Raw genomic sequence first — 56613 nt, 5'->3', positions numbered from 1 at the left:
GGCCCGAGGAGTTCGAGCAGCTGCTGCGGGTCAACCTGCTCGGGCCGTTCCTGGGCATCCAGGCGGTGGCCCCGCTGCTGCGGGCGGCCGGGGGCGGCTCGATCGTGAACATCTCCTCCACGGCCGGCCTGGTCGGGATCCCGGGCCATGCGGCCTACGGCTCCACCAAGTTCGGCCTGCGCGGGCTGACCCGCTCGGCGGCGCTGGACCTGGCCGGGGACGGGATCCGGGTCAACTCGGTGCATCCGGGGGCCATCGACACCCCGATGATCTCCGCGGTGTCGGGCCAGGACTGGTCGCACGTCCCGCTGGGGCGGATGGGCCGCCCGCGGGAGGTGGCCGAGCTGGTGCTGTTCCTCTGCTCGGACGCGTCCTCGTACGTGACGGGCACGGAGTTCACGGTGGACGGCGGCATGACGGCCCGCTGAGCCGGGCCGAAAGGGGGCGGGGCGGCCGGATTCGAACCGGCGTCCTCCTCCATGCCGTGTAGGCGCACTACCTCTGTGCTACGACCCCGGATCGGGCGTCCTGCACGGCACCGAGGCCGAGTTCGTGCCCCGCTTCCTGATCGCGCTGTGCGCGGTGGGCGTCGCCGCACTGGGCAGCCGCGCCTGGGACGCCGAGCACCCCCTCTCGCCCTCGGGCGTGGCGGCGGCCCTGCTGCTGGTTCTTCAGACGGTGACGCTCACACGCCACGCCCGCCACGCCGCCTGAGCCGGAAACCCGCTGGCCGGACGGGGTGCACCGGGCCTAGGGTCGGCCTCCATGTTCCCCACGACGACGTCCTCCACGACCACGCTCTGGCGCCCGACGGGCCCGGTCGAGCTCGACCTCGTCCGCGCGCTCGACTGCCGCGCGTGGCCGCCGCGCCTGCCCGAGCAGCCGATCTTCTACCCCGTCCTGAACGAGGACTACGCGGTCCGCATCGCCCGCGACTGGAACGTCAAGCACGACGGCGCGGGCTTCGTGACGCGCTTCGAGGTCGACTCGGCGTTCCTGGCCCGCTACCCGGTCCGGCAGGCGGGCGGCGAGACGATCCTGGAGCTGTGGGTTCCGGCCGAGGAGTTGGAGGAGTTCAACGCGCACATCGTGGGACGCATCCAGGTGGTGCGGGAGTTCCGGTGAGAATGGCACCGTGACCGCCACGCCCCGCCCACCCGACCCCGCGCCCGCGTCCGACCCCGCTCCGGGGCGCGCCCCGGCCCGCTCCCGGGCCCGGTCCTTCGATGCGGCCGCCGCGCTCTACGCCGCCCACCGGCCCGGGTATCCCGACGCGCTGTTCGACGCCGTCGAGGTGCTCTCCGGGCGGCCGCTGCGCGGGGCGAGGGTGGCCGACGCGGGGGCCGGGACCGGGATCGCCACCGGCCTGCTGCGTGCCCGCGGCGCCGAGGTCCTCGCCGTCGAGCCCGGCGCCGGGATGGCCGCCGAATTCCGCCGGGCACACCCCGGGATCCCCCTCGTACGCGGGGACGGGGACCGGCTGCCGCTCGCGGGCGCGAGCTTCGACCTCCTCACCTACGCCCAGGCCTGGCACTGGACCGACCCCGCCCGCTCCGTCCCGGAGGCCCGCCGGGTGCTGCGCCCGGGCGGCGCGCTCGCGCTGTGGTGGAACGACCCGGACACCACCGTCCCCTGGATCGCCGAGCAGGACGCACGCATCCGCCTCCTCTTCGGCGCCGACGGCTCCGTCTTCCGCGGGCTGCCGTCCGAACTGGCCTTCGCCACCCGCAAAGTGCGCTGGTCGCGCCGCATCCCGCTCGACGCGCACCTGGCCAACCACGCCACCCACTCCGCCTTCCTCATGCTCGGCGAGCCCGCCGCGGCCGAGTTCCTGACCGCCGAACGGGCCCGCCTCGGCCCCCTCTTCCCCGACGGCCTCGTCGAGGAGCAGTACGTCGTCACCCTCGCCGTGGCGGTCATATGAGGCGGGCCGCCGGTCTCGCGCCGGCCGCGCTCGCCGTACTGGCCGTGCTCGCGCTCAGCGGCCTCACGGGGTGCGCGTTCTGGAGCGGCGCGGACGAGGACGTGCGCTACCAGCAGGACTTCGACCGGCACGAGCCGCTGCGCGTGGAAGGCTATCCGTCCGCGGGCGCGCTGCGGCTCGTCCAGCAGATCGTCTGGCGGCTCGGCGACGGCGCCGAGGTGGAGCTCGCCTCGCTCGCGAGCAGCGACAGTGCGCACGGCGAGGCGGCGAAGGTGGCGCGGAGCTGGACCGCCGAGTTCCAGAAGGCCGCGCAAGGGCAGGTCACGGCGGCCTTCTGCAGGCCGGGGGACGGCCGCGAGGCCCTGGTCCTCACCTTCCACGACACCGGGCAGACCAAGGTCCTCCACGTCCGGATGGACGGGGTGGCAGGGGAGGACGGCTGGCGCGTGCGGATGCTCGAAGCCGATCAGGCCCGCGGGCAGACCCCCGAAAACCTCCCGCAGTGCCCCTGAAGGCCGTGCCTTGTAGGCCGTGATCCTGAAGGCAGCACCCCTGGAGCAGCACCTCCGGAGGCAGCACCCGCGAAGGACGGGCTGCTGCGGAGCGCGAGCCCGCGGCGTCACCGCTCCGCGGCAGCCCCGAGCACGGCCGCCCGGCACTGGGCCGGGGTGCCCCAGGCGTCGCGCAGGGGGCGGGCCTTGCGCAGCCACAGGGAGAGGTCCAGTTCCTCGGTGTAGCCGACCGCGCCGTGGAGCTGGAGCGCCGTCATGGCCGCCCCGTACGCCGCCTCGGCCGCCGCGAGCTTCGCCGCCGCCACTGCCCCCGGATCCGGGGCCAGCGCCGCAGCCCATACCAGCGGCCGGGCGAATTCCAGCGCGAGGAGGGTGTCGGCCAGCCGGTGTTTGACCGCCTGGAAGCTGCCGACCGGCGCCCCGAACTGGCTGCGCTGCTTCGCGTACTCCACCGTCTGCGCCAGCAGGGACAGGCCGACGCCCAGGCATTGGGCCGCCGTCAGCAGCCGCGCCCACAGCGCCGCCTCCCGTGCGGCCGCCACGACCCGGGGGCCCGCCGCCAGCAGCTCCCCGCCCGCCGGGGGCCGGAAGAGGCGCCGCGCCGGGTCGGTGGACCGCAGCAGCGCCGCCCCGCCCGCCGGCGCGAGCCGCAGCTCGCCCTCCTGCGACACCGTGAAGCAGTACGAGGCCGCGTCCGCGTCCAGGGCGTACGGGCCGCCGCCGGGCAGGGTCAGCGTGGCGAGCGCCTCGCCCGAGACCAGGCCCGGCAGGAAGCGCTTCGCCAGGGCCTCGTCGCCCGTCCGGGAGAGCCGGGACAGCAGCACCGAGGCGGCCGACGTCTCCACGACGGGCCCCGGCATCCCGGCCCGGCCGCACTCCACCAGGGCCATCGACAGCTCCACCGGCAGCAGCCCCGCCCCGTCGTACGCCTCCTCCGCCCCCAGCGCGAAGACCCCGGCCCGCGCCAGCCGCCCCCACAGCGCCCGCCCGGGCGCCTGGTCCCCGGCCGCCCAGGCCCGTACCGCCGCCGGGACCTCGGCGGAGGCCAGCAGGGCGTGCAGCGTACGGGCGAAGTCGGCCTGTTCGCCGGTCGGCAGGAAGCGCATCAGCGGCGGCCCTTCGGGAGGCCGAGCAACCGCTCGGCGATGATGTCGCGCTGGATCTCGTTCGTGCCCGCGTAGACGGGACCGGCCAGGGAGAAGACCCAGGGCTCCGCCCACGGCCCCTCGGCCAGCTCCGCGTCCGCGCCCAGCAGGTCCAGCGCCGTCTCGTGCAGGGCGATGTCGTACTGCGACCAGAACACCTTGTTCAGGCTGGACTCGGCGCCGATGGACTCCCCGGCCGCGAACCGTGCGGCGCTCGCCCAGGTGAACAGCTGGTACGCGCGCGCCCCGACCAGCGCGTCCGCCACCCGGTCGGCCAACGCGGTGTCGGAGGGGTCCCCGGCCGTGCGCCACAGCGCGAACAGCCGCTCCGCCGCGGCGAGGAAGCGGCCCGGCGAGCGCAGCGTCAGGCCCCGCTCGTTGCCCGTCGTCGACATCGCGATCCGCCACCCCTGGCCCGGCTCGCCGATCACGTCCTCGTCCGGTACGAACACCTCGTCGAGGAAGAGCTCCGCGAAGGCGGGCTTGCCGTCCAGGCGGCCGATGGGCCGCACGGTGACCCCCGGGGCCCGCAGGTCGAACATCAGGTACGTGAGCCCCTGGTGCGGCTTGGGAGTGTCCGGGTCCGTGCGGAAGATGCCGAACGCGCGGTCCGCGAAGGCCGCCCGCGAGGACCAGGTCTTCTGCCCCGACAGCAGCCAGCCGCCCCCGGTACGGACGGCCCTGGACCGCAGTGACGCCAGGTCGGAGCCCGCCTCCGGCTCCGACCAGGCCTGCGCCCAGACCACCTCGCCGCTCGCCATGGAGGGCAGCACCCGCGCCCGCTGGTCGGCGCTGCCGTGGTCGAAGAGCGTGGGGGCCAGCAGGTGGATGCCGTTCTGCGAGACCCGGCCGGGGGCGGCCGCCGCCCAGTACTCCTCCTCGAAGACCAGCCAGCGCTCGATGTCGACGCCCCGGCCCCCGTACTCCTCGGGCCAGGACACCACCGCCCAGCGGTCCGCGTGCAGCCGGGCCTCCCAGGCGCGGTGCGCCGCGAAGCCCTCCGCCGTCTCCAGGGAGGGGAGGGGGTCGGCCGGGACGCGGGCGGCGAGCCAGGCGCGCGCCTCGGCCCGGAAGGCCTTTACGTCCGCTCCGTGGGTCAGGTCCATCAGCCGTCGCCCCTTCCACGCTTCCCTAACAAGTGTTTGGTAGATTAACGTACGGCCATGAGCAGCGTCGAGGAATCCCGCCGCCCGCGGCCGAAGGATCCGAAGGAGATGCCCCCACGTCCCGCACCCGCGTACGTGGCCGGGCACGGACTGCTGGCGGACCGCACCGCCGTCATCACCGCCGCCGCCGGGGCCGGCATCGGCGGCGCCACCGCCCGCCGCTTCCTGGAGGAAGGCGCCCGCATCGTCATCGGCGACGCCCACGCCCGCCGTCTGAAGGAGACCGAGGACGCGCTCGCCGCCGAGTTCGGGGCCGGCCGCGTCACCTCCCTGCCCTGCGACGTCACCGACGAGGAGCAGGTCCGCGCCCTGTTAGCGCACGCCGAACAGGCCCACGGCCGCCTCGACGTCGTCGTCAACAACGCCGGCCTCGGCGGCACCGCCGACCTCGTCGACATGACCGACGAACAGTGGGGCAAGGTCCTCGACGTCACCCTGAACGGCACCTTCCGCTGTACCCGCGCCGCACTGCGCTCCCTCAAGGCAACCGGCACCGGCGGGGTCGTCGTCAACAACGCCTCCGTCATCGGCTGGCGCGCCCAGACCGGACAGGCCCACTACGCCGCCGCCAAGGCCGGGGTGATGGCCCTGACCCGCTGCGCCGCGCTGGAGGCGGCCGAGTTCGGCGTACGGGTCAACGCCGTCGCCCCCAGCCTGGCCATGCACCCGCACCTGGCGAAGGTCACCAGCGAGGACCTGCTGCGCGAGCTGACCGCCCGGGAGGCCTTCGGCCGGTACGCCGAGCCATGGGAGGTGGCCAACGTCATCGTCTTCCTGGCCAGCGGCTACTCCTCGTACATGACGGGCGAGACCGTCTCGGTCAGCAGCCAGCACCCCTAGGCCGAGAATGGGCCTGTGCCAACGAACAAGAAGAAGACCCAGGTGACGCCCTCACCCGAGCGGCGCCGCGAACTTCTCGACACCGCCGCCGAGGTCTTCGCCGCGCAGGGCTACAACGCCACCACCGTCCGCAAGATCGCCGACGCCGCCGGCATGCTCGCCGGCAGCCTCTACTACCACTTCGATTCCAAGGAATCGATGCTCGACGAGATCCTCTCGTCCTTCCTGAACGAGCTGTGGGCCGGCTACGACAGCGTCCTGGCCGCCGGACTAGACCCCAGGAGGACCATCGAGGCCCTCGTCACCGAGTCCTTCCGGGAGATCGACCGGCACCGCGCCGCCGTCGCGATCTACCAGAAGGAGGCCCGGCACCTGTCCGCGCAGCCCCGCTTCCACTACCTGTCCGACTCCCAGGTGAAATTCGAGAAGGCCTGGCTGGGGACGCTGGAGCGCGGGGTGGAGGCCCAGGTCTTCCGGGCCGACCTCGACATCCGCCTCACCTACCGCTTCGTGCGCGACACGGTGTGGGTGGCCGCGTCCTGGTACCGGCCGGGCGGACAGCACAGCCCCGAGGAGATCGCCCGCCAGTACCTGTCGATGGTGCTGGACGGGATCGCCGTACGCACCTGACCCGACGCCGAGTCGAAGGAGCCCCCGATGCCCGAGGCCTACATCGTCGAAGCCGTACGCACCCCCGTGGGACGCCGGGGGGGCGGCCTGTCCGCGGTCCACCCGGCCGACCTCGGCGCCCACGTGCTCAAAGCCCTCGTCGCCCGCTCCGGCATCGACCCGGCGGCGGTGGAGGACGTGGTCTTCGGCTGCCTGGACACCGTCGGGCCGCAGGCCGGGGACATCGCGCGGACCGCATGGCTGGCGGCGGGGCTGCCCGAGGAGGTGCCCGGGGTCACCGTCGACCGCCAGTGCGGCTCCTCCCAGCAGGCCGTCCACTTCGCCGCGCAGGGTGTCCTCTCGGGCACCCAGGACCTGGTGGTCGCCGGCGGCACCCAGAACATGTCGATGATCCCGATCGCCTTCGCCTCCCGGCAGGCGGCCGAGCCCCTCGGCCTCACCGAGGGCCCCTACGCCGGCAGCCAGGGCTGGCGGGCCCGGTACGGGGACGCGCCGGTCAACCAGTTCCACGGTGCCCAGCTCATCGCGCAGAAGTGGGGGATCACCCGCCGGGACATGGAGGAGTTCGCCCTGCGCTCCCACCAGCGGGCGGTCCGGGCGATCGACGAGGGGCGCTTCGAGCGCGAGACCGCGCCCTACGGGGACGTACGCGTCGACGAGGGCCCGCGCCGGGACACCACCCTGGAGAAGATGGCCGGCCTCAAGCCCGTCCTGGAGGGCGGCACGATCACCGCGGCCGTCTCCTCGCAGGTCTCGGACGGGGCCGCGGCCCTGCTGATCGCCTCCGAGCGGGCCGTCGCCGAACACGGCCTGCGCCCCCGCGCCCGCATCCACCACCTCTCCGTACGCGGCGAGGACCCCATCCGGATGCTGTCGGCCCCCATCCCGGCCACCGCGCACGCCCTGAAGAAGACCGGCATGTCACTCGACGACATCGACCTGGTGGAGATCAACGAGGCGTTCGCCCCGGTCGTCCTGGCCTGGCTGAAGGAGACGGGAGCCGACCCCGAACGGGTCAACGTCAACGGCGGCGCCATCGCCCTCGGTCACCCGTTGGGCGCGACCGGGGTCAAGCTGATGACCACCCTGCTGCACGAACTGGAACGCACCGGCGGCCGCTTCGGCCTCCAGACGATGTGCGAGGGCGGCGGCCAGGCCAACGTGACCATCATCGAGCGCCTCTAGCGCGCGCCGACACGCCGTGCGGCCGGGTGCTACCCCGGCCCCGGTGAGGTGTGCTAGCTTTAAGGCGTTGCAGTTGTGGTACCCATGAACTTTATGTGCGCCTGACGGGAATGTTCCTCAGGCGCTTTTATTGTTTTTGCCGGAGTCTCCGGATGGGGCCCCTTGCCATCTATTCAGGAGATTCAAAATGGCACTTGGCACCGTGAAGTGGTTCAACTCGGAAAAGGGCTTCGGCTTCATCGAGCAGGACGGCGGCGGCCCGGACGTCTTCGCCCACTACTCGAACATCGCCACCTCTGGCTTCCGTGAGCTGCAGGAGGGCCAGCGCGTGTCCTTCGACGTGACGCAGGGCCAGAAGGGCCCGCAGGCGGAGAACATCCTCCCCGCCAACTAAGGCCGGTCAGCACGCCGGGGTCCGCACCGCGAGGTGCGGACCCCGGCTTGTCTGCTGTTTCCGACGGTTTCCCGTCACCCCGTACCACCCGTTGTATTCGCTGTACCAGTTGTACCTGCCGGTTTCAGGAGGGCTTTCTCGCATGACCAGCTCCAGCTCCGCACGCCCCAGCCGCCGCCCCACCCGGGGCCGAGGAGCGGCCCAGGGACGTCCGAAGACTGGCGCGGGACGGCAGAAGTCCGCCCCCGTCGCCCGGCCCCAGGAATTCACCATGCCCGAACCGCTGGCCCCGGCACTGCCGCCGGTCGCCGCGTTCGAGGACATGGACATGCCCGAGGCGCTGCTGAAGACCCTCGCCGCCCAGGGCGTCACCGAGCCGTTCCCCATCCAGGCCGCGACCCTGCCCAACTCCCTCGCCGGCCGCGACCTGCTCGGCCGCGGCCGCACCGGCTCAGGCAAGACGCTGGCCTTCGGTCTGGCCCTGCTGGCCCGTACCGCGGGCCGCCGCGCCCAGCCGAAGGCGCCGCTCGCGCTGGTCCTCGTACCGACCCGCGAGCTCGCGCAGCAGGTGACCGACGCGCTGGCCCCGTACGCCACCGCCGTCAACCTGCGCATCGCGACCGTCGTCGGCGGCATGTCGATCAACCGGCAGGCCGGCGCGCTGCGCCGCGGTGCCGAGGTGCTCGTCGCCACCCCCGGCCGCCTCAAGGACCTCATCGACCGCGGGGACGCCGTCCTCGACCAGGTCTCCATCACGGTCCTCGACGAGGCCGACCAGATGACCGACATGGGCTTCATGCCGCAGGTCACCGCCCTGCTCAAGCAGGTCGAGCCGGACGGGCAGCGGATGCTGTTCTCGGCGACCCTCGACAAGAACATCGACAAGCTCGTCAAGATGTTCCTGACCGACCCGGTCGGCCACTCCGTGGACCCCTCGGCCGGTGCGGTCACCACCATGGAGCACCACGTCCTGTACGTCATGGACGAGACCGACAAGAAGGCCGTCGCCACGCGTATAGCCGCCCGCGACGGCCGGGTGATCATGTTCGTGGACACCAAGCGCGGTGTCGACCGCATGGTCAAGAAGCTCCTGGCGGACGGCGTACGGGCCTCCGGCCTGCACGGCGGCCGCTCGCAGCCGCAGCGCAACCGGACGCTGGACTGGTTCAAGACGGGCGAGGTCACCGCGCTGGTCGCCACCAACGTGGCGGCGCGCGGCATCCACGTTGACGACCTGGACCTCGTCGTCAACGTGGACCCGCCCACCGACCACAAGGACTACCTGCACCGCGGCGGCCGTACCGCCCGCGCGGGCGAGTCCGGCAGCGTGGTCACCCTCGTCCTGCCCGACCAGAAGCGGGACATGACCCGGCTGATGTCGGACGCCGGGATCTCCCCGCGCACCGCGCAGATCAAGTCCTCCGACGAGGAACTGGCCCGGCTGACCGGTGCCAAGGCGCCGTCCGGCATCCCGGTGGTGCTGGAGGTGCCGCAGCCCGCGCAGCCCAAGGCGGGCTCCGGCTCCGGTTCCGGCGCGCGCCGCCGGTCGGGAGGGGCCCGCAACGGCTCCGCCGCGGGCGGCGCTGCGGCGGCCGGCGGCCGCGCCCGCCGCTCCGGCGGGGGCGCGTCCGGGCAGAGCGCGGCCCCCTCCGGCTCGGGCCAGGCCCGTCGCGGCCAGGGCGGCGGCGGGACCAACGGCTCCGCGGGCCAGGGCCGGCGCACCGGAGGCGGTGCCTCCGGGGGCGCCGCCGCGGCCTCCGCGCGCAGCCGGGTCGGCTCCGCGGGCCAGGGCCGCCGCCGGGCGGTCTGACCCGCGCCCGCGCCTCGCAGGCGTCACCCGCGCCGGACGGCCATCGGCCGTCCGGCGCGGTGCTCGGGCGCCCGCCGGCACCGGCCGTCGGCTAGCGGACCAGCTTCTGCTGCAGTTTCGCCAGGGTGCGCAGGTCCAGGCCGAGGCCGTCCGTCAAGTACCCGTAGAAGCTGCCGTAGTCGGCCTCGATCCGGGTGGTCGCCGCGTCCAGGTAGTCCTGGCGGACCTCCTGGAGCGGGATGAGCAGGTCCGGGTTCTGCATCCGCCCGGACTGCTTCAGACCCGCCCGCACCTGCGCGTCGTAGGCGGCGCGGAAGGTGTTCGACGCGAGGTAGTCGCGCTCGGCCGCGTCCTGCGGCACGGCCAGCGCCCGCAGCAGCACGTACCCCATCCAGCCGGTGCGGTCCTTGCCCGACGTGCAGTGGAACAGCAGCGGGCCCTGTGAACCGTCCGCGAGCTCCCGCAGGGTCGCCGCGAACTGCGCCCGGTTCTCGGGGCTGGTCACGAAGGTGCGGTAGATGTCGCGCATGTAGGCCTCGGCGCGCCCCCCGCCGAGCATCTGCTCCTGCGCCGCGGGATCCCCGCTGGAGATCGCCCCGACGAGCGTCCCGTACAGGCCGAGGTCGCTGACCGGGCGGGAGGTGGGGGCGAGGCCCGCGGGCAGCCGGTCGGCGCCGTCGTACCGGACCTCCATGGGGATGCGGAAGTCGACGACCTTGGTGAGGCCGAGACCGGAGACGGTGGTGAGGTCCGCTGCCGTCAGCCTGCCGAGGGCGTCGGAGCGGTAGACGAGCCCGCTGCGCACCTCACCGCCCGTCCAGGTGCGGTACCCGCCCAGGTCGCGCAGGTTGACCGCGCCTTGCAGGGGAATCTGGCGAATCGTTTGTGCAACGGCCTGCTGCGGAGGGTGGTGCCGGGCGGCGGCCGCCGCCGGCGCGGCGTGCGCGGCGGCGGGCAGGGTCCCGAGGCTGAGGGCGCAGGCGAGCACCGCGGTCGCCAGGCGGATTCGGGCACGGCTCATCTGTGGCAACTCCCGTGGAGGAGAAGGGGGATCACCCGGCCGGTGGCAGGGCGGCGAAGGAGTGCAGGTGGTCCAGCGCGCTGTGCGCTTCGGCCATGACGCGGGCGACGAGTTCCGCACAGGACGGCAGGTCCTCGATCACGCCCGCGACCTGGCCCGATGCCATGACACCGAGGTCCGTACGGCCCTCGACCATGGACGCCTTCAGGAGCATGGGGGTGTTGGCGGCCAGCAGGACCTGGCTCCAGGACAGGTCCTTGCCGTGTTTCATCGCGAGGCCGTCCCGTACCATCTGCCGCCAGGACAGACCGGACAGCTTCCGGAAGCCCGCCGCGTGCCGCACCGCCCGCAGCAGGGCCGTGGCGCGGCCCGCCCGCTCCAGGGAGTCGACGAACTCGCTGCGCAGCATCCGGTGCGGCAGCCCGTCGACGGCCCTCGTCACGGTGACGTCCTTGACGCCGGCGGCCAGGTAGCGGGCCTTGACGGCATCCGGGACGGTCGAATCGGAGGTCAGCAGGAAGCGGGTGCCCATGGCGATGCCCGCCGCCCCGTACGCCAGCGCGGCCACCAGTCCGCGCCCGTCCCGGAAGCCCCCGGCCGCGACGACCGGGATGTCCACGGCGTCGACGACCTGCGGCAGCAGCACCGTCGTGGCCACGTCCCCGGTGTGCCCGCCGCCCTCGCCGCCCTGCACGATCACCGCGTCGGCGCCCCAGGCCGCGACCTTCTCGGCGTGCCGGCGGGCCCCGATGGACGGGATCACGACCACGCCCGCGTCCTTGAGGCGGCCGATCAGCTCCTTGGACGGCGCGAGCGCGAAGGAGGCGACCCGTACGCCCTCGTCGACGATCAGCTGCGCGCGTTCGGCCGCGTCCCCGGCGTCCGCACGCAGATTGACCCCGAAGGGCGCCTGCGTACGGGACTTGACCTCCCGGACCGCCGCCCGCAGCTGGTCCAGGGTCATCGTCGCGGACGCCAGGATGCCCAGGGCCCCGGCGTTCGCGGTGGCCGACACCAGCCGCGGCCCCGCCACCCAGCCCATGCCCGTCTGCACGAGCGGATGGGCGACCCCGACCAGCCGGGTGAATGCCGTCTCCATCGCCTCAGACCCGCACTTCCCGCTCGCGCAGCCCCCGGGGGTCGATGACCTCGCGGATCAGCCGCAGCTCCTCGCCGGTCGGCTCCCGCGTGTACGGGACCTCCTCGGCGACGGCCAGGTCGAAACCGGTGGCCGAGCGGACCGCCTCGACGGTGACGCCCGGATGGAGCGAGGCCAGGCGCATCGAGCGGTCGGGCGTGGCGAAGTCGAAGACCCCGAGATCGCTGACCACCCGGGGGAGCCGGTGGAAGCGGGTCGCCCCGGCCGCCTCCGCCCGGTCGTGGCCCACCCCGCTGACCATGTCGACCCGCTCGACGAACACGCGCGGCGAATGCCGGGGGATCCAGTAACTCACCGGATTGTTCAATGTGTTGACCGGGGCGCCGCGCACCCCCAGCAGCTGGCGGGCCGGCCGCTCCCAGTCGCCGATGCAGGAGATGTTCTGGTTGCCGAACCGGTCGATCTGGCTCGCACCCATCATCACGTGCCGCCGGCCGCCGGTGACCATGGTGAGGTGGCGGCGGTACGGGAGCCAGCCCTCGACCGTGCCGTCGAGGGAGACCAGCATCGCCTCCCCGTCGGTGAGCAGGAGGTCGGGGGAGAAGGTCCGCTTCGCGAGCCGCGCCCCGAAGGAGGGGATCATCCCCATCGGGCTGGCGAGGATCTCGCCGTTGCCGCGCCAGGCCTCGGCGCAGGCGATCACACAGTATTCGGCGCGCGTGGGGGTACGGGTCACCGCTGCTGCTCCTCGTGCCAGGCCTGGACGGCCGACTGGTAGGCGTGCTCGTCCGGCCCGGCGAGGAAGCGGGCGGCGAACTCGGGCCAGGGGGTGGACGCGTACAGCTTCTGGAAGGCCTCGTCCCGGTCGTAGTCGGGGACGCAGGAGGTGAAGTGCGCGCCGTTCGGGGCCTCCACGACACCGGTGACGCTGTGGCGGCTGACGAGCAGGGACTGCGGGGGCCCCGCCTTGGTGAGGTCGGCGCTCTCCACGAGCTGCTCGCAGGAGACGTACGCGGCGTCGGCGGCCTCGCAGAACAGGTCGTCGAAGTAGGGGTCCGGGCCCAGGTACTGGGCGTTGCCGAGGCGGTCGGCGCGGTTGAGGTGGACCAGGGCCGCGTCCATGCGCAGGGCGGGGACCGCGACGAGCTCCTCGCCGTCGGCGTAGGGGGAGGTGACGGTCCGCAGCTCCGGGTTGACGCGCATGACGTCGGAGCCGAGGCCGGCGCGGACCGGGAGGAAGGGCAGCCGGTTGGCGGCCGCGTGCAGGCCCCACATGAACATGGCCTCGTCCAGCTCGGTGAGGGCGAAGGCCCCGCGTTCGCGGGCGGCCCGGAAGTGCGGCTCCAGGGGGATCGAGTCCAGGGTGGCGAAGGGCGCGACCAGCCGCCCGATCCGCCCCGCGGCGGCGAGCAGGCCCACGTCGGGCCCGCCGTACGAAACCACGGTGAGATCGCTGATCTCGGACCGGAGCAGCGCTCTGACCAGGGCCATCGGTTTGCGCCGCGAACCCCATCCGCCGATGCCCAGTGTCATCCCGCTGCGCAGCTGCCCGACCACGTCCTCGGGTGTCATCGTCTTGTCGCTCACGCGTCCCGCTCCTTCCCGAAGGTGTCGCGGACCCGGTCGGCCACCCCGCTCAGATTGGCCTCGAAGGTGAAGCCCTGCTCGAAGCGGTAGCTGCGCCGTACGTCGACCGGGTCGATGCCGTTGATGGCCGCCTTCGCCAGCCGGATCAGGTAGCCGTCCTTGCGGGCGATCTCCGCGGCCAGTTCGAGGGCCGCCGACCGCAGCTCCTCGCGCGCCACCACCCGCCACACCGAGCCGTGCGCGTGCAGTTCGGCGGCCGTGGCGGTACGCGAGGTGTAATAGAGGGCGCGCATCAGGTGCTGGGGGACGAGCCGGGCCAGGTGGGTGGCGGCGCCCAGCGCGCCCCGGTCCAGCTCGGGCAGCCCGAAGGAGGCGTCCTCCGAGGCGACGATGGCATCGGCGTTGCCGACGAGCCCGATGCCCCCGCCCAGGCAGAACCCCTGCACGGCCGCCACGACCGGCACCTCGCACTCGTACACCGCCGCGAACGCCTCGGCGCAGCCCCCGTTGGCCCCGATGAGCGAGGCGTGGCCGGGATCGCGCTGCATCTCCTTGATGTCGACACCGGCGTTGAAGCCGCGGCCCTCGGCGGCGAGGACCACACACCGGTTCTCCGGGTCGCGTCCGGCCGCGCGCAGGGCGTCGGCGAGTTCGTACCAGCCCTGCACGGGCAGCGCGTTGACGGGTGGGAAGTCGACCGTGACGAGGGCGATGCCCTTGCCGGGGCTTGAGGTGGAGACACCCATGAGAGGATCAGCTACCTTTCCACCAAACATTTGTTAGGTGAGGAAGGTAGCAGCCCATGGAGCTCGACGGGAGGGTCGTCGTCATCACCGGCGGAACCCGCGGAGTCGGCGCCGGCATCGCCCGGTCGTTCCTCGCGGCAGGCGCCGAGGTCGTCGTCTGTGCCCGCCGGCCGCCGCACGAACCGGTCACCGAGGGCGGCCGCGAAGCCGCGTACCAACCACTGGACCTGCGCGACCCGGCCGCCGTGCACGCGTTTTTCGACCTGGTCGCGCACCGGTACGGACGCCTGGACTGCCTGGTCAACAACGCGGGCGGCACCCCGTACCGACTGCTCGGAGAAGGAGAGGCCCAGCGGCACGCACGCGTCGTCGAACTGAACCTGCTCGCCCCGATGACCGCCTCCCTGGCGGCGTACGGGCTGCTGCGCACGGCGCACGGCTCCGTGGTGATGATCGGCAGCGTCAGCGGCACCCGGCCCTCGCCAGGGACCGCCGCCTACGGGGCGGCGAAGGCGGGCCTGGAGCACCTCGCCCGGTCCATGGCCGTGGAATGGGCGCCCGAGGTCCGGGTGAACTCGCTGGTCCTCGGCATGGTGCGGACCGAACTGGCCCACCTGCACTACGGCGACGACGCGGGGATCGCGGCGGTGGGCGCCACGGTTCCGCTGGGCCGGCTGGCGGAGCCGGCGGACGTCGGGGCGGCGGCGGTCTTCCTCGCCTCCGACCGGGCGGGGTATGTCAGTGGGGCCAGCCTGCTGGTGCACGGGGGCGGGGAGCGCCCGGCGTTCCTGGAAGCGGCAACTGTCAACAAGGAGGCGTGAGATGGGAATGGCCGAAGGCCGGGTCGTGATCGTGACGGGTGCCGGACGGGGGCTGGGCCGGGCACACGCCCTGGCCTTCGCGGCCGAAGGGGCGCGGGTCGTCGTCAACGACCTCGGCGTGGGCCTGGACGGGCTGCCCGGCCCCGACAGTCCGGCGGGGCAGGTCGTCGCGGAGATCGAGGCGCTGGGCGGGGAGGCTGTGGCGCACGGCGGGGACATCGCGAGCACCGAAGGCGCGTGCTCGCTCGTCGACTGCGCCCTCACCGCGTTCGGGCGGCTGGACGCGCTCGTCAACAACGCGGGCTTCCTTCGGGACCGGATGCTCGTGAACCTGGAGGAGGCCGACTGGGACGCGGTCATGCGGGTCCACCTGAAGGGGCACTTCCTGCCGCTCAAATACGCGGCGGCGCACTGGCGGGCGCAGGCGAAGGCGGGCCGCCCGGTGGCGGCGCGGGTGGTGAACACCTCCTCGGGGGCCGGGCTGCTGGGCTCGGTCGGGCAGGGCAACTACAGCGCGGCCAAGGCGGGCATCCTCGGCATGACCCTGGTCGCGGCGGCCGAGCTGGGCCGGTACGGGATCCAGGTCAACGCCATCGCCCCGGCGGCCCGGACCCGGATGACCGAGCAGGCCTTCGCCGAGGCCATGGCCGCGCCGGGGCAGGGCGGCTTCGACGCGATGGCCCCGGAGAACGTCTCCCCGCTGGTGGTCTGGCTCGGCTCCGAGGCCTCGGCCGGAGTCACGGGCCGGGTCTTCGAGGCCGAGGGGGGCCGCATCACCGTGATGGAGGGCTGGCACCCCGGACCCACGACCGACCGCGGCGCCCGCTGGACTCCCGCCGAGGCGGGCGAGGCCGCGACGAAACTCCTCGCCCGGGCGCAGCCGCCGGAGCCGGTGTACGGCGCCTGAGGCCGCCGCATTCCACGGGCCGGGCGGGGTCGGGCCGGGCCGGGGTGGGTCGGGCCGGGCCGGGGTCCGTCCTCCGCCGGGCGGCGGCTCGGCCGGGTCGGCCCTTCGGGGGGCGGTGGCTCGGCCGGCTCGGCCCTTCGGGGGGCGGTGGCTCGGCCGGCTCGGCCCTTCGCGGGGCGGCGGTCCGGCCCGGTCGGCCCTCCGCCGGCGGCGGCTCGGCCGGGGTCAGTCCTCCGCCAGGCGGCTCGCCGCCCGCAGCTGGCGGGCGTTGGAGCCCCGGAGGAAGCGGATCACCGTCTCCAGTTCCTCCGTCGTGAACTCCTCGCACAGCTCGGCGACCTCGCGCGCCCAGTCCTCGAACACCGGCTGGATCGCCGACAGCCGCTCCGGCAGCGCCTCCACCAGGATCCGCCGCTTGTCGGTGGGGTGTTTGACCCGGCGGACGAAGCCCTTGCGTTCCAGCCGGTCCACCAGGCCGGTCACCGAGGCCGGAGCCAGTCCCGAGTGCGCGGACAGCTCCTTCGCCGTCAGCGGGCCGCGCCGCTGCAGCAGGTCCAGCGTCTTCGTCTCGGTGGCGCTCAGGCCCTGCTTGGCCGCCGCCGCCTCATGGAAGACCACGGTGGCCGCGCTCGTCTCCCGGCCCGTGCGGTTGAGCTCGGCCAGTACCGCTTCCCTGCGGGGGTCCTTCTCGTCGCTCATGCGGCCACCGTACCAAGTATTTAGTTCGGGCGAACGAAAGAGTTGCGATCACAGGTGCACGCGTGCAAGTCTTTCGTTCGTCCGAACGAAAGACTTGGGCCCGGGAGGCCGTCATGACCCCGTATCCACGCCGCTGGGCCGCCGCCGTCGTCATGATGGCCGCGGCCCTGATGGACCTGCTGGACGTCACCATCGTCAACGTCGCCATCCCATCCATCGGCCGCGACCTGCACGCCTCGCCCAGCGCCCTGCAGTGGCTCGTCTCCGCCTACCTCCTCGGCTTCGCCGCCACCCTGATCGTCTCCGGGCACCTCGGCGACCGGTACGGCCGCAAGGCCCTCTTCCTTGCCGGAACCGCGGGCTTCGGCCTCGCCAGCCTGGGCTGCGGGATCGCCCAGTCGCCCGGCCAGCTGATCGCCGCCCGCGCCGTCCAGGGCGTGATGGCCGCCCTGCTCATGCCCCAGGTGCTCGGCTCCTTCCGCACCCTCTTCCACGGCAGGGAACGGGGCGTCGTCTTCGGGATGTACGGGGCGGTGGCCGGCTTCGCCTCCGCGGTCGGACTGCTGCTCGGCGGCCTGCTCACCGACGCCGACCTCTTCGGCTGGGGCTGGCGGTCGATCTTCCTCGTGAACGTTCCGGTCGCGGCGGCCGCCTGCCTGGCCGGCGCCCTCCTCGTCCCCGCCACCCGCGAGCGCGGAGCCGGCCGCCCCGACATCGCCGGCAGCATCACCCTGGCCGGCGGTCTGGTCGCGGTCGTGCTGCCGCTGGTCCAGGGCGAGGCCAACGGCTGGCCGCTGTGGGGCTGGCTCTGCCTGGGCGCGGGAGTCCTCGCCGTCATCGGACTCGGCCTGATCGAAGCCCGCCGCCGGGGGACCACCATCCCGCTGCTGCCCGCCCGGGCCTTCACCCTGCCCGCGTTCTCCGTCGGACTCGCCGTCCAACTGCTGTTCTCCGTCGGCATGCAGGGGTTCTTCCTGATCTTCGCCATCTGGCTCCAGGGCGGCCAGGGCTACACCCCGATGCAGGCCGGAGTCCTCACCATCGCCTTCTCGGCGGGAAGCTTCCTGACCGCCCCGGCCGCCGGCTCCCTCGCCGTACGCTTCGGCCGCACGGTGCTCGCCGCCGGGGCGCTGCTGATGGCGGGCGGCTTCACCGGGATCTGGTACGCCGCCTCGGGGGCCGGCGCTGGGCACGCCGGGGCCTGGCCGCTCGTGCCCGGGCTGGTCGTCGCCGGCGCCGGACTCGGCTTCCTGGTCGTGCCGCTGGTCAACGTGGTGCTCTCCGCGGTCCCGGCCGACATCGCGGGCGGCGCCTCGGGAATCTTCTCCACCGCCCAGCAGTTCGGCGGCGCACTGGGGGCGGCCGTCATCGGCAGCGTCTTCTTCGGCGCCCTGCCCGACGGCGGACCCACCCACGCACTGACCACCGCCATGCCGTGGGTGAGCGCCGGATTCCTGCTGAGCGCGGCGCTCTGCATGACGCTGCCGCGCACGGCCGTGACCGCCGAAGCGGCCGCGGACGCCGAGCCGGTGGCGGCGTAGCCGCACCAAGAGGGGCGGACACGCAGGAGGCCGGAAACCGAAGCGGTCGCAAAAAGGAACGGGCCCGGCCCCCTGGCGAGGGGTCGGGACCGGGTCCTTCACTCGTGCGATGGGGTATCACTACCCACTCCGCTCCCTCGCCGAACCTCCGCGGACACGCCTACGTGTCGCAGTCGAGGGCGGTGCGGCACAGACCGCACCGGGCGCGCACGGGACCGGCGGCCGGCAGCCGCAGACCCTGCCCGCACACCGGGCAGGGGAAGCTCACCCGCAGCCCGGAACCGTGCTGCTCGAAGCGGTACGGGGCCCCCGGATCGGCGGCTCCCGCGCGGCGGTCCCGGGCGTAGCGGCGCCGCTGCGCCCGGTCCGCGGCCGCCAGGGGCGCCCGGCGCAGGTCCCGCCCGGCGAGCGCGCGGCCGCGCAGGTACGCCTCGTATGCCTGGGGGCTGGTGAACCAGGCGGACAGGTCCTCGCAGCGGTCGTTGACCGCGATGAAGTACTCAGGCCCGGCGGCCAGTTCCACGGTGGCCGCCTCCTGCAGGGGCCGGAAGCCGACCACCATGCGGGCGTCGGGCAGCCGTAGCGCCCGCATGATCGACGAGGCCACCCGGTGCGCGCCGAGGTACAGGTCGTCCTCGGCGGTGAAGCCGGCGTCGGAGGGGGCGAAGCTCGTTGCCGTACGCGCGGATCCCGTCGGGGGACAGGCGGCGGAACAGGGCCGTGATCGCGGCGCGGACGCCCGGCAGATGCGCAAATCCGTGCTCGACCGGGCCGGTGCGGCGGCCATTGTCCGTCATGCCGCCTCCCGGGCCGCAGATTGTCCGAAAACACGTTCTTGTCGCCCAGTACTCCGCGGGTGTGACATGTACTCGTCATCCATCCCCATCGTCGGATGGCACGCACGGCCCAACCCCCCACGAAAGGCAGTGTGTTGACCGTGTCCACTCTTGCCGGAATCATCAAGCGAACCCTCGCCGCCGGGGCGGTCGCCCTCGCCGCAGTCAGCCTCCAGCCCGGCGCCGCGAACGCCTCCCCGACCCCCGTCGTCGGCGGCACCCGCGCCGCACAGGGCGAATTCCCCTTCATGGTGCGCCTGTCCATGGGCTGCGGGGGAGCCCTCTACACCCAGCAGATCGTCCTCACCGCAGCCCACTGCGTGAACGGCTCCGGCACCAACACCTCCATCACCGCCACCGCCGGGGTCGTCGACCTCCAGAGCTCCAGCGCCATCAAGGTCAAGTCCACCAAGGTGCTGCGGGCCCCCGGCTACAACGGCCAGGGCAAGGACTGGGCACTGATCAAGCTCGCCAAACCGATCAACCTGCCCACCCTCAAGATCGCCGACACGAAGGAGTACGACAACGGCACCTTCACCGTCGCCGGCTGGGGCGCCGCCCGCGAAGGCGGCGGCCAGCAGCGCTACCTCCTGAAGGCCACCGTCCCCTTCGTCTCCGACGCCGCCTGCCAGAGCGCGTACGGCAGCGAGCTCGTCCCCGGCGAGGAGATCTGCGCCGGCTACGACCGCGGCGGCGTCGACACCTGCCAGGGCGACTCCGGCGGCCCCATGTTCCGTCGCGACAACGCCAACGCCTGGATCCAGGTCGGCATCGTCAGCTGGGGCGAGGGCTGCGCCCGCGCCGGCTACCCCGGCGTCTACACGGAGGTCTCGACCTTCGCCGCGGACATCAAGGCGGCGGCGGCCACCCTCTGACCCCCGCGGGGCCGGGCCGGGACACCCGGCCCGGCCCCGCACACCCACACCCCCTCCGGCTGCTCCGTCCGACCTCGCCGCGCCCCCCGAGGCGACGCCTCGTACCTCCCGGAGGCTGAGAGGCCGTCACCCCGTGCCTGCGCGCCTCACACCCCCTCCGGCTGCTCCGTCCGACGTCGCCGCGCCCCCCGAGGCGACGCCTCGTGCCTCCCGGAGGCTGAGAGGCCGTCACCCCGTGCCTGCGCGCCTCACACCCCCTCCGGCTGCTCCGTCCGACCTCGCCGCGCCCCCCGAGGCGACGCCTCGTACCTCCCGGAGGCTGAGAGGCCGTCACCGTACGGGCCGCGCCCTGCGCGCCACCGCCCCCCGAGGCCCCCTCTTCTCGCAGGTCCCCATCCCCTGCCCGGCCGCACCCCCGCTGACGGGGCCGGTCCGGGCAGGGGCCTTCCAGCCCCGGAAGCCCCCGCCGAGTGCGCACCGGTGGCGGGGGTGCGGTCGCGCCGGGCGCCTGCCCATCACTTTGGGGCGGGGCCGGGAGCACCGGTGGCCGGGCTGCCTGCCTCCGACCCTTCAGGGTGAGGCCGGCGGCACCGGTGGCCGGGCGCCTGCCGTCCGTTCAGAGCGGGGCCGACGGCACCGGTGGCCGGGCTGCCTGCCTCCGACCCTTCAGGGTGAGGCCGGCGGCACCGGTGGCCGGGCGCCTGCCGTCCGTTCAGAGCGGGGCCGGCGGCACCGGTGACCGGGCTGCCTGTCCGACCCTTCAGGGCGAGGGGGCAGGGTACTGCCCGCCTGCCCGGACCGGACCCGGAAGCGGGGGTGCGGCCGGGCCGGGGTGGGGACCTGCGAGAAGAGGGGGCCTCGCGGCCCGGGGGCGGTCCGGATAGGCGGGTGCCGTGCCGACTCGACTCGACTCGGCCGGGCCGGGGTGGGGACCTGCGAGAAGAGGGGGCCTCGCGGCCCGGGGGCGGTCCGGATAGGCGGGTGCCGTGCCGACTCGACTCGGCCGGGCAGGGGATGGGGACCTGCGAGAAGAGGGGGCCTCGCGGCCCGGGGGCGGTCCGGATAGGCGGGTGCCGTGCCGACTCGACTCGGCCGGGCCGGGGTGGGGGCGGCGGTCCGGGTAGGCCGGTGCCGATGTGACTCGGCCCGGGCGGGCCGGGGGTAGGCCCCTGCGGAAGACGGAGCCGGTGGCGGTGCGGGTAGGCCGGTGCCGTCCTGACTCGATCCGGCCGGGCGGCGGGCCGTCTCAGCAGGCGAGGACGATGCGGAGCCGCTGCACGCGCCACGTATTCTCGTGGACCATGAACACCACCGAACCCGACGACAACGTCACGGCCGAGCTGGCACGCCTGCGGGACAGCATCGACAACATCGACGCCGCCGTGGTCCACATGCTCGCCGAGCGCTTCAAGTGCACCCAGCAGGTCGGCCACCTCAAGGCCAGGCACCAGCTCCCCCCGGCCGACCCGGCCCGCGAGGCCAGCCAGATCGCCCGGCTCCGCCAGCTCGCCGAGAACGCCAAACTCGACCCCGCCTTCGCCGAGAAGCTCCTCAACTTCATCATCGCCGAGGTCATCCGCCACCACGAGACGATCGCCGCGGCCGAGGAATAGGCGAAACGCCGGCCAGAACCACAGCGCAGGCCAGGTACACGCGGCTGCCCCCGCGCCCGGCCCGTCGGGCAGCATGGGCCCATGTCCGCACTGACGCGCAACGAAGCGCAGCACCGAGCCCAGCTCCTCGACGTCCAGCACTACACCGTCACCCTCGACCTCACCGGCGACGGCGACACCTTCAACTCCACCACCGTCATCCGGTTCGCGACCCGGACCGACGCCGACACCTTCGTGGAGCTCAAACCGGACGAGCTGCGCTCCGCCGAACTCGACGGCCACCCCCTCGCCCCGGCCGCCCTCACCGGCAACCGCCTCCCGCTCACCGGACTGACCGCAGGCCCCCACGAACTGCGCCTCGACACCCGCATGCGCTACTCCCGCACCGGCGAGGGCCTGCACCGCTTCACCGACCCCGCCGACGGCGAGACGTACGTCTACACCCAGATGTTCCTCGACGACATCCAGCGAGTCTTCCCGGCCTTCGACCAGCCCGACCTCAAGGCCGTCTTCGAGTTCACCGTCACCGCCCCCGCCCACTGGACCGTCCTCGCCAACGGCACCACCGAACGCGTCGGCACCCGCGACAGCGACGGCGCCGGCATCTGGAAGTCCGCCCCCACCCCCCTCATCTCCACCTACCTCGCCGCCCTCGCCGCCGGCCCCTGGCACAGCGTGCGCACCGAACACGCCGGTCTCCCTTTCGGCATCCACTGCCGCCAGTCCCTCGCCCCCCACCTCGACGCCGACGCCGAGGAAATCCTCACCGTCACCACCGCCTGCTACGACCGCTACCACGAGAAGTTCTCCGAGCCCTACCCCTTCGACTCCTACGACCAGGCCTTCGTCCCCGAGTTCAACGCGGGCGCCATGGAAAACCCCGGCCTGGTCACCTTCCGCGACGAATTCGTCTTCCGCTCCGCCGTCACCGACACCGAACGCCAGCGCCGCGCCATGGTCATCGCCCACGAAATGGCCCACATGTGGTTCGGCGACCTCGTCACCCTGCGCTGGTGGGACGACATCTGGCTCAACGAGTCCTTCGCCGAATACATGGGCTACCAGACCCTCGTCGAAGCCACCCGCTTCACCGGCACCTGGACCGAATTCGGCATGGAGCGCAAGCCCTGGGGCTACGACGCCGACCAGCGGCCCTCCACCCACCCCGTCGCCCCCGACGCCGTCCCCGACACCGCGAGCGCCCTCCTCAACTTCGACGGCATCTCCTACGCCAAGGGCGCCTCCGCCCTGCGCCAACTCGTCGCCTGGCTCGGCGAGAAGGACTTCCTCGCCGGCATCAACACCCACTTCACCCGCCACAAATTCGCCAACGCCTCCCTCGCCGACTTCGTCGACTCCCTCGCCGCCCACACCGACCGCGACGTCCACGCCTGGGCCGACATCTGGCTGCGCACCACCGGCGCCGACACCCTCACCCCCCGCATCGAGGAAACCACCGAAGGGCCCGCCGGCTGGACCCTCACCGTCGACCACCAGGGCACCCGCCCGCACACCATCGCCGCCGGCCTCTACGACCGCACCCCGGACCAAGGCCTCGAACTGCGCGAACTCCTCGCCCTCGACGTCCCCTCCGACGAGGTCATCTCCGTCAGCGGCCCCCGCCCCGCCCTCCTCGTCCTCAACGACGGAGACCTCACCTACGCCAAGATCCGCCTCGACGCCACCTCCGTCGAAACCGCCCTCGCCGCCCTCGGCTCCCTCCCCGACCCCCTCACCCGCGCCGTCGTCTGGACCTCCCTGCGCGACATGGTCCGGGACGGCGAACTCGAACCCGAGACCTACCTCGCGACCGCCGCCGCCCACCTCCCCGCCGAGGACGACCTGGCCGTCGTCCAAGGCGTACTGGCCTTCGCCCGCCACCAGATCACCGACGGCTACCTCACCCCCGAACACCGCACCGACGCCCTCACCACCCTCACCGCCACCGCCCGCGCCCTCCTGCGCCGCACCGAGGACGGCACACACCCCGGCCTGCGCCTCGCCGCCGTACGCGCCCTCATCGACAGCGCCACCCAGCCCGACACCATCGCCGCCTGGCTCGCCGACGACACCGTCCCCGGCGGCCCCGACCTCGACCCCGAGCTGCGCTGGCGCATCCTCGCCCGCCTCGCCGTCCTCGGCGCCGTCGGCGAAGACGAGATCACCGCCGCCCTCGCCGCCGACCCCAGCGCCACCGGCGAGGAAGGCGCCGCCCACTGCCGCGCCGCCCTCCCCGCCCCCGAAGCCAAAGCCGCCGCCTGGGAACGCCTCTTCCACGACGACTCCCTGTCCAACTACCTCTTCCGCGCCACCGCCCAAGGCTTCTGGCAGCCCGAACAGGCCGACCTCGTACGCGACTACGTACCGCGCTACTACCCCGAAGCCGTCTCCGTCAGCGCCCGTCGCGGCCCCGCCATCGCCGAAGCCGCAGGCCGCTGGGCCTTCCCCGGCCACGCCGTCGACGAGGACCACCTGAACACCGGACGCGCCTGCCTCGCCGAAGCCGACATCGTCCCCTCCCTGCGCCGCAAGCTCGTCGACCAGCTCGACGACCTCGCCCGCGCCCTGCGCATCCGCACCGCCTGACCCCGCACCACCGGACGCACCCGGCCCGCCCCACCGGCGGGCCGGGCCCCCGCACGGCAAGAACCCCCCACGGACAAACTCCGGCGGTTACCCCATTCGGATCTGGTCGTTGTACCGGTCGGGCCTCCACTGTCACCGCAGCAGCGCCCACCGCCGGGCACCGCACGACGGGGCCGGCCCCCCAGCCGACCCGTTCCCGTGAGGACACCCATGACAGCGCCGCCGCCCGCACCCCTGCCCCCGCTCGCCGGCGGCACAGCCGGCGCCGACGCCCTGCGCCCCCTGATCGACACCGTCCTCGACGCCCTCCACACCGGAGCCCGCGCCCGCGGCGGCCCCCTCCCCGCCGGCGGCCCCGACACCGTCACCGCCCGCGTCACCGCCGCACTCGGCGACCTCCTGCCCGACCACGGCACCGGCGACCACGAAGCACTGCGCACCCTCGTCCACACCCTTGCCGCAGGCGCCGCCGACCCCGCCGACCCGCTCTGCGCAGCCCACCTCCACGGCCCGCCCCTCGCCGTCGCAGCCGCCGCAGACCTCGCCGCGAGCGCCCTCAACCCCTCCCTCGACTCCTGGGACCAGGCCCCCGCAGCCTCCGCCATCGAAGCCCTCCTCACCACCACCCTCGCCGCCGAGTTCTACGACACCCCCCACCCCGACGCCCTCATCACCACCGGCGGCACCGAAGCCAACCAGCTCGCCCTCCTCCTCGCCCGCGAACGCCACGGCCCCACCCTCACCGTCCTGCACGGAACCAACGCCCACCACTCCATCCCCCGCGCCGCCTGGCTCCTCGGCCTGCCCCCCACCACCGCCCTGCCCACCCCCGCCGGCACCCTCGACCCGGCCCGCCTCGCCGAAGCCCTCGACGCCACCCGCGGCCCCGTCCTCGTCACCGCCACCGCCGGCACCACCGACGCCGGACTCATCGACCCCCTCGACCCCCTCGCCGACCTCTGCACCCACCACGGCGCCGACCTCCACATCGACGCCGCCTACGGCGGACTGCTCGCCCTCAGCCCCCGCCACCGCCCCGCCCTCACGGGCCTGCAACGCGCCCACTCGATCACCATCGACCTGCACAAACTCGGATGGCAGCCCGTCGCCGCCGGCCTCCTCGCCGTCCCCGACACCACCCTCCTCGCCCCCCTCGCCCACCAGGCCGACTACCTCAACGCCCCGGACGACACCGACGCAGGCCTGCCCGACCTCCTCGGCCGCTCCCTGCGCACCACCCGACGCCCCGACGCCCTCAAGATCGCCACCACCCTGCGCTCACTCGGCCGCGACGGACTCGCCCACCTCATCGACCGCACCTGCGCACTCGCCCACCACCTCGCACACGTCCTCGACGCACACCCCGCATTCGAACTCCACGCACCACCCACCATCAGCACCGTCCTCTTCCGCCCCACCCCCGACACCACCACCGGCGACGACCACCACATCGCCGCCCTCCGCCGCACCCTCCTCCACACCGGCACCGCCGTCCTCGGCCGCGCCACCGCCGACGGCCGCCTCTGGCTCAAGGCAACCCTCCTCAACCCCCACACCACCCCACAGGACCTGGACACCCTCGTCACCCTCCTGGAAGGCAGCACCCACCGATGACCGCCCAGCACGATGCACCCCACGACCTCGTCGGAATCGGCATCGGCCCCTCCAACCTCTCCCTCGCCGCCCTCGCCCACGGCCTCCCCCACCAAGGAGCCGGCGAACTCGCCACCGCCTTCTACGACCAGCGCCGCGACTTCCGCTGGCACCCGGGACTCCTCATCGAGGGCACCACCCTCCAAGTCCCCTACCTCGCCGACCTCGTCACCCTCGCCGACCCCTCCAGCCCCTGGAGCTTCCTCAACTACCTCAAGCACAAGGAACGGCTCTTCCCCTTCTACTTCGCCGAGCAGTTCCACATCCAGCGCGCCGAATACGACGCCTACTGCCGCTGGGTCGCCGGACGCCTCCCCGGCCTCCACTTCGGCCACCAGGTCGACGCCGTCCGCTGGAACCCCGAACGCGACCTCTTCGAAGTCGACTACACCCAACTCGACAACGACGGCGAAGCCGAAGCCCTCGGCCGCACCCACACCCGCAACCTCGCCCTCGGCATCGGCACCGCCCCCCACATCCCCGAACCCCTGCGCCCCCTCGTCGAAGCCCCCACCGTCCCCGTCATCCACTCCGCCGACTACCTCGACCACCGCGAACGCATCCTCGGCGCCGAACACGTCACCGTCATCGGATCAGGCCAATCCGGAGCCGAAGTCTTCCTCGACCTGCTGCGCGCCCGCCCCGCCGGCCGCGAACGCCTCAGCTGGCTCGCCCGCACCCCCTCCTTCGCCCCCATGGAGTACTCCAAACTCGGCCTCGAACACTTCACCCCCGACTACACCCGGTACTTCCACTCCCTGCCCGAACCCGTCCGCGACCAGCTCGTCCCCGCCCAATGGCAACTCCACAAGGGCATCGACGCCGCCACCATCGCCGCCATCCACGACGAGCTCTACCGCCGCACCCTCCACGGAGGCTGGCCCGACACCGTCCTCACCCCCGGGGTCAGCGTCCGCACCGCAGGCCGCGTCGCCACCACCAAAGTCGAGCTGCACCTCGAACACACCCAGCAAGGCGCCCGCTCCCGCCTCACCACCGACGCCGTCGTCCTCGCCACCGGCTACAAGGAGCGCCCGCTCACCAGCCTCCTCGCCGGCCTCGACCCGTACCTGCGCAAGGACTCCTCCGGACGGCCCCGCATCGACGAACAGCACCGCATGATCCTCGACCCCAGCGTCAGCGGCAGCATCTTCGTCCAGAACGGCGAACGCCACACCCACGGCGTCGGAGCCCCCGACCTCGGCCTCGTCGCCTGGCGCAGCGCCGGCATCCTCAACACCCTCACCGGCAAGGAGCCCTACCCCCTGCCCACCCGCACCGCGTTCACCACCTTCGGCCTCGACCAGCGCGAGCCCAGCCGCCCCCGGCCCACCGTCGCCCTGCGGCCCCTCGTCGACCACCCCTAGGACGCCGAAGGGCGGGCACCCTCACGGGTGCCCGCCCAGGAGCTGCTGCCGTCCACTTCGGGATCGGCCTCAGCCTTCCCCGCAGCGATCAGAACGGCAGCGGGAACGGCAGCGGGAACGGCAGCGGCGGCAGCGGGATCGGCAGCTTCGGGAGCGGCGGCAGCGGGATCGGCAGCTTGGGCAGCGGCGGCACCGGCAGTGGCAGCTTCGGCAGCGGCGGAACCGGCAGCGGCAGCTTGGGAAGCGGCGGAACCGGCAGCTTCGGCAGCGGCGGAACCGGCAGCGGCAGCTTCGGCAGCGGGAACTTGGGAAGCGGGATCGGCGGCTTGGGAACCGGGATCTTCGGGAACGGAACCGGGATCTTGGGGATCGGGAACTTCGGCGGGACCGGCAGCTTGGGCGGGACCGGGACCGGGATCTGGGGCGGTACGGGCGGCAGCGGAATCGGGATCTTCGGCGGCACCGGACCCGGAGGCAGCGGCACCGGAAGCTTCGGCGGCACCGGACCCGGAGGCAGCGGAACGGGGATCTTCGGCGGCACCGGAAGCTTCGGCTTCGGCGACGGGTGATGCTTGCCGTTGCCCTTCTTCCGATTGTTGTTGTTCTTCCCCTTGTGATTCTTCCCGTCCTGCTTATGGCTGTCTTTAGCGCTGAAATTGCCGTTGACGACATTGGCCTGGCTGACCGCCGCAGTCGGGTCGGGCGGCGGCGTCGCGGCGAATGCACCCGTGGGAAGGGCAGCGGCTCCGACCGCCAGGGCGGTCGTCGTCGTCAGCATCACGAAACGCCGGGTCAGGGGCTTCCTGGGCATGAAGGTCTCCTTGTGTGGGGATGGGGGAATTCGCGGTTCCGACGTTGTGCCGGATGATGCCGACGAATTCCACGGACCGCTTCGGTCCGTGCTTCAGGTAACCCCAGACCGACCAGCCAAGACATGTCCCTGTATTTCGGGGCTTGACAATACGGCGCAACGCGCTCACCCTGGCCCCCGCAGCAAAAAAGGGCCCGGTCCAGTGGACCGAGCCCTTTCACCCGAAAACGGGCACCACCTGCGAACCGACTAGAACACCGGCACACCGGCCCGCGTCAGCCGCCAGTCCACCGAAGCGAACTGCGCCGGATCGATCGTCCCCTTCGCCTTCACCCACTGGATGATCGTGTTACGGATCTCCTCCGAGTTCGACCACAGCTGCTTCGCCTGCGGCACGTGCGGGAAGTTCCCCCCACCCGAAGCCCGGTAATTGTTCACCGCCAGCACGAACTGCGCCGCCGGATCCACCGCCTTCCCCTGGAAGGACAGACCCGAGATCCGCGAACCGACCGGCTGCGCGACATCGATCTCGTACGCAAGGCCGTAGACCGCGTCATAGTTGTAATCCGGCGTACCCTCCGCATTCGTCAGCTTCGCCGGATCCACCACCTCACCCGGAGCCGTCCGCACGAAGTACCGCGCCGAGAACTCCAGGTAATCCTTCAACTGCGCACCCGTCAGCAGACGCGCCTCCATCGTGTTCTCGAACGGGTACAGACCCGCCGCATCCTTGATCGTCACCTGGCCCGCCGGGATCGACGCCGTCCGCGAGAAACACGACGCCTGCGACAGCACCGGCAGCGCCGCCCACTCCGTCCCGGCCAGCGCCCCCTTCACCGTCTCCGCCTGGACGTGGTTGATCAGATCGATGATCGGCACGTCCTTGACCGGACCCTCCGCCGAAGACATCGCCTGCACCGACGTCCCGATCACCTGGTTGACGTAGGCCACCACCTTGCGGTGCTCGTCCGACAGCAACGACACGATCTTCGGGTCCTCGGCCGCCGTATTCGAGTTCAGCACCCTCGCCGACACCTTCGCCACCGACCAGCAGCCCTTCGACCACGTCAGCTCGAAGTCGAACAGCGTCAGCCGCTGCCCCCACTTCAGCGGCTCCGACAACACCACGTCCTTGCCGGTCGCCTTGTTCTTCACCCGGTACTCCGGGATCTCCGTGTGCGCATGCCCCACCAGGACCGCGTCGATCCCCGGAACCTGCTCCGCCACCAAAGCCGCCGCATTCTCGACGTACGGCAGCTGGTCCCCGTAACTCGACGTACCACTCGAACCCGAATGCGCCGACACGATCACCACGTCCGCACCCATCGAGCGCAGCTTCGGCACGTACTTCGCCGCCTGCTCCTCAAGACCGGGGAACGTCATCTTCCCCTGCACGTTCGCCTTGTCCCAGATCGCGATCCCCGGGTTCGTCAGCCCCAGCACCGCCACCTTCACATCACGGCCGTGCGGAGTCCGCAGCCGGTGCATGCTGTACGGAGGAAACGCCGGCCGGAGCGTCTTCGCATCCAGCGCGTTCGCCCCCAGCAGCGGAAAATCACACTGCTCCTCGAACTTGCGCAGCACCGGAATCCCGTAATTGAACTCGTGATTGCCCAACGCCGCAGCGTCATAGCCGATCGCATTCATGGCCTGCGCCATCGGATGCACCGGCCCACGCCGAGCCGTGATCGGATCGACCTTCGCGTAGTAGTACGACAACTGCGTGCCCTGGATGGTGTCACCCGCATCGATCAGCAGCGTGTTGCACCGCCCCTTCTCCGCGCGGACCTGGTTCACCAACGTGGAGATCTTCGCCAGACCCACGTCGTTGTGCGCCTTGTCGTCGAACTCCTTGTCCGTGAAGTAGTCCCAGTTGAAGACATTCCCGTGCAGATCGGTCGTCCCCATCACCGTGAACGAGTACGTCCGCGGTGAAGCAGCCGCCGAAGCCGCCGCCGCCGAACCGGCCTCGGCCGCGGCGGCCGGGGGGCTCGTGGCCCCCGCCAACGCCACAGCCGCACCCGTCGCAGCCGAAGTACCCAAGAACGTCCTGCGGTCGAACGCCATGCCATCTCCCCTTTTGAGGCGTGAACAACGCGCGTAGATTCTGACCGATCGGTAACAAGCAGCAACACCCCCACAAGGTTTCGATCCGATGACCACACCCCCGCACACCGCAGTGCGACAGTGAAACCATGACCCAGGACGCATCGCACCAGCCCTACGGCACCCCCGAAGTACCCCGCGTCGCCGTCCGCGGCGAAGCCCGCCTCGAAGTCGACCCCGAAATCGCCCGCATCGGCATCACCGTCAGCGCCCGCGGCACCGACCGACGCACCGCCCTCGACGACCTCACCCGCCGCAACAACACCGTCCTCGACCTCGTCAAGAGCTACGGCGACCCCGTCGAAAAACTCGAAACCGGCGCCTTCTCCATCACCCCCGAACTCACCCGCCACGGACGGGCCGAACGCGTCCGCGCCTACCACGGCCGCGTCCACATCACCGCCGAACTGAGCGACTTCACCGCCCTCGGTGAACTCACCACCCGCCTCGCCGACCTCGAACTCACCAGCATCGACGGCCCCTGGTGGGCCCTGCGCCCCACTTCACCCGCCCACGGCGAAGCCCGCCGCCAAGCCGTACTCGAAGCCGTCCAACGCGCACGCGAATACGCCGCCGCCCTCGGCGCCCGCCTCGCCGCCCTCGTCGAACTCGCCGACCTCGGCGCCGAGAACGCCGCCCCCTTCAACGCCGCCCCCGCCGGCGTCATGCGCTCCATGGCCTACGGCGGAACCGATGAAACCACCACCCCGCCCCTCGACCTCGAACCCCAGCGCCAGACCGTCTACGCCCAGGTGAACGCCCGCTTCACCATGACCCCGCCCGAGCTCTGAGACACCGCAGGGGGTGCTCATCAGAGCACCCCCATGCACATTCAACAATTGTCAACAAGCTTTTGCCCAAAGGTTGTTGAGCGGACACCGGGAACCAATTTCCTACTGCCTGGTAGGGGCATACGCTCGCCCCATGCGACGAGCAAAAATCGTATGTACCCTCGGCCCCGCCACCGACTCATACGACCAGATCAAAGCCCTGGTCGAAGCCGGAATGGACATGGCCCGCCTCAACCTCAGCCACGGCACCTACGCCGAACACGAAGAGCGCTACCAGCGCGTACGCAAAGCCTCCGACGAAACCGGCCACAGCGTCGGCATCCTCGCCGACCTTCAAGGCCCGAAGATCCGCCTCGGCCGCTTCACCGAAGGCCCCGTACTCCTTGAACGCGGCGACCAATTCACCATCACCGTCGAAGACATCGAAGGCGACCGTCACACCTGCGGCACCACCTACAAAGGCCTCGCCGCCGACGTCACCGCCGGCGAACGCATCCTCGTCGACGACGGCCGCGTCACCCTCCAAGTCACCAACGTCGACGGACCCCGCGTCAACACCCTCGTCATCCAAGGAGGCATGGTCTCCGACCACAAAGGACTCAACCTCCCCGGCGTAGCCGTCTCCGTCCCCGCCCTCTCCGACAAGGACAAAGACGACCTCCGCTGGGCCCTGCGCACCGGCGCCGACGTCATCGCCCTCTCCTTCGTCCGCAGCGGCCACGACATCGAAGACGTCCACCGCATCATGGACGAAGAAGGCCGCCGCCTCCCCGTCATCGCCAAGATCGAAAAGCCCCAAGCCGTCGACAACATCGACGAGATCGTCGCCGCCTTCGACGGCATCATGGTCGCCCGCGGCGACCTCGGCGTCGAAATGCCGCTCGAACACGTCCCCATCGTCCAAAAGCGCGCCGTCAAACTCGCCAAACGCAACGCCAAACCCGTCATCGTCGCCACACAAATGCTCGACTCGATGATCGACAACTCCCGGCCCACCCGCGCCGAAGCCTCCGACGTCGCCAACGCCATCATCGACGGCACCGACGCCGTCATGCTCTCCGGCGAAACCAGCGTCGGCAAATACCCCGTCGACACCGTCAAAACCATGTCCCGCATCGTCGAAGCAGCCGAAGAAGACATCCTCGCCAAGGGCCTCCCCCCACTCACCGAACGCAGCAAACCCCGCACCCAAGGCGGAGCCGTCGCCCGCGCAGCCGCCGAAATGGGCGACTTCCTCGGCGCCAAATTCCTCGTCGCCTTCACCCAAAGCGGAGACACCGCCCGCCGACTCTCCCGCTACCGCTCACCCATCCCCCTCCTCGCCTTCACCCCCGACCCCGCCACCCGCTCCCAACTCAACCTCACCTGGGGCGTCGAAACCTTCCTCGGCCCCCACGTCGACTCCACCGACGCCATGGTCGCCCAAGTCGAAGAAGAACTCCTGCGCATCGGCCGCTGCCTCCCCGGCGACATCGTCGTCATCACCGCAGGCTCACCCCCCGGCGTCACCGGCTCCACCAACCTCGTCCGCGTCCACCACATCGGCGACGCCGTCCGCTGACCCACCCCACACACCGCGTCGGGCCCGTCCCACCCGACGCGGACCCCGCAAACCTTGACCTCAACCAAACACGAGGTCCCACGCTCACCGGCATGACGATCAAGGAACACCCCCAGGCCCAACTCGCCGCCCAACCCATCGCCCACCGGGCCCGCGAAGCCGCCCACCACGCCATCGGCGGCCTCCGCACCGCCCTCGCCGAAGAACACCTCACCCACCCCACTGGTGGATCCTGAACCACATCGCCGCAGCCCCCGGCCACTGGCAACGCACCACCCTCACCGCAAAACTCGCCCCCTACGACGACCAGGACACCGACTTCCCCACCGTCTACGACGACCTCACCACCCGAGGCTGGCTCACCGAAACCGACGGCACCCTCACCCTCACCCCCGCAGGCGAAGCCGGCCGCCTCCGCGCCCACCACCGCAACGCCGAAGTCCACGCCCGCATGCGCCAGGGCATCGACAACACGGCCTACGCCGCAACCATCGACACCCTGCGCCACCTCGTCGCCAACCTCGGCGGCAACGGCGACCTCCCCGACTAGAACCCACCCCTCCGGGTTCAGCCCGCCAGCCGCAGCACCCAGCGACGCGACGCATCCCCGTCACAGTTGAACTGCACCAACCGCACGTTGTTGTCGGTCGAGCGGCCACCCGCCACCGTCATGCACTTGTCCGTCTGCAGGTTCACGAGCTGATACGAACTGCCGTTCCGGTTGGCGCATTCACCACCTGGTACGACTCCCCGTCGAAGTTGACCAGGTTCCAACGCCGCGAAGGATGCGTGTCGCAGCTGAACTGCGGCAACTCGACGTTCCGGATCTGGAACGCCGCCCCCGATTCGACGGCGGTCCGGGCCCTCGCCGCTGCGGCGGACCGGTGGCGGGCGGTCGGGCCGGCGGCGGCCCCTTCCACTCTCAAAGCCCCCGCCCACCCCCGCAGCCGGTGGCTCCGGCTAGTGCTTGGGCCCGATGTTGGTGTCCATGAGCGCGACGGACGCCTTGCGGGCCACGGAGACGTTATAAGGGTCGGAACCCGCGCCAGGACCGTCCACTGGACCCCGACCTTGGTCAGGGTGTCCGTGCAGAGCTTGCGGATGTCGTCGGACTTGTTGGTGAAGAAGTACCGCTGGTACTCGTAGCGCTTGCCGTTCCGCACGGTCCAGTTGGTGGTCCGACACCCGTCGGAGTGGATGAGCCCCCGGATGAAGTCCCAGGGATGGGCGTCGACGATCTCCTGCTGCCAGCCTTCGAGGGCGATCCGCCGCTCGTGTTTCCGGCCGGGGCCGTGCTGGGGGAACAGGCACTCCAGGTGCATGGAGTACCACCTTGACGTTGTGGCAGCCGATCTTGCGGACTCGGCAGACCTGGTTGGACGGGAACACGCGCTGCACAGCTTGTTCTGCTGCCTCCATGAGGCCAGGCCATTCGTCGTCACAGGTGATCATGAGGTTCGGGACCCGGTGGCGCGAGTACCGGCTTATGTGGCCGTCGCCGAGGTAGAGGCCGAGCACATACGCGTACGCCTGTGCGTCCAAACGGCTGCCGTCGCACCGTGGACAGTCAGGACCGGTGCGGGCCAGGGCACTCTCCCCGCTTGGAGCGGTCCACGTGCTTCCAGTAGCCGATCGTGCCGAGAGGCACATCCAGACGGCGCGCCACCTCCGCGTTCCGCGCACCCTCTCGAAGGAGGGAGATCGCCGTCTGCCGGGCTTAGAAACTGAGGCTTCATGTCGCCACTGTGGGTGACAAGCGACGTCCGTATGTAGCAAAAAGCGGACGTTCACACGAAGGTGAACGTCCGCTTTTCGGACACTGTGCCGGGTATGGGATTCGAACCCACACGTCCTTTCGGACAGAGGTGTTTGAGACCTCCGCGTCAACCAGTTGCGCCAACCCGGCAAGGTTGCTGGTCGGAGTGTACCGGGTGACCATCGCGCAGTGCAGCTAGGTAGGCTCATCCAAGCAGCACCGCCCCGCAAAGAGGAGCCTCCGTGACCGCCGAGCACGAGTCGACGCCCACGCCCGACGCCGACCAGTCGCACGTTCCGCCGCTGACGACCCGCGTCGTCATCGCCGAGGACGAGGCGCTCATCCGTCTCGACCTGAAAGAGATGCTCGAAGAGGAGGGCTACTCCGTGGTCGGCGAGGCCGGAGACGGCCAGGCCGCCGTCGAGCTGGCCCGGGAGCACCGGCCCGATCTGGTGATCCTCGATGTGAAGATGCCCGTCCTGGACGGGATCTCCGCGGCCGAGAAGATCGCGGAGGAGTCCATCGCCCCGGTGCTCATGCTCACCGCGTTCTCGCAGCGCGACCTGGTCGAGCGGGCCCGGGACGCCGGGGCCATGGCGTACCTCGTGAAGCCGTTCAGCAAGAGCGATGTCGTGCCGGCCATCGAGATGGCCGTGTCGCGGTTCGCGGAGCTGCGGGCGCTGGAGAAGGAGGTCGCCGACCTCTCGCAGCGGCTGGAGACGCGCAAGCTGGTGGACCGGGCCAAGAGCATCCTGCAGACGCAGTACGGGCTGACCGAGCCGGCCGCGTTCCGGTGGATCCAGAAGACCTCCATGGATCGTCGTATGTCCATGCAGCAGGTCGCGGAGGCGGTCATCGAGGACGCCGAGGAGAAGAAGAACGCCGCGCAGTAGCGGGTACGCGTGAGGCCCGCCACCGGAACCGGTGGCGGGCCTCACGTCTGTGCGGGTGGCGGGGGTGTCAGTCCTCGCCGAGGTAGGCCTTGCGGACGTCCTCGTTGTGCAGGAGCTCCTGGCCCGTGCCGGAGAGGACGATCTTGCCGATCTCCATCACGTGGGCCTGGTCGGCCAGGGAGAGGGCGGCCTGGGCGTTCTGCTCGACGAGCAGGATCGTGGTGCCGGTCGCCTTGAGCTCGGCGATGGTGGCCATGATCTTCTGCATCATCAGCGGGGAGAGGCCCATGGAGGGCTCGTCCAGCATGAGCAGCTTGGGCTGGGACATGAGCGCGCGGCCCATGGCGAGCATCTGCTGCTCACCGCCCGAGAGGGTGCCGGCGGCCTGCTTGCGGCGTTCGCCCAGGATGGGGAACATCTCGTAGGCGCGCTGGATGTCCTTCTCGATGCCGTCCTTGTCGGTGCGCAGGAAGGCGCCGAGCTGGAGGTTTTCGGCGATCGTCAGCCGGGGGAAGATGTGGCGTCCCTCGGGGGAGTGGGCGAGGCCCAGGGAGACGATCTTGTGGGCGGGGACCTGTGCGAGCGGCTTGCCGTCGAAGGTGATGGTGCCGCCGGCGGGCTTGAGGAGCCCGGAGAGGGTGCGCAGGGTGGTGGTCTTGCCGGCGCCGTTGGTGCCGACGAGGCAGACGATTTCGCCTTCGTTGACTTCGAAGGAGATGCCCTTGACGGCTTCGATCTTGCCGTAGGCGACCTTGAGGTCTTCGACCTTGAGCAGTGCGGTCATTTGGCCTCTCCGTCCTTGCTGGTGGTGCTGGTGGTGCTGGTGGTGCTGTCCGCTTCCGAGTCCGCGGCCGGTGCGGGGCCCGCGTCCGGCTCGGCCTCGGCCTCGGCCTCGGAGTCCGCCGGAGCTTCGGCTTCGGCGTCGGCCGGTGCTTCGGCGTCCGCGTCGGCGTCGGCCGGAACCGCTGCCTCGGCCGGTGCCTCGGTCTCTGCCTCGGCCGCCGCGTGCTCCTCGGCCGCTTCGACTTCGGCGACTTCGGCTGCGCCGGGGTCGCCTTCGAAGGGTTCGCCGAGGTAAGCGGCGATGACGCGCTCGTCGCCCTGGACTTCGGCGGCGGTGCCTTCGATGAGTTTCTCGCCCTGGACGAGGCAGGCGACGCGGTCGCAGAGGTTGAAGATGAAGCGCATGTCGTGCTCGATGACGAGTACGGCGATGCCCATGTCCCGGATCGCGAAGATGAGTTCTTCGGCGGCGCGGGTTTCCTGCGGGTTCATGCCGGCGGTCGGCTCGTCGAGGAGGATGAGACCGGGGTCGCTGGCGAGGGCGCGGGCGATTTCAAGCTTGCGCTGTTCGCCGTAGGGGAGGTTCTTGGCGAGGTGCTGGGCCTTGTTCTGGAGGCCGATGAACTCCAGGAGTTCCATGGCCCGTGCTTCGCTGGCGGCTTCGGCCTTCTTGAAGCCGGGGCCGCGCAGGAGGGCGGACCAGAGGCCTTCCTTGGTTCGGGTGTGGCGTCCGACGAGGACGTTCTCCAGCACCGTCATGTTGTGGAAGAGCCGGATGTTCTGGAAGGTGCGGGCGATGCCGGCGCTGGTGACCAGGTGGGGCTTGGGCGGCAGGACCGTGCCCTTGTAGCTGACGGTTCCCTCGGTGGGGACGTACAGCCCGGTGAGGCAGTTGAAGAAGGTGGTCTTGCCGGCGCCGTTGGGGCCGATGAGGCCGACGATCTCGCCCGCGTTGACCTTGAGGTCCACGCCCTTGACGGCGGTGAGGCCGCCGAACCGCATGGTGACGCCGCTGGCATCGAGGACAGTCGTGGTGGTGTCTGTGGTGGTCATGGTGTTCACGCCCCCGCCTTGGCGGTGGCCAGGTCCGTGGGGGCCTGGTCAGCGGTGTCGTCGTGGAACTCAAGTTGCGCGCGCCTGTTGGCGATGAGGCCTTCGGGGCGGAAGCGCATGAGCAGGATGAGGGCGATGCCGAAGGCGAGGAGCTGGTAGTCCTGGAGGAAGGCCAGCTTCGCCGGGATCAGGAAGAGCAGTGCGGCGCCGAGGATGGGGCCGCGGATGGTGCCCATGCCGCCGAGGATGACGGCGGCGAGGAGGAACGCGGAGTTCGGCGGGACGGGCCCGGCGAAGACGTAGTTCTCGGGGACGACCGTGCTGTTGACGTGTGCCTGGACGGTGCCGGCGAGGCCGGCGAGGGTGGCGCCGAGGGCGAAGGCGATGAGCTTGACCTTGAAGCCGTTGATGCCCATGGCTTCGGCGGCGGTCTCGTCTTCGCGGATGGCGACCCAGGCGCGGCCGATGCGGCTGTTGCCGGCACGGGCGAAGACCAGGACGACGAGCGCCATCACGAGCAGCATCAGGAAGTAGTAGTTGGCGTAGGCGCCGAGGACGATACCGCCGACGGTGTGCGACTCCCCGAAGTTCCACCCGAAGAGTTCGAGGTGGGGGATGTTGGGGATGCCGTTGGGGCCGTTGGTGATGTCGGGGCCGGAGGTGCCGTCGAGGTTGCCCATGGCGATGCGGAAGATTTCTCCGAAGCCGAGGGTGACGATGGCGAGGTAGTCGCCGCGCAGGCGAAGGGTGGGTGCTCCGATGATCACGCCGAAGATGAGCGAGGCCAGGGCGCCCACGATGACCGCTGCCCAGAAGGGGAGCTGGATGCCGAAGGCAGAGGCGGTGCTTCCGGAGACCAGGGCGGCGGCGTAGGCGCCGACGCCGAGGAAGGCGACGTAACCGAGGTCGAGGAGGCCTGCGAGGCCGACGACGACGTTGAGGCCGAGGGCGACGGTCGCGAAGATCAGGATGTTGACCGCGATGAGCGTGTAGGTGTCGCCGCTCTGCTGGATGAAGGGGAAGGTGATCGCGGCGGCCGCGGTACCCATGAGGGTGACCTGGCGGTTCTTCGCGGTGAGGAGGCCGAGTCGGTCGAAGAGACCGGACTTGAGCAGGGCGATGGCCGCGAAGCCGACGATGATCAGGTACGTGACGAAGAGCTGCGGCTCCTTGTCATCGGTGTCGATGCCGAAGGTGACCACGTAGAGGCCGACGGCGAAGGCGGCCGTGATGATGACGATCTCGGCCCAGGAGGGCAGCTTCTTGGCGGGGGCCGCCTTGTGGCTGTCGTCGGGGAGCTTGTACGCGGCGAGGGCCGGGACGAGCGAGCCGACGAGGGCGACGTAGGCGCCGGGCTCCAGGTGGACGAAACCGCCGAGGACCCATGCGATGGCGATGACGGTGAACCAGGTGCCGGCGAGGGTGCCGAGCGAGAGGATCCACACGGGCTTGCGGGCGCCGGTGGGGGTGAGCCAGCGCAGGCCCTTGACGCCGAGCGCGGAGAGCGCGTGGGCGGCGGTGAGGAGGGCGCCGACGAGGCTGAGGAACTGGATGGGGGCCGGGCTGCCGTAGTAGGTGAGGTCACCGGGGAACTCGGCGGTCCAGGTCCAGGCGAGGAAGGCGCTGACGACGGTCAGCAGGCTTCCGCCGATGATCGCGTAGAGCAGTGCGGTGCGGGAGACGGCACCGGTGGCTTCTGCGTCGAGGGGGAGGGTGGCTTCGTTGGTCATGGTTCTCACGCCCGATCCGCGACGCGCTCACCGAGCAGGCCTTGTGGCCGCACGAGGAGGACGACGATGAGGAGTACGAACGCCCAGACGTTGGACCAGGCTCCACCGCCGAGCTGCTGCATGCCGGGGATGTCTTCGATGTAGGCGATCGACAGGGCTTCGGCGAGGCCGAGGACGACGCCGCCGACCATGGCTCCGTAGATGTTGCCGATGCCGCCGAGGACGGCTGCGGTGAAGGCCTTGAGGCCGAGGATGAAGCCCATCTCGAAGTTGATCTGGCCCTTGTCGAGGCCGTAGGCGACGGCGGCGACGGCGGCGAACGCGGCACCGATGGCGAAGGCCATGACGATGATGCGGTCGGTGTTGATGCCCATCAGCTTCGCGGTGTCGGGGTCCTGCGCGGTGGCCTGCATGGCGCGGCCGCTGCGGCTCTTCTGGACGAAGACGCCGAGGGCGAGCATGCAGAGCGGGGCGAGGATGAGTACGAAGGCGTCCGCGCGCTGGATGGCGAGGCCGTCGGTGATCTTGAAGGCTTCGCCCTTGAACTCGGGGAAGCTGACGGCCTTCTTGGCGTCCGGGTAGAACTGCCAGACGAGCTGCTGGAGCGCGATCGAGAGGCCGATTGCGGTGATGAGGGGGGCGAGCCGGGGAGCGCTGCGCAGGGGACGGTACGCGAAGCGTTCGGCTGCGGTGGCTACGGCGACGGAGGCGAGTGCGCCTCCGACGATCATGACGGGTATCGCGATCAGCAGGGAGGTGCCGGTCGGGAGGGCGGCGTAGGCGGTGAGCGCGCCGAAGCCGCCGATCATGAAGATCTCGCCGTGGGCGAAGTTGATGAGCTGGACGATGCCGTAGACCATGGTGTACCCGATGGCTATGAGGCCATAAAGGGCACCGAGGGCAAGGCCGTTGGCCAGCTGTTGCGGCAGTTCGTGCACCGCAGGGCCTCCGATGAGCGTGTCGGATAAGACTCCGCGCGAGGGCGCTGTTGCGCCCTCGCGCGGTGGTTTTGGTTCAGGTACGGCTGGTGATGCGGGGTCCTACGGGATTACTGGTTGAACGTGTCGCTCTTGACGTCGATCCACTTGCCGCCCTCGACCTTGTAGACCGTGAGCTGCTTGTTGGTGGTGTCGCCGTACTCGTCGAAGGCGACCTTGCCGGTCACGCCTTCGAAGGACACCTTGCCGAGGGCCTCGACGACCTTGGCGCGGGCGTCGGTGGGGAGCTTGCCGCCGTTGGCGGCGACGACGGCCTTGACGGCCTGGACGACGGACCAGCCGGCGTCGTAGGAGTAGCCGCCGTAAGCCGCGTAGGGGTCCTTGTAGCCGCCGGCCTGGTAGTCGGCGATGAAGGTCTTGGCGGTGGGCAGCTTCTCGACCGGGTAGCCGATGGAGGTGGAGAGGTCGCCCTCGTTGGCTTCGCCGGAGGCGGTGATGAAGGCGGGGTCCTGGATGCCGTCGCCGCCCATGAGCGGGATGTTGGCTCCGGTCTTCTTGATCTGGTCGGCGAGGAGGCCGCCCTCGGGGTACTGGCCGCCGAAGTAGACGGAGTCCGCGCCGGAGGACTTGACCTTGTCGGCGGTGGAGGAGAAGTCGGTCTCCTTCACGGTGACGTGGTCGGTGCCGACGACCTCGCCGCCGAGCTTCTTGAACTCGTCGGAGAAGATCGCGGCGAGGCCGGCGCCGTAGGTCTGCTTGTCGTCGACGACGAAGACCTTCTTCTTGCCGGCGTCCTTGAAGAGGTACTGGGCGGCGAACTTGCCCTGGACCACATCGGTGGCGGCGGTGCGGAAGTAGGTCTTGAAGGGGCGCTTGAACTCGCCCTTGCCCCAGTTGTCGCCCTGGCTGAGCGCGGGGTTGGTGTTGGCGGGGGAGACCTGCGCCAGGTTGGCGGAGGCGAAGACGCCCTGCATCTGCTGGGCGACGCCGGAGTTGAGCGGGCCGACGACGCCGATGACGTCCTTGTTGCCTACGAGCTTGGTGGCGTTGGCCTGACCGGAGGCCGGAACGGCCTGGTCGTCGAGGGCCTCGACCTTGAATTCGATGCCCGGGACCTCGTTGTTCTTGTTGGCCGTCTTGGCCGCGAGGTCGACGGAGTTCTTGATTCCCTGGCCGAGCGCGGAGAGCGATCCGGTGAGGGGGGCGTCCACGCCGATGACGACGACGGTCTTGGAGCCGTCGGCCTTGTCTCCGGTCTTCGCCTCGTCGCGCGATCCGCATGCGGTGAGGGTCAGTGCTCCCGTGGTGATCACGGTGGTGAGGACGAGCAGAGAACGGTGTCGCACGATTCTTCCTTTCCCTGGCGCGGCCCCCTCATCTGAGGTGCCGTTGGGTCGCCGGGCCGCACTGGGATGTCCACGGCCGTGCTGGTCGCGCCCTGCGGCGCGGTGACTGGCCGTGACTCTAGGCCGAGGGGGCGAGTGCGGGGAGCGGGGAAAGGAGGATGTGACTGTCTTGTTATGCCAAGGCCAAGAATGCGTGGTGGGAGTGTGGACAGATCGGGCGTTTGGCGACTTCGGAGATCGTCCGCATGGTGAGAATTACCCGCTCCTTTAAGGGGCTTGAGGCCCTCATGGTCCTGTCATTGACCCATGATGGCCGAATGTCGCTGACTGTGTCCGAAAGAATCCGCGCGGTGGCATTCGGGCGGGGAAAAAGGGGATTCTGTAGGGCGTGAGCATTACTGACGGTAATGACAAACCTTGATCCACTTGGCGTGAACGGATCACGGGCAGCAGGGCGGAAGGGCCTCCGACCTGGGGTTGTGCCGTACGGGCGCGGGTGACCGGAAGCCGGACAGCGCGCGCGGGATTCCGGTCACCCGCTCGGGCTCGGCGGGCGCCAGTTCTCCGAGCTCCAGGTGGCCCCGCCCTGCTCGGCGCAGCGCTGCGCCACGAACCGGTCGATCAGCTCAAGTGCCTTGTCGCGCCCGGCAGTTCGCTCTTCGGCCCGGCCGGCTGCGACGGCGTCCTCGTGGATCGCGTACTGCGCGTTGGACAGGCCCTTCTGCTCCCAGTCCAGACCGGCCCAGGTGCTGCCCTTGAGGGTCTCCTTGGCCCAGTAGGACACCAGGCTTGTGCAGATCTGTGCCGGTGAGGAAGGGCCCGCTGCGGGCGTTGTCGGGTGCTGTGGTGCAGGTGGGGCGGGAGTGGAGCAACCGGACAGGGTGAGGGCCGCCAGGAGGGCGGCGGCGCCGTACCGGGCCGCTGTGCGTGGCTGGATCCCCATGAAGGGAAGGTAGGCCGTCACCTTCGGTGACACAACAGGCGTCGGTGCGATGGGTGCGGACTGGCGGATTCCGGGCGGGTGCGGGGCAGGGGCCGGGCCGGCGGCGGGTGGGAAGGCCGCAGGCCCGTGTCCGCCCCTGTGGGGGCGGGTACGGGCCTGCGGGAGCGGGGCGGGTCAGGCTTCGGTGGCCGGGCTCGCGTCGCGCAGCAGGCAGGTCAGGCGGGCGGTGCACACGCGGCGGTCCTGCTCGTCGCTGATGACGACCTCGTAGGTGGCGGTGGAGCGGCCGCGGTGGACGGGGGTGGCGACGCCCGTGACGGTGCCGGAGCGGACGCCGCGGTGGTGGGTGCAGTTCAGGTCCACGCCGACGGCGATCTTGTTGATGCCGCCGTGCATCATCGCGCCGACCGAGCCGAGGGTTTCGGCCAGGACCGCGGAGGCGCCGCCGTGCAGCAGGCCGTACGGCTGGGTGTTGCCCTTGACCGGCATGGTGGCGACGACCCGCTCCGCGGAGGCCTCCAGGATGCGGATGTCCATCCGCTCGCCGAGGTCACCCGCGGAGAAGAGGGCGGGCAGGTCGATGCCCAGGGCCGCGTACTCGTCGAGGACTTCCTGCGGGAACTTCACGGCGTGCTGCTCGCCCATGGCCGGGCTCCTTCGTCAACGATCGTTAACCATCTTGTCGTGAGGCCGTTCTATCAGGCCGGTTCGAAGCGCACGACGACGGACTTGCTGGCGGGGGTGTTGCTGGTGTCCGCGGTGGAGTCCAGCGGGACGAGCACGTTGGTCTCGGGGTAGTAGGCGGCGGCGCAGCCGCGGGCGGTCGGGTAGTGGACGACGCGGAAGCCGGGGGCGCGCCGCTCGACTCCGTCCTTCCACTCGCTGACGAGGTCCGTGTAGGAGCCGTCGGCGAGTCCGAGCTCGGCGGCGTCCTCGGGGTGGACCATGACGACGCGGCGGCCGCCGGTGATCCCGCGGTAGCGGTCGTCGAGGCCGTAGATGGTGGTGTTGTACTGGTCGTGGCTGCGCAGGGTCTGGAGCAGCAGCCGGCCGGCGGGGAGCTCGGGGTATTCCACGGGTGCGGCGGTGAAGTTCGCCTTGCCGGTCTTCGTGGGGAAGCGGCGCTCGTCGCGGGGGGCGTGCGGGAGGCGGAAGCCGTCGGGGCGGGCCGCGCGGGTGTTGAAGTCCTCGAAGCCGGGGACCACGCGGGAGATGCGGTCGCGGATGGCGGCGTAGTCCTTCTCGAACTCCTCCCACGGGGTGGCGGAGGCCGTGCCGAGGACGGCGCGGGCCATGCGGGCGACGATCGCGGGCTCGGAGAGCAGGTGCGGGGAGGCGGGGGTGAGGTTGCCGCGGGAGGAGTGGACCATGCCCATGGAGTCCTCGACGGTCACGAACTGCCGGCCGCCGGCCTGGACGTCCTTGTCGGTGCGGCCGAGGGTGGGCAGGATCAGGGCGCGCCGTCCGGTGACCGCGTGGGAGCGGTTGAGTTTGGTGGAGACGTGGACGGTGAGGGAGGCCTTGCGGATCGCGGCCTCGGTGACCTCGGTGTCGGGGGTGGCACCGACGAAGTTGCCGCCCATGGCGAAGAGGACCTTGGCCTCGCCGTCGCGCAGGGCCCGGATGGAGCGGACGACGTCGTATCCGTGGTGGCGGGGCGAGGTGATGCCGAATTCCTTGTCGAGGGCGTCGAGGAAGGCGGGTGCGGGGCGCTCGAAGATCCCCATGGTGCGGTCGCCCTGGACGTTGGAGTGGCCGCGGACGGGGCAGACGCCGGCGCCGGGGCGGCCGATGTTGCCGCGCAGCAGCAGGAGGTTGACGACCTCGCGGATGGTGGCGACGGCGTGCTTGTGCTGGGTGAGGCCCATGGCCCAGCAGACGATGGTGCGCTGCGAGGCCAGGATCATGGCGAGGGCGCGTTCGATCTCGGGGCGGGTCAGGCCGGTCGCCTTCAGGGTGTCGTCCCAGTCGGCCTGCCGGGCGGCGGCGGTGAACTCCTCGTAGCCGTGGGTGTGCTCGCGGACGAAGTCCTCGTCGACGGCGCCGTCCGTCTCGATGACGAGTTTGTTGAGGAGGCGGAAGAGGGCCTGGTCGCCGCCGATGCGGATCTGGAGGAAGAGGTCGGTCAGGGCGGTGCCCTTGAGCATGCCGAGGGGGGTCTGCGGGTTCTTGAACCGCTCCAGGCCGGCCTCGGGCAGCGGATTGACCGAGATGATCTGCGCTCCGGCGGACTTGGCCTTCTCCAGGGCGGACAGCATGCGGGGGTGGTTGGTGCCCGGGTTCTGCCCGGCGACGATGATCAGGTCGGCCTGGTGGAGGTCTTCGAGGGAGACGCTGCCCTTGCCGATGCCGATGGTCTCGTTCAGTGCGGAGCCGGAGGACTCGTGGCACATGTTGGAGCAGTCGGGCAGGTTGTTGGTGCCGAACTCGCGGGCGAAGAGCTGGAAGAGGAACGCGGCCTCGTTGCTGGTGCGGCCCGAGGTGTAGAAGAGGGCCTGGTCGGGGGAGTCGAGGGCGTTCAGCTCCTCGGCGATGATCTCGAAGGCGCGCTGCCAGGTGACCGCCTCGTACCGGTCGGCGCCTTCCTGCAGGAGCACGGGCTCGGTGATGCGGCCCTGCTGGCCCAGCCAGTAGCCGGAGCGTTCGGCGAGGTCGGCCACGGGGTGGGCGGCGAAGAAGGCGGGGGTGACCCGGCGCAGGGTGGCTTCCTCGGCGACGGCCTTGGCGCCGTTCTCGCAGAATTCGGCGGTGTGCCGCTTGTCACCTTCGGGCCAGGCGCAGCCCGGGCAGTCGAAGCCGTCCTTCTGGTTGACCTTGAGGAGGGTGCGGGCGGTGCGGGCGAGGCCCATCTGCTGCTGGGCGATCTTCAGGGTGTGCCCGATGGCGGGCAGGCCGGCCGCGGCGTGCTGAGGGGGCGCGACCTGCGGCGCGTCCTGTACGGGATCACCTGCGGGCGGCTTGGTGGCCATGTCGCTCCCCTTTGAGCAGTCGAGCAGCGCGGCGGACGGTGCCGCGCGGGCGGTGGTGCGGCTCCGATCCTGTCACGGACCGCCGACATCGCCGACGGGGGGAATTGTCGGTGGGGCCGCCTAGGATCGGGGGCGTGGCAGAGAACGCATCGAAGAAGACCGACCAGACGACCGCAGCGGACCGCCCCCGCCTGATGCTCATGGACGGGCACTCCCTGGCGTACCGGGCGTTCTTCGCGCTGCCCGCGGAGAACTTCACGACCGCGACGGGGCAGCCGACCAACGCCATCTACGGTTTCGCGTCGATGCTGGCGAACACGCTGCGCGACGAGGCGCCCACGCATTTCGCGGTGGCGTTCGACGTCTCGCGCAAGACGTGGCGTTCGACGGAGTTCCCCGAGTACAAGGCGAACCGCTCGAAGACTCCCGACGAGTTCAAGGGGCAGGTCGAGCTGATCGGTGAGCTGCTCGACGCGATGAACGTGCCGCGGTTCGCGATCGACGGCTACGAGGCCGACGACGTGATCGCGACGCTGGCCACGCAGGCCGAGGCCCTGGGCTTCGAGGTGCTGATCGTCACCGGTGACCGGGACTCGTTCCAGCTGGTCTCCGAGCACACCACCGTGCTGTACCCCACCAAGGGGGTCTCCGAGCTGACCCGCTTCACCCCGGAGAAGGTCGAGGAGAAGTACGGCCTGACCCCGCAGCAGTACCCGGACTTCGCGGCGCTGCGCGGGGACCCGTCCGACAACCTGCCGGGCATCCCCGGTGTCGGGGAGAAGACCGCCGCCAAGTGGATCACTCAGTTCGGGTCGTTCGCGCAGCTGGTGGAGCGGGTGGAGGAGGTCAAGGGCAAGGTCGGGCAGAACCTGCGCGACCACCTGGAGGCCGTGAAGCTGAACCGGGTCCTGACCGAGATGGTGCGGGACGTCGAGCTGCCCAAGGCGCCGGGCGACCTGGCCCGCCTGCCGTACGACCGGTCCGCGGTGACGGGTGTGCTGGACGTCCTGGAGATCCGCAACGCCTCTCTGCGCGAGCGGCTCCTCGGTGTGGACCCGGGTGCGGGCGAGGAGCAGGCCCCGGCTCCGGCGCCGGGTGTGGAGCTGGACGGGAGCGTGCTCGGCACGGGCGAGGTGGCCTCGTGGCTGGAGCGCCACGGGCAGGGCCCGCTCGGCATTTCCACGGTCGACAGCTGGGCGATGGGCCAGGGCAGCATCAGCGAGATCGGCCTGGCCGCTGCCGACGGGGCCGCCGCCTGGTTCGAGCCGTCGGCGCTGGACGAGGCCGACGAGCGGGCGTTCGCCGCGTGGGCCGCCGACCCGGCCAGGCCCAAGGTGGTGCACCACGCCAAGGGTCTGATGCGGGTCTTCCCCGAGCACGGCTGGACCCTGGCCGGGGTCACCATGGACACCGCGCTCGCCGCCTACCTGGTCAAGCCGGGCCGGCGCTCCTTCGCCCTGGACGCGCTGTCCAACGAGTACCTGCACCGGGAGCTGGCGCCGCCCGCGGCCGACGGGCAGCTCGCCTTCGGCGCCGACGAGACGGCCGAGGCGGAGGCGCTGATGGCGCAGGCCCGTGCCGTCCTCGATCTCGGCGAGGCTTTCACAGGCAAGCTCGCCGAGGTGGGCGCCGTCGAGCTGCTCCACGACATGGAGCTGCCTACCTCCGAGCTGCTCGCCCGGATGGAGCGGGCCGGCATCGCCGCCGACCGCGACCACCTGGAGGCGATGGAGCAGCAGTTCGCGGGCGCGGTGCAGCAGGCGGTGAAGGAGGCGCACGCGGCGGTCGGCCACGAGTTCAACCTCGGCTCGCCCAAGCAGCTTCAGGAGGTGTTCTTCGGTGAGCTGGACCTCCCGAAGACGAAGAAGACCAAGACCGGCTACACCACGGACGCGGACGCGCTGGCCTGGCTGGCCACCCAGACCGACCACGAACTGCCCGTGATCATGCTGCGGCACCGGGAGCAGGCCAAGCTGCGGGTCACCGTCGAGGGCCTGGTCAAGACGATCGCCGCCGACGGCCGGGTGCACACCAGCTTCAGCCAGACCGTCGCCGCGACCGGCCGGCTGTCCTCCACCGACCCCAACCTGCAGAACGTGCCGGTGCGCACCGACGAGGGCCGTGCCATCCGCCGCGGTTTCGTCGTCGGCGAGGGCTTCGAGTCCCTGATGACCGCCGACTACAGCCAGATCGAGCTGCGGGTGATGGCCCACCTCTCCGAGGACGCGGGCCTGATCGAGGCGTTCCTGTCCGGCGAGGACCTCCACACCACGGTCGCCTCCCAGGTGTTCGCGGTGGAGCGCGACCGGGTCGACCCCGAGATGCGCCGCAAGATCAAGGCGATGTCGTACGGCCTTGCGTACGGGCTCTCCGCCTTCGGCCTCTCCCAGCAGCTCGGCATCGAGCCCGCCGAGGCGCGCGGGCTGATGGAGACCTTCTTCGAGCGGTTCGGCGGGGTCCGGGACTACCTGGGGCGGGTGGTGGAGGAGGCCCGCGCCACCGGCTACACGGCGACGATCTTCGGCCGCCGCCGGTACCTGCCGGACCTGGGCAGCGACAACCGCCAGCGCCGCGAGGCCGCCGAGCGGATGGCGCTGAACGCCCCGATCCAGGGCACCGCCGCCGACATCGTGAAGGTGGCGATGCTGCGCGTGGACCGGGCGATCACCGGGGCCGGCCTGAAGTCGCGGATGCTGCTCCAGGTCCACGACGAAATCGTGCTGGAGATCGCCCCCGGCGAGCGCACGCAGGTGGAGGAGCTCGTGCGCCGCGAGATGGGCGCGGCCGTCGAGCTGCGCGCCCCGCTGGACGTCTCCGTGGGTGTGGGCCCCGACTGGGAGTCCGCCGCGCACTGATCCCGGGACGGCCCGGGCGGCGCCCGTCCCCGCTATGCGGTGGGGACGGGCGTTCGCGTCTCGTCGCGGGACCGGTCGCCGTCGCCGTCCCGGTCGCGGCCCTGGAGCGGGCGGTGCCGGAGGCGTACGAGGACCCCGTACAGCAGCAGGCCCACGGCGAGTCCGCCGCCCGCGCCGAAGCAGACGGTCGGGATGATGTCGAGCGGCGTACGGATCCGGTCGAAGAAGGTGAAGAAGCGCAGGACGCGCATCGTCACCCCGGCCGCCACGCACACCACGACCAGGGCGGCCCCGCACAGCATCTCCCCGCGGCCCAGCACCGGCACGGACGCCGGGAGCGGGGAGGCGGGCAGGCGGCGCAGGGCGGTCACCGTGAACCAGAGCAGGACGCCGGCCGCCACCGCCGAAGATCCGTACTGGAGGAAGGTGTAGGGCGGAAAGCCGAAGGCGATCGGCTCACCGAGCCAGGGCAGCGCGTTCGTACCCCACCGGTCCATGTGCGTGAAGCTGTCCCACAGGACGTGCGTGAGCGAGCCGAGGACCGCCGAGAGGTAGAACCAGAGCGCCAGCGGCGCCGGCCGGCGCTCCTGCCGCCACCGCTCGCCCCGCACGGCGGCGTGCACACGCCCCCGCCAGGGGCGGGGCAGCAGCGCGGTCAGCGGCTCGCGCAGCAGCAGCCAGCACGCCGTGAGGGCGGCGGTGAGCACGGCGTCCGCGGTGAACACGCCGGTCAGCGAGTGCGTGAAATCGCCGTACGGCATGACGCCCTCGACCACGGCGTCCGCGAAGTAGAACGTGTCGGGCGCGAACGAGCCGAGGACGAGCGCCGAGGCGACCAGCGGCCCCCGCGCGCGGCCGGTCCGACGGACGGCCGGCAGGACGGCAGCCGCATGGCTGAGCGTGAACGGCATGGCACCTCTCCTGGAGTCTGACGCGGAGCAGCCAGTATGCGTGAGCTGCGCACGGCGTGAGGACCTCGTGAAACCCGGGCGCCGATCCGTGGTGGCGTGAAGGGAGTTGACGTAAGGTCACGCGGACTTCGAGGGGAGGGGGCCCGGCTCATGTCGGCTCGGACGGCTCGATTCGGACGCAGGCTGCGCAGGGGCCAGGCCGCCGCCCTCGTCTGCGCACTCCTGGCCGCGGCGGTGACCGCCTCCCAAGGCCCGCCCGGAGAACGGCCGTCGGCAGTCGGCGGGGACGGCCTCGCACAGGCCGCCCCGCCGCCCCCGCCGCCGCCGGCCGGGGGTGGGGACACCGCCTGGTCCGCCGAACTCCCGCCCGCGACCGGCCCCGAGCCGCCGGCCACCGCTGCGCCCGACCCCGGGCCGCGCAACGAGCCCGGCGCCATGGGCGGCGCCGAAGCGGGACCCCGGGGCATACCGGCGACCGTGCTGGCGGCGTACCGGCAGGCGGAGCAGCACGTGGGCGCGTCCGACCCGCGCTGCGGGCTGCGCCGGCAACTCCTCGCGGCGATCGGCAAGGTGGAGTCCGATCAGGCGGCCGGCGGCCGGGTCGACGCCGCGGGCAGCACCCTCCGGCCGATCCGCGGGCCCGTACTCGACGGGCGCGGCTTCGCGACCGTCAAGGACACCGACGGCGGGGCGTACGACGGCGACGCGGTCCACGACCGGGCGGTCGGGCCGATGCAGTTCATCCCCTCCACCTGGGCGGTCTGGGGGCAGGACGCGGACGGTGACGGCCGGCGCAACCCGGACAACGTGTACGACGCCGCCCTCGCCGCCGGGCGCTACCTCTGCGCCGGCAGCCGGGACCTGCGGGTGGAGGCCGATCTGGACCGGGCCGTGCTCTCGTACAACCACTCCGCGGAGTACCTGAGGACGGTGCGGTCCTGGTTCGCGTACTACCTCAAGGGGACGCACGGGATACCGGACGGCGAGGGCTCGGGGACACCGGCCGTACCGCAGCCCCCGAAGCCCGCCCCGAAGCCGAAGCCGAAGCCGACGCCGACGCCCACCCCAAGCCCGACGCCCACCCCAAGCCCGACGCCCACGCCGAGCCCGACGCCCTCGCCCAGCCCCACACCGACGCCCGCGCCCACGCCTACGCCTACGCCTTCACCCTCACCGAGCGGTACGCCCCGCCCGACGCCTACTCCGTCCCCCCCGGCCGACCCCCAGCCCGGCCCCGAGCACCCGGCCGAGCCCGCCCGCGTCCCCCGGCCCGACGCAGACGCAGAGGCAGCCGCCGCCACCGTCGCCGGCCCCGTCACCGAGCCGTACGCAAAGCCCGTAGTCGAACGGTTCTCATCTCGCTCGCGCATTGCTACGGTGCCTCCTTCCTGACACCCCATCAGATCCCGGAGGGCCCTGCAATGCGCGCACTCGCCGCCGCCGCCGTCGGGCTTGCCGCCGCGCTGGCCCTCGTCTTCGCCGTCACGGCGTTCGGAGCGCCGGAAGGCAAGACCTCGCCCAGGCCGCTGCTCACCACCGCGCCCACCGCGCCCGGACAGGAGTAGGGAGGGCCGGCCGTGCGACGCAGAGTGAGCCTCGTCCTGCTGGCCCTGGCGGTCTTCTGCGCAGCACTCGCCCCACTGCTGCGCTGGTACGCGTACCCCCGCCTCGCCAAGATCCCGCCGAACCAGTACCAGGAGGTGGTCCTGGAGGCGAAGGACGCCACCCTCCTCGACTACACCGCCGGCATGGAGCCCAAGAAGGTCGACAAGGTCACGATCGTCCAGACCCTGAAGGGCGACGTCGAGGCCTCCGAGGAGATCGAGGCGAGCGCCGGCAGGGACGTCGTCGTGTGGGACACCCTCACCCACATCATGGGCCCGGACGGCAAGATGGTCTCCCAGATCCCCGAGCGCTACATCTTCGACGCCCACACCCAGGAACCCGTGCACGCCACCGGCGAGGCGGTCGACGGGGACCCGGTCAGGCGCGAGGGCATCGAGTTCAAGTGGCCGTTCTTCACCGAGCCGCGCGACTACCTCTACTTCGACGCGCAGACCCGCACCTCCTCGCCCATCCACTACGTCGGCCCGCGCACCTTCCACGGGATGGACGTGTACTACTACGAGCAGGCCGTGCCCTGGACCAAGGTCTCCCTGCCGAAGAAGATGCCGATCGAGGGCATCGACCCGGCGACCTTCGAGCAGAGCACCGGCACCAGCCTCTGGTACAAGACGAAGGCGATGTTCTGGGTCGACCCGGTGACCGGGGCTCCCGTCAACGCCGAGCAGGTCATCGAGCAGGAGATGCGCGGCGGCATCGCGGCCGGGGCCCCCGACGGCAGGCTCACCGTCTTCGCGGGGCACGTGAAGATGAGGGACGACTACGCGAAGTACACGCGCGAGCTCGTCGCCTCGAACCGGGTGAAGGTCCTCGCGCTGCACACGTACGCCCCGCTCGGGCTGGCGGCGGGCGGGCTCGCACTGTTCGGGCTCGCGCTGTGGCTGGAGGCGCGCGGCCGCCGCGCCGAGGAGGAGTTCACCGCCTGAGGCGGGCGTTGGTGTGGCGGGTGGGCTCCGCGGTGGCCGGGTCCTGCGGCCAGGGATGCTTGGGATAGCGGCCGCGCAGCTCGGCGCGGACGGCGCGGTAGCCGTCCCGCCAGAAGGAGGCGAGGTCGGCGGTCACGGCGGCGGGCCGCCCGGCCGGTGACAGCAGGTGGACGAGTACGGGCACGCCCGCGACCCGGGGAGTTGCGGCGAGCCCGAACAGCTCCTGCAGTTTCACGGCGAGTACGGGCTGCCCGTGCTCGGCGGAGTAGTCGACCCGGATCCGGGAACCGCTGGGCACCTCGATCCGCTCCGGGGCCAGCTCGTCGAGGCGGGCCGCCTCGCCGGTGGCCCAGGGCAGCAGCCGCTGCAGCGCCTGCCCGGCGTCGATCCGCCCGAGGTCGGCCCGGCGCCGGGCCCGGGAAAGCTCGGGCTCCAGCCAGTCGTCGGCGCGGTCCAGCAGCACGTCGTCGCCCTGTACGTCGGGCCAGGCGCCGCCGAGCGTGCGGTGCAGGAAGCCGAGCCGGGCCCGGAGGCCTTCCGCGTCCGCGGACCAGCGCAGCAGGCCGAGCCCCTCGGTGCGCAGGCCGTCGAGCAGAGCGGCCCGGACCAGTGCGGGGTCGGGGCTGCGCAGGGGGCGTACGGCGAGTTCTATCGCCCCGAGCCGTTCCACGGTGCGGGCGAGGACGTCCCCGTCCTCCCAGCGCACCTCTTCTCCGGCGGCGAGGAGGTGGCCGGCTGCGCCGCGGGCGGTGTCCTCGTCGATGACGGCGCCCAGCCGCACCCGCGCGGAGGCGGAATGCGGGGTGCGGTCGGCGGCGGCGACGGCCAGCCAGGGAGCGTGGCGCAGTCGCGAGCCTTCGGTGAGCTGGGCCGCCGTCCCGGAGGCCATGAGGAAGGCCCCCTCGCCCTTGGCTCTCGCCACCCGCTCGGGAAACGCCAGGGCCGCGACGAGCCCGGCGGCGCCGTCGTCGGGGAGGGAGTCGTCCCCCGCCCCGCCGTTGCCGGAAAGGCGGGGCTCCGCCCGAAGACCCCGCTCCCGGGGCGGAGCCCCGGACGCGGCCGGGGCGGCGTCCGCGCCGGCCGGGGTCGGGCGGTCCCCGGCGTCGGGTCCGGGCCGGGTGGGGGGCAGGCTCCGCGCGGCGGAATCCGCCCCCGCGGCACGCGCCAGGCGGGAGGCCTCCGCGCGCCAGCGCGCGGCGTAGCCGTCGCCGCCCCGGCGGGCCGAACGCCAGGCCGCGGCCAGGTCGTCGCCGTACTCCCGCGGCGGCTCCTCGCTCAGCAGGGCCACCACCTCGGCCGCCCGCCGGGCGCCGAGGGCCGGGGTTCCGTCGAGCAGGGCCCTGGCCAGCCGCGGGTGCAGCCCGAGCCGGGACATGGCGACGCCCCGCGAGGTGGCGCGGCCCTCGCCGTCCACCGCGCCGACCGCCGCCAGGACCGCCCGCGCGGCGGCCATCGCCCCGGCGGGCGGCGGGTCCAGCAGGGCCAGCCCGGACGCGTCGGGGTCGCCCCAGCAGGCGGTCTGGAGCGCGAACGCCGCCAGGTCCGCGGTCCGGATCTCCGGCGGCGGGTAGGGCGTCAGCCGGGAGTCCTCGGCTTCGGACCAGCAGCGGTACACCGTCCCCGGCGCCTCGCGCCCGGCCCGCCCGGCCCGCTGCCGGGCCGTCGCGCGGGAGGCCCGTACGGTCGCGAGGGAGCCCAGCCCCCGCGCGTGGTCGACCCGGGGTTCCCGGGCCAGCCCGCAGTCCACGACCACCCGTACGCCGGGCACGGTCAGGCTGGACTCCGCGACCGCCGTCGCCAGGATCACCCGGCGGTGCGCGGCCGCCGTCAGCACGGCCTCCTGCACGGACGCCGGGGCCCGGCCGTGGACCTGGAGCACCTCGGCGTCGACCGGCCCCAGCTGCCCGGCGACCCGGGCGATCTCGCCGACGCCGGGCAGGAAGCACAGGACGTCGCCGGAACGTTCCGCCAGTGCCCGCCGCACCACCGAGACCACGTGCGCCAGCTGCGCCGGGTCCACCCGCATCCCGTGCGGGGGCCGCACCGGCCGGGCCGGAGGCGCCCAGACCGTCTCCACCGGATACGAGACACCCGCGGCCTCCACCACCGGTGCGCCGCCCAGCAGCCCCGCCCACCCGGCCGCGTCCGTCGTCGCCGAAGCGGCCACCAGGCGCAGCTCCGGGCGCAGGGTCTCGCGTACGTCCAGGAGGAAGGCGGCGACGGTGTCGGCGCCGAGGTGCCGCTCGTGGCACTCGTCCAGGACGACCACGTCGACCCCGGCCAGCTCCTGGTCCCGCTGGAGGCGCTGGAGCAGCACGCCGGTGGTGACCACCTCCACCACCGTCCCGGGGCCGGCCACCCGCTCCCCGCGCACGGTGAAGCCCACGGACTCCCCGACCGGCTCGCCCAGCAGCCAGGCCATCCGGCGCGCCGCGGCCCGGGCCGCGATCCGGCGGGGCTCGGCCACCACGACCCGGCGCCGCGGCCCGCCGCTGGCCGGTCCCACCAGCCCGGCCAGCACCAGCGGCACCAGCGTGGTCTTGCCGGTGCCGGGCGGGGCGCAGAGCACCGCGGCGCCGTGCCCGTCCAGCGCCGAGACGAGCGCGGGCACGGCCTCGCGTACGGGGAGGGAGTCGAGGGCAGCCGTACGGATCAAGGGGTCAGTCCTCGGGTCGTTCGCAGACGAAGATCGCGGTGCCGGGGATCAGGTTGCCGCGCAGCGGGGACCAGCCGCCCCACTCCTGGCTGTTCCATTCGGGCCATTCCGGCTCGACGAGGTCGAGCAGGCGGAAGCCGCCCGCCACCACGTCGCGGACCCGGTCGCCGAGGGTGCGGTGGTGCTCGACGTACACCGCGCGCCCCTGCTCGTCCTGCTCCACGTAGGGGGTGCGGTCGAAATAGGAGGCGGACACGGACAGCCCCGCGGGGCCGGGCTCGTCGGGGAAGGCCCAGCGCACGGGGTGGGTGACGGAGAAGACCCAACGGCCGCCGGGGCGCAGGACGCGGTGCACCTCGCGCATCACGTTGACGGGGTCGGCGACGAAGGGGACGGCGCCGTAGGCGGAGCAGGCCAGGTCGAAGGAGCCGTCGCGGAAGGGCAGCCGTCCGGCGTCGGCCTCCACCAGCGGGACGTCCTCGCCGATGCGCAGGGCGTGCTGGAGCTGGCGGTGGGAGAGGTCCAGGGCCACCGGGCGGGCGCCCTGGGCGGCCAGCCAGCGCGAACACTGGGCGGCGCCGGCGCCGATCTCCAGGACGGTCTTGCCCTTGAGGGAGGCCGCCGGGCCGAGCAGGGCGGCCTGTGCCTCGTCGAGGCCCTCGGGGCCCCACACGAAGCGGTCGTCGCCGAGGAAGGCCCCGTGCTCGCTCTGGTAGTCGTCGGCGTTGCGGTCCCACCAGCTGCGGCTCGCCCGGCTGCTCTCCGCTTCATCGGCGTCACGGCGTGTGGCCTCGGCGTCGTCCTCGGCGCCGGCGGCGGCCTCGTACGCGTCTTCGGGGGCGTAGTCCTCTTGGTTCATGGGGCCCGTCGTCGTAGTCTGCGAACGTCTTGGATGTCTTCGGACGTGTCTTCGATGCGTCGTGAGTGGTGTGCGCGGCCGTGTCTCCCCGGAACTTTCCGGCCGGAGGCGAAGGCCACCGGCGTGCTCCCGCCCACGAATTGTGCCGGTTATGCGGTGATCCGCCCGGGGTGTGCGCCTTCGCGCATTGACCGTGTCCGGCTGCCCCCGTATGCTACAAGTTGCGCTGCGAGCCTGTGCTCCTCAGACCTAGCAGGCTGCGCTTGCATCTGTTGATGACCCCTCGGTTTTCGAGGCCCTTGCCGCCTTCGGCGGAATCTGGGGCTTCCTTGGCTGTCCGGCTTCTTCGGCAGATGCCGATAAGGGCTCCCGGCGTAGCAGTACCTACGACTTTCTGTCCGTAACCGGAGCCCTTTCCCACATGACGAGCAGCACCGAGACCACCTCTACCACTCCGCAGGTAGCGGTCAACGACATCGGTAACGAGGAAGCCTTCCTCGCCGCGATCGACGAGACGATCAAGTACTTCAACGACGGCGACATCGTCGACGGCGTCATCGTGAAGGTCGACCGGGACGAGGTCCTGCTCGACATCGGTTACAAGACCGAAGGCGTGATCCCGAGCCGCGAGCTCTCGATCAAGCACGACGTCGACCCGAACGAGGTCGTCAAGGTCGGCGACGAGATCGAGGCCCTGGTTCTCCAGAAGGAGGACAAGGAAGGCCGTCTGATCCTGTCCAAGAAGCGCGCTCAGTACGAGCGTGCCTGGGGCACGATCGAGAAGATCAAGGAAGAGGACGGCATCGTCACCGGTACCGTCATCGAGGTCGTCAAGGGTGGTCTCATCCTCGACATCGGCCTCCGTGGCTTCCTGCCGGCCTCCCTCGTCGAGATGCGTCGCGTCCGCGACCTCCAGCCCTACGTGGGCAAGGAGCTTGAGGCGAAGATCATCGAGCTGGACAAGAACCGCAACAACGTGGTCCTGTCCCGCCGCGCCTGGCTGGAGCAGACCCAGTCCGAGGTCCGCCAGACGTTCCTCACCACCCTGCAGAAGGGTCAGGTCCGCTCCGGCGTCGTCTCCTCGATCGTCAACTTCGGTGCCTTCGTGGACCTGGGTGGCGTCGACGGTCTCGTGCACGTCTCCGAGCTGTCCTGGAAGCACATCGACCACCCGTCCGAGGTCGTCGAGGTCGGCCAGGAGGTCACCGTCGAGGTTCTCGACGTGGACATGGACCGCGAGCGCGTCTCCCTGTCGCTGAAGGCGACGCAGGAGGACCCGTGGCAGCAGTTCGCCCGGACCCACCAGATCGGTCAGGTCGTCCCGGGTAAGGTCACCAAGCTGGTTCCGTTCGGTGCGTTCGTCCGCGTGGACGAGGGCATCGAGGGCCTGGTCCACATCTCCGAGCTGGCCGAGCGCCACGTGGAGATCCCGGAGCAGGTCGTCCAGGTCAACGACGAGATCTTCGTCAAGGTCATCGACATCGACCTTGAGCGTCGCCGGATCTCGCTGTCGCTGAAGCAGGCCAACGAGTCCTTCGGTGCCGACCCGGCGTCGGTCGAGTTCGACCCGACCCTGTACGGCATGGCCGCGTCCTACGACGACCAGGGCAACTACATCTACCCCGAGGGCTTCGACCCCGAGACCAACGACTGGCTTGAGGGCTACGAGACCCAGCGCGAGACCTGGGAGCGCCAGTACGCCGAGGCGCAGGTCCGCTTCGAGCAGCACCAGGCTCAGGTCATCAAGAGCCGCGAGGCCGACGAGGCCGCTGCCGCCGAGGGCGCTGCCGCCCCGGCCGCCGGTGGCAACGCCGGTGCGGGCATCTCGGGTGGCTCCTACTCCTCGGAGTCGGACGAGACCTCGGGCGCCCTGGCCTCCGACGAGGCCCTGGCGGCGCTGCGCGAGAAGCTGGCCGGCGGCCAGAGCTGATCGCAGCACCGCGCACGCACCGCGCTGCGGTGTGAGCTGAGCTGAAAGGTAAGGCCCGTCCCCGTGGGGGGCGGGCCTTACTGCTGTTCGGGGCGGGCGGGGCGTGCGTGCTGGCGATCGGGGCGGGGCGCGCCGCTGTGCAAGGCGGGCCGGGCTGCGGTCGCCGGGTCCGGCGCCCGGCCCGGCCCGGCGTCCGGTTTGTCCGGGCATGGGCGG

Annotated in this window: 49 protein-coding genes, 2 tRNA genes and 2 pseudogenes (1 of these 53 running past the window's edge); 27 read left to right on the top strand and 26 right to left on the bottom strand. The window is 71.7% G+C overall.

Going from position 1 to position 56613, the window contains the following annotated elements; all coding sequences use genetic code 11:
• Positions 1 to 428: the 3' portion of an SDR family NAD(P)-dependent oxidoreductase gene (locus tag AC0666_RS13360; protein ID WP_468966967.1), read on the top strand. 301 nt of this gene lie to the left of the window's left edge; the window shows 428 of its 729 coding nt (coding positions 302-729); its start codon lies off the left edge, out of view; it ends in the stop codon at positions 426 to 428.
• Between the two features lie 16 nt (positions 429 to 444).
• Here AC0666_RS13360 and AC0666_RS13355 read toward each other — a convergent pair.
• Positions 445 to 517, bottom strand: a tRNA-Ala gene (locus tag AC0666_RS13355).
• 35 nt (positions 518 to 552) lie between these two features.
• Here AC0666_RS13355 and AC0666_RS13350 point away from each other — a divergent pair.
• From AC0666_RS13350 to AC0666_RS13335, 4 genes are read left to right on the top strand one after another with little or no spacing between them, the layout of a single operon-like run.
• Entirely contained in the window at positions 553 to 714 is a 162-nt protein-coding gene (locus AC0666_RS13350; protein ID WP_468966964.1) for a hypothetical protein, read from the top strand.
• A 51-nt stretch (positions 715 to 765) separates the two neighbouring features.
• On the top strand, positions 766 to 1125 hold the full coding sequence (locus AC0666_RS13345; protein WP_468966961.1) for a hypothetical protein: 360 nt from the start codon (positions 766 to 768) through the stop codon (positions 1123 to 1125).
• A 10-nt stretch (positions 1126 to 1135) separates the two neighbouring features.
• A complete protein-coding gene (locus tag AC0666_RS13340; protein ID WP_468966958.1) occupies positions 1136 to 1924 on the top strand; it encodes a class I SAM-dependent methyltransferase in 789 nt (262 codons plus the stop codon).
• Positions 1921 to 2436 carry a hypothetical protein gene (locus AC0666_RS13335; RefSeq protein ID WP_468966956.1) on the top strand — a complete coding sequence of 172 codons (516 nt, stop codon included), beginning with the start codon at positions 1921 to 1923 and terminating at the stop codon, positions 2434 to 2436. The genes AC0666_RS13340 and AC0666_RS13335 overlap by 4 nt, the downstream gene beginning before the upstream one ends.
• A 107-nt stretch (positions 2437 to 2543) precedes the next feature.
• Here the strand turns inward: AC0666_RS13335 and AC0666_RS13330 are convergent, their stop codons facing one another.
• Together AC0666_RS13330 and AC0666_RS13325 are read right to left on the bottom strand one after the other, a co-directional pair.
• Positions 2544 to 3542 carry an acyl-CoA dehydrogenase family protein gene (locus tag AC0666_RS13330; protein WP_468966953.1) on the bottom strand — a complete coding sequence of 333 codons (999 nt, stop codon included), beginning with the start codon at positions 3540 to 3542 and terminating at the stop codon, positions 2544 to 2546.
• Positions 3542 to 4687, bottom strand: a complete 1146-nt coding sequence (locus AC0666_RS13325; RefSeq protein WP_468966950.1) for an acyl-CoA dehydrogenase family protein — start codon at positions 4685 to 4687, stop codon at positions 3542 to 3544. Before AC0666_RS13325 ends, AC0666_RS13330 begins: the two co-directional genes overlap by 1 nt.
• A gap of 108 nt (positions 4688 to 4795) precedes the next feature.
• Here AC0666_RS13325 and AC0666_RS13320 point away from each other — a divergent pair, with 108 nt between their 5' ends.
• From AC0666_RS13320 to AC0666_RS13300, 5 genes are all read left to right on the top strand, one after another.
• Complete coding sequence (locus AC0666_RS13320; RefSeq protein WP_468967575.1) at positions 4796 to 5587, top strand: SDR family oxidoreductase; 792 nt, start codon at positions 4796 to 4798, stop codon at positions 5585 to 5587.
• A gap of 15 nt (positions 5588 to 5602) precedes the next feature.
• Positions 5603 to 6217 (top strand): TetR/AcrR family transcriptional regulator, encoded by a 615-nt coding sequence (locus tag AC0666_RS13315; protein WP_468966948.1) that lies wholly within the window; start codon positions 5603 to 5605, stop codon positions 6215 to 6217.
• Positions 6218 to 6244: 27 nt separating this feature from the next.
• Positions 6245 to 7402 carry an acetyl-CoA C-acetyltransferase gene (locus AC0666_RS13310; RefSeq protein WP_468966946.1) on the top strand — a complete coding sequence of 386 codons (1158 nt, stop codon included), beginning with the start codon at positions 6245 to 6247 and terminating at the stop codon, positions 7400 to 7402.
• 187 nt (positions 7403 to 7589) lie between these two features.
• Positions 7590 to 7796 (top strand): cold-shock protein, encoded by a 207-nt coding sequence (locus tag AC0666_RS13305; protein ID WP_328925160.1) that lies wholly within the window; start codon positions 7590 to 7592, stop codon positions 7794 to 7796.
• Between the two features lie 142 nt (positions 7797 to 7938).
• Positions 7939 to 9606 (top strand): DEAD/DEAH box helicase, encoded by a 1668-nt coding sequence (locus AC0666_RS13300; RefSeq protein ID WP_468966942.1) that lies wholly within the window; start codon positions 7939 to 7941, stop codon positions 9604 to 9606.
• Positions 9607 to 9697: 91 nt separating this feature from the next.
• On the opposite strand, the gene AC0666_RS13295 is transcribed toward AC0666_RS13300, so the two are convergent.
• The 5 genes from AC0666_RS13295 to AC0666_RS13275 are packed head-to-tail and all read right to left on the bottom strand — an operon-like array spanning position 9698 to position 14059.
• Positions 9698 to 10627 carry a tyrosine-protein phosphatase gene (locus AC0666_RS13295; RefSeq protein ID WP_468966939.1) on the bottom strand — a complete coding sequence of 310 codons (930 nt, stop codon included), beginning with the start codon at positions 10625 to 10627 and terminating at the stop codon, positions 9698 to 9700.
• 31 nt (positions 10628 to 10658) lie between these two features.
• On the bottom strand, positions 10659 to 11726 hold the full coding sequence (locus tag AC0666_RS13290) for an NAD(P)H-dependent flavin oxidoreductase (RefSeq protein WP_468966937.1): 1068 nt from the start codon (positions 11724 to 11726) through the stop codon (positions 10659 to 10661).
• 4 nt (positions 11727 to 11730) lie between these two features.
• Complete coding sequence (locus AC0666_RS13285) at positions 11731 to 12462, bottom strand: CoA-transferase subunit beta (RefSeq protein ID WP_468966935.1); 732 nt, start codon at positions 12460 to 12462, stop codon at positions 11731 to 11733.
• On the bottom strand, positions 12459 to 13313 hold the full coding sequence (locus tag AC0666_RS13280; protein WP_468966932.1) for a CoA transferase subunit A: 855 nt from the start codon (positions 13311 to 13313) through the stop codon (positions 12459 to 12461). Before AC0666_RS13280 ends, AC0666_RS13285 begins: the two co-directional genes overlap by 4 nt.
• A complete protein-coding gene (locus tag AC0666_RS13275) occupies positions 13310 to 14059 on the bottom strand; it encodes an enoyl-CoA hydratase family protein (protein ID WP_361725930.1) in 750 nt (249 codons plus the stop codon). Before AC0666_RS13275 ends, AC0666_RS13280 begins: the two co-directional genes overlap by 4 nt.
• Before the next feature lie 56 nt (positions 14060 to 14115).
• Between AC0666_RS13275 and AC0666_RS13270 the strand changes: the two genes are divergently transcribed.
• Entirely contained in the window at positions 14116 to 14880 is a 765-nt protein-coding gene (locus AC0666_RS13270) for an SDR family oxidoreductase (RefSeq protein ID WP_468966929.1), read from the top strand.
• 1 nt (position 14881) lies between these two features.
• On the top strand, positions 14882 to 15787 hold the full coding sequence (locus tag AC0666_RS13265; RefSeq protein ID WP_468966926.1) for an SDR family oxidoreductase: 906 nt from the start codon (positions 14882 to 14884) through the stop codon (positions 15785 to 15787).
• Positions 15788 to 16012: 225 nt separating this feature from the next.
• Here AC0666_RS13265 and AC0666_RS13260 read toward each other — a convergent pair whose 3' ends face one another.
• Positions 16013 to 16486: a MarR family winged helix-turn-helix transcriptional regulator gene (locus AC0666_RS13260; RefSeq protein ID WP_468966923.1), complete on the bottom strand. Its 474-nt coding sequence runs from the start codon at positions 16484 to 16486 to the stop codon at positions 16013 to 16015.
• 113 nt (positions 16487 to 16599) lie between these two features.
• Between AC0666_RS13260 and AC0666_RS13255 the strand changes: the two genes are divergently transcribed.
• On the top strand, positions 16600 to 18027 hold the full coding sequence (locus AC0666_RS13255) for an MFS transporter (RefSeq protein WP_478707608.1): 1428 nt from the start codon (positions 16600 to 16602) through the stop codon (positions 18025 to 18027).
• A 160-nt stretch (positions 18028 to 18187) separates the two neighbouring features.
• Here AC0666_RS13255 and AC0666_RS13250 read toward each other — a convergent pair.
• Positions 18188 to 18824 (bottom strand): annotated as a pseudogene (locus AC0666_RS13250) (hypothetical protein).
• A 131-nt stretch (positions 18825 to 18955) separates the two neighbouring features.
• On the opposite strand from AC0666_RS13250, the gene AC0666_RS13245 reads away from it, so the two are divergent.
• The 5 genes from AC0666_RS13245 to AC0666_RS13225 all read left to right on the top strand — a co-directional run bounded on the left by AC0666_RS13245 (position 18956) and on the right by AC0666_RS13225 (position 26957).
• Positions 18956 to 19738 (top strand): serine protease, encoded by a 783-nt coding sequence (locus tag AC0666_RS13245; protein ID WP_468584773.1) that lies wholly within the window; start codon positions 18956 to 18958, stop codon positions 19736 to 19738.
• Between the two features lie 1301 nt (positions 19739 to 21039).
• The gene (locus tag AC0666_RS13240) at positions 21040 to 21351 is read left to right on the top strand and encodes a chorismate mutase (protein ID WP_356848987.1); all 312 of its coding nucleotides are present in this window, start codon (positions 21040 to 21042) and stop codon (positions 21349 to 21351) included.
• A gap of 81 nt (positions 21352 to 21432) precedes the next feature.
• The gene (gene pepN, locus AC0666_RS13235) at positions 21433 to 23937 is read left to right on the top strand and encodes an aminopeptidase N (protein WP_478707607.1); all 2505 of its coding nucleotides are present in this window, start codon (positions 21433 to 21435) and stop codon (positions 23935 to 23937) included.
• Between the two features lie 210 nt (positions 23938 to 24147).
• On the top strand, positions 24148 to 25551 hold the full coding sequence (locus tag AC0666_RS13230; protein ID WP_468966914.1) for a pyridoxal phosphate-dependent decarboxylase family protein: 1404 nt from the start codon (positions 24148 to 24150) through the stop codon (positions 25549 to 25551).
• Positions 25548 to 26957 carry a lysine N(6)-hydroxylase/L-ornithine N(5)-oxygenase family protein gene (locus AC0666_RS13225; protein WP_478707606.1) on the top strand — a complete coding sequence of 470 codons (1410 nt, stop codon included), beginning with the start codon at positions 25548 to 25550 and terminating at the stop codon, positions 26955 to 26957. The genes AC0666_RS13230 and AC0666_RS13225 overlap by 4 nt, the downstream gene beginning before the upstream one ends.
• A gap of 88 nt (positions 26958 to 27045) precedes the next feature.
• Here AC0666_RS13225 and AC0666_RS13220 read toward each other — a convergent pair whose 3' ends face one another.
• Positions 27046 to 27735 (bottom strand): hypothetical protein, encoded by a 690-nt coding sequence (locus tag AC0666_RS13220; RefSeq protein WP_478707605.1) that lies wholly within the window; start codon positions 27733 to 27735, stop codon positions 27046 to 27048.
• A gap of 282 nt (positions 27736 to 28017) precedes the next feature.
• Complete coding sequence (locus AC0666_RS13215) at positions 28018 to 29835, bottom strand: bifunctional metallophosphatase/5'-nucleotidase (RefSeq protein ID WP_478707604.1); 1818 nt, start codon at positions 29833 to 29835, stop codon at positions 28018 to 28020.
• A gap of 128 nt (positions 29836 to 29963) precedes the next feature.
• Here AC0666_RS13215 and AC0666_RS13210 point away from each other — a divergent pair, with 128 nt between their 5' ends.
• The 3 genes from AC0666_RS13210 to AC0666_RS13200 all read left to right on the top strand — a co-directional run bounded on the left by AC0666_RS13210 (position 29964) and on the right by AC0666_RS13200 (position 32462).
• Complete coding sequence (locus AC0666_RS13210) at positions 29964 to 30665, top strand: SIMPL domain-containing protein (RefSeq protein ID WP_478707603.1); 702 nt, start codon at positions 29964 to 29966, stop codon at positions 30663 to 30665.
• 133 nt (positions 30666 to 30798) lie between these two features.
• Positions 30799 to 32226, top strand: a complete 1428-nt coding sequence (gene pyk / locus AC0666_RS13205) for a pyruvate kinase (RefSeq protein WP_478707602.1) — start codon at positions 30799 to 30801, stop codon at positions 32224 to 32226.
• A 92-nt stretch (positions 32227 to 32318) separates the two neighbouring features.
• Positions 32319 to 32462 carry a hypothetical protein gene (locus AC0666_RS13200; RefSeq protein ID WP_478707601.1) on the top strand — a complete coding sequence of 48 codons (144 nt, stop codon included), beginning with the start codon at positions 32319 to 32321 and terminating at the stop codon, positions 32460 to 32462.
• 331 nt (positions 32463 to 32793) lie between these two features.
• Here the strand turns inward: AC0666_RS13200 and AC0666_RS13195 are convergent, their stop codons facing one another.
• From AC0666_RS13195 to AC0666_RS13185, 3 genes and pseudogenes are all read right to left on the bottom strand, one after another.
• On the bottom strand, positions 32794 to 32922 hold the full coding sequence (locus tag AC0666_RS13195; RefSeq protein ID WP_468966898.1) for an RICIN domain-containing protein: 129 nt from the start codon (positions 32920 to 32922) through the stop codon (positions 32794 to 32796).
• 264 nt (positions 32923 to 33186) lie between these two features.
• Positions 33187 to 33892, bottom strand: a pseudogene (locus AC0666_RS13190) (helix-turn-helix domain-containing protein).
• Between the two features lie 156 nt (positions 33893 to 34048).
• Positions 34049 to 34132: transfer RNA gene (locus AC0666_RS13185), tRNA-Leu, on the bottom strand.
• A 92-nt stretch (positions 34133 to 34224) separates the two neighbouring features.
• Here AC0666_RS13185 and AC0666_RS13180 point away from each other — a divergent pair.
• Entirely contained in the window at positions 34225 to 34875 is a 651-nt protein-coding gene (locus tag AC0666_RS13180) for an ANTAR domain-containing response regulator (RefSeq protein ID WP_361720919.1), read from the top strand.
• 67 nt (positions 34876 to 34942) lie between these two features.
• On the opposite strand, the gene AC0666_RS13175 is transcribed toward AC0666_RS13180, so the two are convergent.
• From AC0666_RS13175 to AC0666_RS13140, 8 genes are all read right to left on the bottom strand, one after another.
• A complete protein-coding gene (locus AC0666_RS13175) occupies positions 34943 to 35659 on the bottom strand; it encodes an ABC transporter ATP-binding protein (RefSeq protein WP_361720922.1) in 717 nt (238 codons plus the stop codon).
• Positions 35656 to 36711, bottom strand: a complete 1056-nt coding sequence (locus tag AC0666_RS13170) for an ABC transporter ATP-binding protein (RefSeq protein WP_478707600.1) — start codon at positions 36709 to 36711, stop codon at positions 35656 to 35658. The genes AC0666_RS13175 and AC0666_RS13170 overlap by 4 nt, the downstream gene beginning before the upstream one ends.
• Positions 36712 to 36716: 5 nt before the next feature.
• A complete protein-coding gene (locus AC0666_RS13165) occupies positions 36717 to 38441 on the bottom strand; it encodes a branched-chain amino acid ABC transporter permease (RefSeq protein ID WP_468966892.1) in 1725 nt (574 codons plus the stop codon).
• A 5-nt stretch (positions 38442 to 38446) separates the two neighbouring features.
• Positions 38447 to 39379 carry a branched-chain amino acid ABC transporter permease gene (locus tag AC0666_RS13160; protein WP_468966889.1) on the bottom strand — a complete coding sequence of 311 codons (933 nt, stop codon included), beginning with the start codon at positions 39377 to 39379 and terminating at the stop codon, positions 38447 to 38449.
• A gap of 110 nt (positions 39380 to 39489) precedes the next feature.
• The gene (locus AC0666_RS13155) at positions 39490 to 40725 is read right to left on the bottom strand and encodes a branched-chain amino acid ABC transporter substrate-binding protein (protein ID WP_468966886.1); all 1236 of its coding nucleotides are present in this window, start codon (positions 40723 to 40725) and stop codon (positions 39490 to 39492) included.
• 532 nt (positions 40726 to 41257) lie between these two features.
• Entirely contained in the window at positions 41258 to 41668 is a 411-nt protein-coding gene (locus AC0666_RS13150; protein ID WP_468584752.1) for a hypothetical protein, read from the bottom strand.
• 174 nt (positions 41669 to 41842) lie between these two features.
• Positions 41843 to 42313 (bottom strand): PaaI family thioesterase, encoded by a 471-nt coding sequence (locus tag AC0666_RS13145; RefSeq protein ID WP_361720936.1) that lies wholly within the window; start codon positions 42311 to 42313, stop codon positions 41843 to 41845.
• 53 nt (positions 42314 to 42366) lie between these two features.
• Complete coding sequence (locus AC0666_RS13140; protein WP_468966881.1) at positions 42367 to 44637, bottom strand: FdhF/YdeP family oxidoreductase; 2271 nt, start codon at positions 44635 to 44637, stop codon at positions 42367 to 42369.
• 134 nt (positions 44638 to 44771) lie between these two features.
• Here AC0666_RS13140 and polA point away from each other — a divergent pair, with 134 nt between their 5' ends.
• Positions 44772 to 47492, top strand: a complete 2721-nt coding sequence (polA, locus tag AC0666_RS13135) for a DNA polymerase I (protein ID WP_468966878.1) — start codon at positions 44772 to 44774, stop codon at positions 47490 to 47492.
• Between the two features lie 32 nt (positions 47493 to 47524).
• On the opposite strand, the gene AC0666_RS13130 is transcribed toward polA, so the two are convergent.
• Entirely contained in the window at positions 47525 to 48403 is an 879-nt protein-coding gene (locus tag AC0666_RS13130; RefSeq protein ID WP_478707599.1) for a DUF4184 family protein, read from the bottom strand.
• Between the two features lie 150 nt (positions 48404 to 48553).
• Between AC0666_RS13130 and AC0666_RS13125 the strand changes: the two genes are divergently transcribed.
• Genes AC0666_RS13125 through pgfA form a run of 3 tightly spaced genes read left to right on the top strand, consistent with a single transcriptional unit; the run spans position 48554 to position 50952 of the window.
• Positions 48554 to 49795, top strand: a complete 1242-nt coding sequence (locus AC0666_RS13125) for a lytic transglycosylase domain-containing protein (RefSeq protein ID WP_478707598.1) — start codon at positions 48554 to 48556, stop codon at positions 49793 to 49795.
• Between the two features lie 29 nt (positions 49796 to 49824).
• Positions 49825 to 49968 (top strand): SPW_0924 family protein, encoded by a 144-nt coding sequence (locus AC0666_RS13120; RefSeq protein WP_468966872.1) that lies wholly within the window; start codon positions 49825 to 49827, stop codon positions 49966 to 49968.
• A gap of 12 nt (positions 49969 to 49980) precedes the next feature.
• Complete coding sequence (gene pgfA / locus AC0666_RS13115) at positions 49981 to 50952, top strand: cell envelope lipid trafficking protein PgfA (RefSeq protein ID WP_478707597.1); 972 nt, start codon at positions 49981 to 49983, stop codon at positions 50950 to 50952.
• Here pgfA and AC0666_RS13110 read toward each other — a convergent pair.
• Together AC0666_RS13110 and AC0666_RS13105 are read right to left on the bottom strand one after the other, a co-directional pair.
• Positions 50942 to 53608 carry an ATP-dependent RNA helicase gene (locus AC0666_RS13110; RefSeq protein WP_478707596.1) on the bottom strand — a complete coding sequence of 889 codons (2667 nt, stop codon included), beginning with the start codon at positions 53606 to 53608 and terminating at the stop codon, positions 50942 to 50944. The two genes, pgfA and AC0666_RS13110, sit on opposite strands and share 11 nt — an antisense overlap.
• A 4-nt stretch (positions 53609 to 53612) precedes the next feature.
• Positions 53613 to 54467 (bottom strand): class I SAM-dependent methyltransferase, encoded by an 855-nt coding sequence (locus AC0666_RS13105; RefSeq protein WP_478707595.1) that lies wholly within the window; start codon positions 54465 to 54467, stop codon positions 53613 to 53615.
• A 421-nt stretch (positions 54468 to 54888) separates the two neighbouring features.
• Here AC0666_RS13105 and rpsA point away from each other — a divergent pair, with 421 nt between their 5' ends.
• Positions 54889 to 56397 carry a 30S ribosomal protein S1 gene (rpsA, locus tag AC0666_RS13100; protein ID WP_030292147.1) on the top strand — a complete coding sequence of 503 codons (1509 nt, stop codon included), beginning with the start codon at positions 54889 to 54891 and terminating at the stop codon, positions 56395 to 56397.
• Positions 56398 to 56613: the final 216 nt, after the last annotated feature.

It is taken from the genome of Streptomyces sp. NPDC043680 (assembly GCF_056436685.1).
Note: the sequence above shows the minus strand (reverse complement) of the source record. Positions and strands in the feature narration are given on the sequence as shown.

Excerpts from the sequence above, each read along its gene's own strand:
- AC0666_RS13120 (WP_468966872.1), top strand. The coding sequence starts at position 49,825 with ATGCGCGCACTCGCCGCCGCCGCCGTCGGGCTTGCCGCCGCGCTGGCC.
- AC0666_RS13150 (WP_468584752.1), bottom strand. The coding sequence starts at position 41,668 with ATGGGGATCCAGCCACGCACAGCGGCCCGGTACGGCGCCGCCGCCCTC.
- AC0666_RS13140 (WP_468966881.1), bottom strand. The coding sequence starts at position 44,637 with ATGGCCACCAAGCCGCCCGCAGGTGATCCCGTACAGGACGCGCCGCAG.
- rpsA (WP_030292147.1), top strand. The coding sequence starts at position 54,889 with ATGACGAGCAGCACCGAGACCACCTCTACCACTCCGCAGGTAGCGGTC.
- AC0666_RS13305 (WP_328925160.1), top strand. The coding sequence starts at position 7,590 with ATGGCACTTGGCACCGTGAAGTGGTTCAACTCGGAAAAGGGCTTCGGC.
- AC0666_RS13225 (WP_478707606.1), top strand. The coding sequence starts at position 25,548 with ATGACCGCCCAGCACGATGCACCCCACGACCTCGTCGGAATCGGCATC.
- AC0666_RS13335 (WP_468966956.1), top strand. The coding sequence starts at position 1,921 with ATGAGGCGGGCCGCCGGTCTCGCGCCGGCCGCGCTCGCCGTACTGGCC.
- AC0666_RS13295 (WP_468966939.1), bottom strand. The coding sequence starts at position 10,627 with ATGAGCCGTGCCCGAATCCGCCTGGCGACCGCGGTGCTCGCCTGCGCC.
- AC0666_RS13320 (WP_468967575.1), top strand. The coding sequence starts at position 4,796 with ATGCCCCCACGTCCCGCACCCGCGTACGTGGCCGGGCACGGACTGCTG.
- AC0666_RS13345 (WP_468966961.1), top strand. The coding sequence starts at position 766 with ATGTTCCCCACGACGACGTCCTCCACGACCACGCTCTGGCGCCCGACG.
- AC0666_RS13175 (WP_361720922.1), bottom strand. The coding sequence starts at position 35,659 with ATGACCGCACTGCTCAAGGTCGAAGACCTCAAGGTCGCCTACGGCAAG.
- AC0666_RS13165 (WP_468966892.1), bottom strand. The coding sequence starts at position 38,441 with ATGACCAACGAAGCCACCCTCCCCCTCGACGCAGAAGCCACCGGTGCC.
- AC0666_RS13230 (WP_468966914.1), top strand. The coding sequence starts at position 24,148 with ATGACAGCGCCGCCGCCCGCACCCCTGCCCCCGCTCGCCGGCGGCACA.
- AC0666_RS13145 (WP_361720936.1), bottom strand. The coding sequence starts at position 42,313 with ATGGGCGAGCAGCACGCCGTGAAGTTCCCGCAGGAAGTCCTCGACGAG.
- AC0666_RS13240 (WP_356848987.1), top strand. The coding sequence starts at position 21,040 with ATGAACACCACCGAACCCGACGACAACGTCACGGCCGAGCTGGCACGC.
- AC0666_RS13275 (WP_361725930.1), bottom strand. The coding sequence starts at position 14,059 with ATGGGTGTCTCCACCTCAAGCCCCGGCAAGGGCATCGCCCTCGTCACG.
- AC0666_RS13270 (WP_468966929.1), top strand. The coding sequence starts at position 14,116 with ATGGAGCTCGACGGGAGGGTCGTCGTCATCACCGGCGGAACCCGCGGA.
- AC0666_RS13330 (WP_468966953.1), bottom strand. The coding sequence starts at position 3,542 with ATGCGCTTCCTGCCGACCGGCGAACAGGCCGACTTCGCCCGTACGCTG.
- AC0666_RS13290 (WP_468966937.1), bottom strand. The coding sequence starts at position 11,726 with ATGGAGACGGCATTCACCCGGCTGGTCGGGGTCGCCCATCCGCTCGTG.
- AC0666_RS13255 (WP_478707608.1), top strand. The coding sequence starts at position 16,600 with ATGACCCCGTATCCACGCCGCTGGGCCGCCGCCGTCGTCATGATGGCC.
- AC0666_RS13130 (WP_478707599.1), bottom strand. The coding sequence starts at position 48,403 with ATGCCGTTCACGCTCAGCCATGCGGCTGCCGTCCTGCCGGCCGTCCGT.
- AC0666_RS13310 (WP_468966946.1), top strand. The coding sequence starts at position 6,245 with ATGCCCGAGGCCTACATCGTCGAAGCCGTACGCACCCCCGTGGGACGC.
- AC0666_RS13200 (WP_478707601.1), top strand. The coding sequence starts at position 32,319 with ATGACGATCAAGGAACACCCCCAGGCCCAACTCGCCGCCCAACCCATC.
- pepN (WP_478707607.1), top strand. The coding sequence starts at position 21,433 with ATGTCCGCACTGACGCGCAACGAAGCGCAGCACCGAGCCCAGCTCCTC.
- AC0666_RS13265 (WP_468966926.1), top strand. The coding sequence starts at position 14,882 with ATGGGAATGGCCGAAGGCCGGGTCGTGATCGTGACGGGTGCCGGACGG.
- AC0666_RS13215 (WP_478707604.1), bottom strand. The coding sequence starts at position 29,835 with ATGGCGTTCGACCGCAGGACGTTCTTGGGTACTTCGGCTGCGACGGGT.
- AC0666_RS13125 (WP_478707598.1), top strand. The coding sequence starts at position 48,554 with ATGTCGGCTCGGACGGCTCGATTCGGACGCAGGCTGCGCAGGGGCCAG.
- AC0666_RS13300 (WP_468966942.1), top strand. The coding sequence starts at position 7,939 with ATGACCAGCTCCAGCTCCGCACGCCCCAGCCGCCGCCCCACCCGGGGC.
- AC0666_RS13325 (WP_468966950.1), bottom strand. The coding sequence starts at position 4,687 with ATGGACCTGACCCACGGAGCGGACGTAAAGGCCTTCCGGGCCGAGGCG.
- AC0666_RS13210 (WP_478707603.1), top strand. The coding sequence starts at position 29,964 with ATGACCCAGGACGCATCGCACCAGCCCTACGGCACCCCCGAAGTACCC.
- AC0666_RS13105 (WP_478707595.1), bottom strand. The coding sequence starts at position 54,467 with ATGAACCAAGAGGACTACGCCCCCGAAGACGCGTACGAGGCCGCCGCC.
- AC0666_RS13220 (WP_478707605.1), bottom strand. The coding sequence starts at position 27,735 with ATGCTGACGACGACGACCGCCCTGGCGGTCGGAGCCGCTGCCCTTCCC.
- AC0666_RS13260 (WP_468966923.1), bottom strand. The coding sequence starts at position 16,486 with ATGAGCGACGAGAAGGACCCCCGCAGGGAAGCGGTACTGGCCGAGCTC.
- AC0666_RS13170 (WP_478707600.1), bottom strand. The coding sequence starts at position 36,711 with ATGACCACCACAGACACCACCACGACTGTCCTCGATGCCAGCGGCGTC.
- pyk (WP_478707602.1), top strand. The coding sequence starts at position 30,799 with ATGCGACGAGCAAAAATCGTATGTACCCTCGGCCCCGCCACCGACTCA.